General features: G+C 55.0%; 58 protein-coding genes (2 of these 58 running past the window's edge). 38 read left to right on the top strand and 20 right to left on the bottom strand.

The annotated features are described in order from the left end of the window. The 3 genes in view from TU74_RS23555 to TU74_RS14345 are tightly spaced (each overlapping or abutting the next) and all read left to right on the top strand, a layout consistent with a single transcriptional unit that may run on beyond the window. Positions 1 to 119 carry the end of a GtrA family protein gene (locus tag TU74_RS23555; RefSeq protein WP_338152405.1) on the top strand. 259 nt of this gene lie to the left of the window's left edge, so 119 of the gene's 378 nt are visible here — the last part of the coding sequence; the start codon falls outside the window, past its left edge; the stop codon is at positions 117 to 119. Beyond that, positions 85 to 1068, top strand: coding sequence for a glycosyltransferase family 2 protein (locus tag TU74_RS14350; RefSeq protein WP_003253446.1), 984 nt, complete (start codon positions 85 to 87; stop codon positions 1066 to 1068). Before TU74_RS23555 ends, TU74_RS14350 begins: the two co-directional genes overlap by 35 nt. Beyond that, a complete protein-coding gene (locus TU74_RS14345; protein WP_003253448.1) occupies positions 1062 to 2516 on the top strand; it encodes an ArnT family glycosyltransferase in 1455 nt (484 codons plus the stop codon). Before TU74_RS14350 ends, TU74_RS14345 begins: the two co-directional genes overlap by 7 nt. A gap of 82 nt (positions 2517 to 2598) precedes the next feature. On the opposite strand, the gene TU74_RS14340 is transcribed toward TU74_RS14345, so the two are convergent. Next, positions 2599 to 2820 carry a hypothetical protein gene (locus TU74_RS14340; protein ID WP_003253450.1) on the bottom strand — a complete coding sequence of 74 codons (222 nt, stop codon included), beginning with the start codon at positions 2818 to 2820 and terminating at the stop codon, positions 2599 to 2601. A gap of 266 nt (positions 2821 to 3086) precedes the next feature. On the opposite strand from TU74_RS14340, the gene TU74_RS14335 reads away from it, so the two are divergent. After that, positions 3087 to 3674, top strand: a complete 588-nt coding sequence (locus TU74_RS14335) for a hypothetical protein (protein WP_003253452.1) — start codon at positions 3087 to 3089, stop codon at positions 3672 to 3674. Between the two features lie 57 nt (positions 3675 to 3731). Here the strand turns inward: TU74_RS14335 and TU74_RS14330 are convergent, their stop codons facing one another. Both TU74_RS14330 and TU74_RS14325 read right to left on the bottom strand, forming a co-directional pair. Then, complete coding sequence (locus TU74_RS14330; protein WP_009682005.1) at positions 3732 to 5150, bottom strand: heavy metal sensor histidine kinase; 1419 nt, start codon at positions 5148 to 5150, stop codon at positions 3732 to 3734. Continuing rightward, the gene (locus tag TU74_RS14325) at positions 5147 to 5821 is read right to left on the bottom strand and encodes a heavy metal response regulator transcription factor (protein ID WP_003253457.1); all 675 of its coding nucleotides are present in this window, start codon (positions 5819 to 5821) and stop codon (positions 5147 to 5149) included. Before TU74_RS14325 ends, TU74_RS14330 begins: the two co-directional genes overlap by 4 nt. Before the next feature lie 689 nt (positions 5822 to 6510). Between TU74_RS14325 and TU74_RS14320 the strand changes: the two genes are divergently transcribed. After that, positions 6511 to 6837 (top strand): DUF2790 domain-containing protein, encoded by a 327-nt coding sequence (locus TU74_RS14320; protein ID WP_010951440.1) that lies wholly within the window; start codon positions 6511 to 6513, stop codon positions 6835 to 6837. A 32-nt stretch (positions 6838 to 6869) separates the two neighbouring features. Here TU74_RS14320 and TU74_RS14315 read toward each other — a convergent pair whose 3' ends face one another. The 3 genes from TU74_RS14315 to TU74_RS23550 form a co-directional block, all read right to left on the bottom strand. Then, positions 6870 to 7220, bottom strand: a complete 351-nt coding sequence (locus TU74_RS14315; RefSeq protein ID WP_011953105.1) for a DUF3147 family protein — start codon at positions 7218 to 7220, stop codon at positions 6870 to 6872. 157 nt (positions 7221 to 7377) lie between these two features. After that, a complete protein-coding gene (locus TU74_RS14310) occupies positions 7378 to 8283 on the bottom strand; it encodes a cation diffusion facilitator family transporter (protein ID WP_010951438.1) in 906 nt (301 codons plus the stop codon). A 54-nt stretch (positions 8284 to 8337) separates the two neighbouring features. Then, on the bottom strand, positions 8338 to 8676 hold the full coding sequence (locus tag TU74_RS23550; RefSeq protein WP_079732563.1) for a zinc ribbon domain-containing protein: 339 nt from the start codon (positions 8674 to 8676) through the stop codon (positions 8338 to 8340). A gap of 490 nt (positions 8677 to 9166) precedes the next feature. Here TU74_RS23550 and TU74_RS14300 point away from each other — a divergent pair, with 490 nt between their 5' ends. Beyond that, positions 9167 to 10864 (top strand): phosphoethanolamine transferase, encoded by a 1698-nt coding sequence (locus TU74_RS14300; RefSeq protein WP_003298414.1) that lies wholly within the window; start codon positions 9167 to 9169, stop codon positions 10862 to 10864. A 122-nt stretch (positions 10865 to 10986) separates the two neighbouring features. Continuing rightward, a complete protein-coding gene (locus TU74_RS24930) occupies positions 10987 to 11115 on the top strand; it encodes a hypothetical protein (RefSeq protein WP_003253468.1) in 129 nt (42 codons plus the stop codon). Positions 11116 to 11258: 143 nt separating this feature from the next. On the opposite strand, the gene TU74_RS14295 is transcribed toward TU74_RS24930, so the two are convergent. The 9 genes from TU74_RS14295 to dnaA all read right to left on the bottom strand — a co-directional run bounded on the left by TU74_RS14295 (position 11259) and on the right by dnaA (position 20722). After that, the gene (locus tag TU74_RS14295) at positions 11259 to 11465 is read right to left on the bottom strand and encodes a hypothetical protein (RefSeq protein WP_003298411.1); all 207 of its coding nucleotides are present in this window, start codon (positions 11463 to 11465) and stop codon (positions 11259 to 11261) included. 14 nt (positions 11466 to 11479) lie between these two features. Beyond that, the gene (locus TU74_RS14290) at positions 11480 to 11689 is read right to left on the bottom strand and encodes a hypothetical protein (protein WP_003298409.1); all 210 of its coding nucleotides are present in this window, start codon (positions 11687 to 11689) and stop codon (positions 11480 to 11482) included. A gap of 220 nt (positions 11690 to 11909) precedes the next feature. Further along, positions 11910 to 12833 (bottom strand): hypothetical protein, encoded by a 924-nt coding sequence (locus TU74_RS14285; protein WP_010951435.1) that lies wholly within the window; start codon positions 12831 to 12833, stop codon positions 11910 to 11912. 214 nt (positions 12834 to 13047) lie between these two features. Then, positions 13048 to 13233 carry a hypothetical protein gene (locus TU74_RS14280; RefSeq protein WP_048376895.1) on the bottom strand — a complete coding sequence of 62 codons (186 nt, stop codon included), beginning with the start codon at positions 13231 to 13233 and terminating at the stop codon, positions 13048 to 13050. Next, the gene (locus TU74_RS14275; RefSeq protein WP_047296582.1) at positions 13214 to 13852 is read right to left on the bottom strand and encodes a hypothetical protein; all 639 of its coding nucleotides are present in this window, start codon (positions 13850 to 13852) and stop codon (positions 13214 to 13216) included. The genes TU74_RS14280 and TU74_RS14275 overlap by 20 nt, the downstream gene beginning before the upstream one ends. A 662-nt stretch (positions 13853 to 14514) precedes the next feature. Next, positions 14515 to 16932, bottom strand: coding sequence for a DNA topoisomerase (ATP-hydrolyzing) subunit B (gene gyrB, locus TU74_RS14270; protein WP_048376900.1), 2418 nt, complete (start codon positions 16930 to 16932; stop codon positions 14515 to 14517). Between the two features lie 5 nt (positions 16933 to 16937). Continuing rightward, entirely contained in the window at positions 16938 to 18041 is a 1104-nt protein-coding gene (recF, locus tag TU74_RS14265; RefSeq protein ID WP_047278983.1) for a DNA replication/repair protein RecF, read from the bottom strand. A 21-nt stretch (positions 18042 to 18062) separates the two neighbouring features. Beyond that, on the bottom strand, positions 18063 to 19166 hold the full coding sequence (dnaN, locus tag TU74_RS14260) for a DNA polymerase III subunit beta (RefSeq protein ID WP_047278985.1): 1104 nt from the start codon (positions 19164 to 19166) through the stop codon (positions 18063 to 18065). Between the two features lie 38 nt (positions 19167 to 19204). Then, positions 19205 to 20722, bottom strand: a complete 1518-nt coding sequence (gene dnaA, locus TU74_RS14255; protein WP_047296580.1) for a chromosomal replication initiator protein DnaA — start codon at positions 20720 to 20722, stop codon at positions 19205 to 19207. A gap of 563 nt (positions 20723 to 21285) precedes the next feature. On the opposite strand from dnaA, the gene rpmH reads away from it, so the two are divergent. The 23 genes from rpmH to glmS all read left to right on the top strand — a co-directional run bounded on the left by rpmH (position 21286) and on the right by glmS (position 43364). Beyond that, a complete protein-coding gene (rpmH, locus tag TU74_RS23545; protein WP_003213577.1) occupies positions 21286 to 21420 on the top strand; it encodes a 50S ribosomal protein L34 in 135 nt (44 codons plus the stop codon). A gap of 16 nt (positions 21421 to 21436) precedes the next feature. After that, the gene (gene rnpA / locus TU74_RS14250) at positions 21437 to 21838 is read left to right on the top strand and encodes a ribonuclease P protein component (RefSeq protein ID WP_202969404.1); all 402 of its coding nucleotides are present in this window, start codon (positions 21437 to 21439) and stop codon (positions 21836 to 21838) included. Next, positions 21831 to 22076, top strand: coding sequence for a membrane protein insertion efficiency factor YidD (gene yidD / locus TU74_RS23540; protein ID WP_048402126.1), 246 nt, complete (start codon positions 21831 to 21833; stop codon positions 22074 to 22076). The genes rnpA and yidD overlap by 8 nt, the downstream gene beginning before the upstream one ends. Positions 22077 to 22078: 2 nt before the next feature. Next, positions 22079 to 23764, top strand: a complete 1686-nt coding sequence (yidC, locus tag TU74_RS14245; protein ID WP_047278991.1) for a membrane protein insertase YidC — start codon at positions 22079 to 22081, stop codon at positions 23762 to 23764. Positions 23765 to 23845: 81 nt separating this feature from the next. Then, positions 23846 to 25213 carry a tRNA uridine-5-carboxymethylaminomethyl(34) synthesis GTPase MnmE gene (mnmE, locus tag TU74_RS14240; RefSeq protein ID WP_047296573.1) on the top strand — a complete coding sequence of 456 codons (1368 nt, stop codon included), beginning with the start codon at positions 23846 to 23848 and terminating at the stop codon, positions 25211 to 25213. 205 nt (positions 25214 to 25418) lie between these two features. Further along, positions 25419 to 26447: an ATP-binding cassette domain-containing protein gene (locus TU74_RS24690; RefSeq protein ID WP_241485568.1), complete on the top strand. Its 1029-nt coding sequence runs from the start codon at positions 25419 to 25421 to the stop codon at positions 26445 to 26447. Positions 26448 to 26462: 15 nt separating this feature from the next. Then, positions 26463 to 27035: an ATP-binding cassette domain-containing protein gene (locus tag TU74_RS24685; RefSeq protein ID WP_241485567.1), complete on the top strand. Its 573-nt coding sequence runs from the start codon at positions 26463 to 26465 to the stop codon at positions 27033 to 27035. A 490-nt stretch (positions 27036 to 27525) separates the two neighbouring features. Continuing rightward, on the top strand, positions 27526 to 29418 hold the full coding sequence (gene mnmG / locus TU74_RS14230; RefSeq protein ID WP_047279736.1) for a tRNA uridine-5-carboxymethylaminomethyl(34) synthesis enzyme MnmG: 1893 nt from the start codon (positions 27526 to 27528) through the stop codon (positions 29416 to 29418). Then, on the top strand, positions 29415 to 30059 hold the full coding sequence (gene rsmG / locus TU74_RS14225; protein ID WP_047279727.1) for a 16S rRNA (guanine(527)-N(7))-methyltransferase RsmG: 645 nt from the start codon (positions 29415 to 29417) through the stop codon (positions 30057 to 30059). Before mnmG ends, rsmG begins: the two co-directional genes overlap by 4 nt. An 18-nt stretch (positions 30060 to 30077) precedes the next feature. Then, positions 30078 to 30869 (top strand): ParA family protein, encoded by a 792-nt coding sequence (locus TU74_RS14220; RefSeq protein WP_047278999.1) that lies wholly within the window; start codon positions 30078 to 30080, stop codon positions 30867 to 30869. A 9-nt stretch (positions 30870 to 30878) separates the two neighbouring features. Next, positions 30879 to 31751, top strand: a complete 873-nt coding sequence (locus tag TU74_RS14215; protein WP_047296568.1) for a ParB/RepB/Spo0J family partition protein — start codon at positions 30879 to 30881, stop codon at positions 31749 to 31751. Between the two features lie 147 nt (positions 31752 to 31898). Continuing rightward, positions 31899 to 32306, top strand: coding sequence for a F0F1 ATP synthase subunit I (locus TU74_RS14210; protein ID WP_003437994.1), 408 nt, complete (start codon positions 31899 to 31901; stop codon positions 32304 to 32306). Positions 32307 to 32322: 16 nt separating this feature from the next. Beyond that, positions 32323 to 33192, top strand: coding sequence for a F0F1 ATP synthase subunit A (gene atpB / locus TU74_RS14205; protein ID WP_047279004.1), 870 nt, complete (start codon positions 32323 to 32325; stop codon positions 33190 to 33192). A gap of 120 nt (positions 33193 to 33312) precedes the next feature. Then, entirely contained in the window at positions 33313 to 33570 is a 258-nt protein-coding gene (gene atpE / locus TU74_RS14200; RefSeq protein ID WP_002555987.1) for a F0F1 ATP synthase subunit C, read from the top strand. 57 nt (positions 33571 to 33627) lie between these two features. After that, positions 33628 to 34098: a F0F1 ATP synthase subunit B gene (locus TU74_RS14195; RefSeq protein ID WP_047279006.1), complete on the top strand. Its 471-nt coding sequence runs from the start codon at positions 33628 to 33630 to the stop codon at positions 34096 to 34098. Between the two features lie 12 nt (positions 34099 to 34110). Next, positions 34111 to 34647: a F0F1 ATP synthase subunit delta gene (locus tag TU74_RS14190; RefSeq protein ID WP_047279008.1), complete on the top strand. Its 537-nt coding sequence runs from the start codon at positions 34111 to 34113 to the stop codon at positions 34645 to 34647. A 21-nt stretch (positions 34648 to 34668) separates the two neighbouring features. Next, positions 34669 to 36213, top strand: a complete 1545-nt coding sequence (gene atpA / locus TU74_RS14185; RefSeq protein WP_047279010.1) for a F0F1 ATP synthase subunit alpha — start codon at positions 34669 to 34671, stop codon at positions 36211 to 36213. 50 nt (positions 36214 to 36263) lie between these two features. Beyond that, on the top strand, positions 36264 to 37124 hold the full coding sequence (atpG, locus tag TU74_RS14180) for a F0F1 ATP synthase subunit gamma (protein ID WP_019409117.1): 861 nt from the start codon (positions 36264 to 36266) through the stop codon (positions 37122 to 37124). A gap of 27 nt (positions 37125 to 37151) precedes the next feature. After that, a complete protein-coding gene (gene atpD / locus TU74_RS14175; protein ID WP_047279012.1) occupies positions 37152 to 38528 on the top strand; it encodes a F0F1 ATP synthase subunit beta in 1377 nt (458 codons plus the stop codon). Positions 38529 to 38581: 53 nt separating this feature from the next. Further along, on the top strand, positions 38582 to 39001 hold the full coding sequence (locus TU74_RS14170; RefSeq protein WP_371264276.1) for a F0F1 ATP synthase subunit epsilon: 420 nt from the start codon (positions 38582 to 38584) through the stop codon (positions 38999 to 39001). A 114-nt stretch (positions 39002 to 39115) separates the two neighbouring features. Continuing rightward, a complete protein-coding gene (gene glmU, locus TU74_RS14165) occupies positions 39116 to 40483 on the top strand; it encodes a bifunctional UDP-N-acetylglucosamine diphosphorylase/glucosamine-1-phosphate N-acetyltransferase GlmU (RefSeq protein ID WP_048376894.1) in 1368 nt (455 codons plus the stop codon). A gap of 268 nt (positions 40484 to 40751) precedes the next feature. Then, on the top strand, positions 40752 to 41519 hold the full coding sequence (locus tag TU74_RS14160; RefSeq protein WP_047296564.1) for a DeoR/GlpR family DNA-binding transcription regulator: 768 nt from the start codon (positions 40752 to 40754) through the stop codon (positions 41517 to 41519). A 9-nt stretch (positions 41520 to 41528) separates the two neighbouring features. Next, positions 41529 to 43364, top strand: a complete 1836-nt coding sequence (gene glmS / locus TU74_RS14155) for a glutamine--fructose-6-phosphate transaminase (isomerizing) (RefSeq protein WP_048376893.1) — start codon at positions 41529 to 41531, stop codon at positions 43362 to 43364. Positions 43365 to 43539: 175 nt separating this feature from the next. Here glmS and TU74_RS14150 read toward each other — a convergent pair whose 3' ends face one another. Further along, the gene (locus tag TU74_RS14150) at positions 43540 to 44502 is read right to left on the bottom strand and encodes a bifunctional GNAT family N-acetyltransferase/nucleoside diphosphate kinase regulator (RefSeq protein ID WP_048376892.1); all 963 of its coding nucleotides are present in this window, start codon (positions 44500 to 44502) and stop codon (positions 43540 to 43542) included. 297 nt (positions 44503 to 44799) lie between these two features. On the opposite strand from TU74_RS14150, the gene TU74_RS14145 reads away from it, so the two are divergent. Together TU74_RS14145 and cfaB are read left to right on the top strand one after the other, a co-directional pair. Then, positions 44800 to 46125 carry a serine hydrolase domain-containing protein gene (locus tag TU74_RS14145; RefSeq protein ID WP_048376899.1) on the top strand — a complete coding sequence of 442 codons (1326 nt, stop codon included), beginning with the start codon at positions 44800 to 44802 and terminating at the stop codon, positions 46123 to 46125. Positions 46126 to 46303: 178 nt separating this feature from the next. Further along, positions 46304 to 47491 carry a C17 cyclopropane fatty acid synthase CfaB gene (cfaB, locus tag TU74_RS14140; protein ID WP_048376891.1) on the top strand — a complete coding sequence of 396 codons (1188 nt, stop codon included), beginning with the start codon at positions 46304 to 46306 and terminating at the stop codon, positions 47489 to 47491. Between the two features lie 58 nt (positions 47492 to 47549). Here cfaB and cls read toward each other — a convergent pair whose 3' ends face one another. Then, complete coding sequence (gene cls, locus TU74_RS14135; RefSeq protein WP_048376890.1) at positions 47550 to 48989, bottom strand: cardiolipin synthase; 1440 nt, start codon at positions 48987 to 48989, stop codon at positions 47550 to 47552. Positions 48990 to 49126: 137 nt separating this feature from the next. On the opposite strand from cls, the gene TU74_RS14130 reads away from it, so the two are divergent. Continuing rightward, complete coding sequence (locus TU74_RS14130; RefSeq protein ID WP_047279719.1) at positions 49127 to 49645, top strand: DUF3617 domain-containing protein; 519 nt, start codon at positions 49127 to 49129, stop codon at positions 49643 to 49645. Positions 49646 to 49695: 50 nt separating this feature from the next. On the opposite strand, the gene folE2 is transcribed toward TU74_RS14130, so the two are convergent. Next, a complete protein-coding gene (gene folE2 / locus TU74_RS14125; protein WP_048376889.1) occupies positions 49696 to 50589 on the bottom strand; it encodes a GTP cyclohydrolase FolE2 in 894 nt (297 codons plus the stop codon). 144 nt (positions 50590 to 50733) lie between these two features. Here folE2 and zigA point away from each other — a divergent pair, with 144 nt between their 5' ends. From zigA to TU74_RS14110, 3 genes are read left to right on the top strand one after another with little or no spacing between them, the layout of a single operon-like run. Next, a complete protein-coding gene (zigA, locus tag TU74_RS14120) occupies positions 50734 to 51942 on the top strand; it encodes a zinc metallochaperone GTPase ZigA (protein ID WP_047296554.1) in 1209 nt (402 codons plus the stop codon). After that, positions 51942 to 52580, top strand: coding sequence for a DUF1826 domain-containing protein (locus tag TU74_RS14115; protein WP_048376888.1), 639 nt, complete (start codon positions 51942 to 51944; stop codon positions 52578 to 52580). Before zigA ends, TU74_RS14115 begins: the two co-directional genes overlap by 1 nt. Positions 52581 to 52620: 40 nt before the next feature. Next, positions 52621 to 53586, top strand: a complete 966-nt coding sequence (locus TU74_RS14110; RefSeq protein WP_048376898.1) for a CobW family GTP-binding protein — start codon at positions 52621 to 52623, stop codon at positions 53584 to 53586. Positions 53587 to 53804: 218 nt separating this feature from the next. Here TU74_RS14110 and TU74_RS14105 read toward each other — a convergent pair whose 3' ends face one another. Continuing rightward, positions 53805 to 54212: a DUF3301 domain-containing protein gene (locus TU74_RS14105; RefSeq protein WP_047279036.1), complete on the bottom strand. Its 408-nt coding sequence runs from the start codon at positions 54210 to 54212 to the stop codon at positions 53805 to 53807. Between the two features lie 113 nt (positions 54213 to 54325). On the opposite strand from TU74_RS14105, the gene pdxY reads away from it, so the two are divergent. Continuing rightward, positions 54326 to 55198: a pyridoxal kinase PdxY gene (pdxY, locus tag TU74_RS14100; protein WP_047279037.1), complete on the top strand. Its 873-nt coding sequence runs from the start codon at positions 54326 to 54328 to the stop codon at positions 55196 to 55198. A 96-nt stretch (positions 55199 to 55294) separates the two neighbouring features. Here pdxY and TU74_RS14095 read toward each other — a convergent pair whose 3' ends face one another. Beyond that, positions 55295 to 55780 carry an acyl-CoA thioesterase gene (locus tag TU74_RS14095; protein WP_047279223.1) on the bottom strand — a complete coding sequence of 162 codons (486 nt, stop codon included), beginning with the start codon at positions 55778 to 55780 and terminating at the stop codon, positions 55295 to 55297. Between the two features lie 289 nt (positions 55781 to 56069). On the opposite strand from TU74_RS14095, the gene TU74_RS14090 reads away from it, so the two are divergent. After that, on the top strand, positions 56070 to 56543 hold the beginning of the coding sequence (locus TU74_RS14090; protein ID WP_047279039.1) for a cation:proton antiporter. It continues 1287 nt past the right edge of the window; 474 of the gene's 1761 nt are visible here — the first part of the coding sequence; it begins with the start codon at positions 56070 to 56072; its stop codon lies beyond the right edge, outside the window.

Raw genomic sequence — 56543 nt, 5'->3', positions numbered from 1 at the left:
TGTCACCGCTCATCTCCCAACTTGTAGTGACCTTAAGCCTCACTGCACTTGGATTCATTGCACATCGTTTTTGGACATTCAATCATGCAGACATTACATCGCTTTCCCGAGCGCCCTGATCCCTTGTTAACCATCGTCGTCCCTTGCTTCCAGGAAGAGGAAACCATCCCCGAGTTCCACCAGCGGATCACCCGCGTCGTGAAGCGCTTACCCGTCTCCTGCGAAATCCTCTATATCGACGATGGCAGTAACGACCGAACGGCCGACATTCTTCGCCACTATCAGGATGGGTCATCTGTACGTTGTCTGTCCCTGAGTCGCAACTTCGGCAAAGAGGCTGCACTCAGCGCCGGGATAGACCATGCCCGTGGCAGTGCGCTGATCTTCATCGATGTCGACCTGCAGGACCCACCAGAGCTCATCTCGGCCATGGTGGACCACTGGCAACGCGGTTACGACGTGGTGAACATGCAACGCAACCTGAGAGTCGGTGATTCGTGGTTTAAGCGCATGAGTGCCCGGGCTTACTACTGGGTCATGCAGCGCCTGGTGGAGAAGGTGGACATGCCGGCCGATGTCAGCGATTTCCGATTGATTGGGCCTGCGCCGCTGGCAGCCCTGCGGGCCCTGGATGAACGCTCCAGGATTCTCAAAGGCATGATCGGCTGGGTAGGCTTTCGTACCATCGAACTGCCCTACAATCGCACTGTTCGCCATGCCGGGAGCACCAAATGGAATGCAGCTGGCCTGTTCAATCTGGCCATCGAGAGCATCGTCAGCTTCTCTCGCAAACCACTGCGCATTTTCAGCCTCATCAGTTTCGGTCTTTTCGTCTCCAGCATCTGCTACATGCTTGCGTCGCTTGTGGCAGGCAGTTTCGACATCCATCACCTGATCGTCGGAATGGCTTCATTCATGTGCGTCGGTGTCGCCATGGTGGGGGAGTACCTGGGCGTGACACTCGCGGAAGTGAAGCGCCGGCCTCTCTATTTCCTGAAGCACAGCAGCAAGGCGGATCCCGTGTCACTCCACCCTTCGATGGCCTCGATCGAGGGTAAGAAATGCTGAGCCTGAAAAACGAGCGGACGCTGTGGTGGATCCTGGGTTCGATTTTGCTCTTGCGTTTGGTGGGGCTGGGCATCTATCCACTGATGGACACATCGGAGGCTCGCTACGCTGAAATGGCTCGCAAGATGGTCGAGTTGAATGACTGGATCACGCCCATGTTCGACTACGGGGTACCGTTCTGGGGCAAGCCACCGTTGTCCTTCTGGACCCAGGCCGCAAGCATGACGGTCTTCGGCGTTAACGAGTTCGCTGCGCGTTTCCCGGCGTGGCTGCTGCACCTGGCAAGCTGTTTCATCATCATCAAACTCGGCACGCAGCAGATTTCCCGTAACGCCGGCATCTGGGCCGCCATTATCTTTTCCAGCACCACCCTTGGCCTAGTCTCCAGCGGTGTCGTGCTGACCGACCCTGTTTTGTCGTTCTCGATTCTGCTGGCCAGCTACGGTTTCTGGCGTTGGATGAAGTGCGCCAGCAAGGCGGATGCCTACCTGATGTTCGCAGGTCTCGGGCTGGGCTTGCTTGCCAAAGGCCCTCTGACCCTAGTGCTTATGGGGGCGCCGGCATTCGCCTGGTTCGTTATCTACAAGGAATGGGGACGGGTACTGAGGCTTCCCTGGATCAGCGGCCTTGTACTCATGTTCGGTATATCCGTGCCTTGGTATGTCGCGGCCGAGATGAAAACGCCCGGCTTCATGGAGTACTTCTTCGTTGGTGAGCACTGGAGCCGCTACGTCGTCAGTAACTGGGCGGGCGACCTATACGGCAGTGCTCATGCCAAGCCATATGGCACCATCTGGATCCAGCTCGGACTGTCGCTACTGCCGTGGGCCTTTTTCTTACCATTACTGATCCGCAAGCGTGAATCAATGCAGCGCTTCGAGGCTTACCTCTGGCTGTGGGCCTTGGCGACACCGGTCTTCTTCACATTTGCAGGCAACATTCTGTGGACCTACCTGCTACCTGCGCTGCCAGCCTGGGCATTGCTGCTATCCGGACGGATCAGCGATGTTGGCCCGAAGACTACATGGGCTGCCGCGGCGAGTGCATTGGTGTTACCAATCATCGGTGCGGGCATCATCTACGCCGGGGTACTTGAGGAGCGACCTCAGAATCAGCGAGATGTGGTTCAAGCCTGGCTCAATGTGCAGTCTGCTCATTCCGCTCCCCTGATCTATCCTGGCCGCCGCTCATACTCGTCGGAGTTTTACAGCAGCGGAAAGTCCGAGAACATCAAGGATCCTGCCAAGTGGCCGCAGGATGGCTCGTTCTATCTGTCCAGGCGCTTGCGAGACAGCAAGGATGGTCTGCCCGCTGATCTAGCATGTACAGCGATCACCGAAGCGAACGCCAGCCAGCTCATGCTGTGCCATTGGAAACGTACCGTACAAGGTGCCGAGGGTCTGGCTGGAGAAAGCAATGCGGAAACGCCTCGCAAGAACGAAGGCTAAATTCCAAGCACAAAAAAGCCAGGTTTTATCCTGGCTTTTTTGTCGATTTCTTTCGTCATTTGAAGTCCTATTTAACCGCCGATTAATTGTCGGCTTGTTCCTTACCATCCTTGCTTTCTTTCTTTTGCTCTTGAGCGACTTGTTGTTTGTTCTGGTCCGAAGAGTCATCGCTCCATAGGCGAGCCTGTTCGGTTCGGAAGTTTTCATTGAACTGTTTCGCTCGCTCGAAGCCACCTTCAGCGTAAGCGGTACCCATGAGACCCAGCAGCAGGCTGCCAATAGCGATAGATTTGACAAATTTCATTGTGAACCTCGGTTCATACTAGGCCTGCCTGATTAGCGGCCTTTGTTGGTTTGTAGTTTAGGAACGCGAAGCTAACGACAAGGTGAGTCAATAATTACAATTCCGTAATTTTGGCGGCAGGCAGGATGCGTTAAATCCTCAAATCTGGAAGGATCATGTCTATCTCGGCACTGTCGAGGGCGACTAAGAATTTTCTCTTAAATTACAATTTTGATATCTAGCGCGTTAATTCAGCGCGGCGTTGTTGGCCGCCCTAGGAGATAGCCATGAATGACATAGAGCCCTGGGCAGTTGCTATCGGTGACTTTCGCCGCTGCACTGAAAAACTCACTGTCCAGCTCGATGAGCTGACCTCGCAGACGCGGACCTCCAGCGCTGTTCTGGAGAGGTCGAACGAACTGGTGGAGCAGGTGGACGCTGTCGGCCGGCAGATTCAGGAGGAGGTGCGAAAGGCGGAGAAGGCTTGGTCGAACGCGGAGGAGGTTGCCTTGCGCGCCGCTGCATCAGCGTATTCAGCTGCATGCCGCGGAGTCGACACCGCCATCCAGCCACTGATCTCGGAGCTTACAGCAGCGACAAAGGCGGCGGACGCCTCTATCCAGGAGCTCAAGCGGGCACCGGTGCTGGCCAAGCGTTATGTGATGGTGGTCGCCACGTCGTTCTTCATTCTGGCGCTGATCTGTGTCTACTCGACCATGCGCCTGATCGATGCCGCCGGCAGCGTAAGTGCTCAAGAGAAAGTGAATGCTCAGTACTTCTCACACCTGTGGAAGAACGCCAATCCTGACGAGCAGAAGATCATCAAGTCGGTGATTCTGCGGTCGCCTATGGACCCTGTGGTCCTCCGGCACTGATGCATTGAGCAAACAAAAAGGCCCGTCGATGGACGGGCCTAATCATGTCTGCGCGGTTTAAGCGGCGGTCATTGCTGGCTGCAGTTGCTGGGCTGCGGGAAAGTGAAGGTGGAACCAGGTGAAGTTTTCTTCGGTCACCTCCACGCTCGCCGACCCTTGGTGCAGGCTCATGATCGACTGCACAATGGCCAAGCCAAGACCGGTACCGCCTTCGCTCCGTGCTCGGCTCTTGTCCACACGGTAGAACCGCTCAAATAAGTGCGCATGGTGTTCCTTGGCAATACCGCGGCCGGGGTTGCCGACACTCAAGGTCGTACCGCTCGCACTATGCTGCACCTTCACGTAGACCGTGCGGCCGCGAGGGCAGTAGCGGATCGCGTTCGACACGAGGTTTGAGACGGCCCGTTGAACCATCAGGCGGTTCCCGCGTACCACATCATCACTCCCAGAAATCTGCAGCTGGATCTCGCCTTCCTCTGCCGAAATGCTGAAGAGGTCGCATACGCGCTGAACCTCGTCGACCAGGGACACCGGTTCGAACTCCACCATGGACGCAGGGTGACTGACCTGGGCCAAGAACAGCATGTCGGAAACCATGCGGCTCATGCGGTCCAACTCTTCTGTGCACGACTCTAGAACCTCCCGGTACTCGGAAAGCGATCTTTCTCTGGTCAAGGCAACCTGGGCCTTGCCCATCAGGTTGGAAAGCGGTGCTCGAAGTTCGTGGGCAAGGTCGTCAGAGAACTGCGAGAGCTGCTGAACGCCATCATCCAGGCGAGCCAGCATGATGTTGATGCCGTCGGCGAGCTTCTTGAGTTCTGCCGGCATCCCATCAGTCGGAAGACGATGGTCGAGGCTCTCCGTTGAGATCTTTGACGCCACCTTGAGGAATTTGGTCAGCGGCAGCAGGCCTCTGCGCACGGTCCACCAGCCAATGGCCAAGATCAGTGCGAGGATGACGGGGGACATCATCAAGGCCCAAGTCAGCAACGCATCAAGCAGTGCCTCACTGGATGACTGGTCCATGGTCATATAGACGCTGACCTCTGTTCCATCGCCCAAGCGCATGATCCGAGAAGCACTCAGCAGAGGACGGTCCTGCGTATCACGCCATTCATGCTCTTTAGGCTGGGCCGCCGGCTGAAACTTGTGCACCTCCAGATTGACCTGTTTCGAGCCAATCGAGAGCAGAGGAGTCTGATTCTGTGAGGTATCGAATATGCTCACATACAGGTTGTTGTGGCCCATGACCAAATCGACAAGCTGATGTGCATCTGCGTTGACGCCGGAGATATCCGGGATGGTGGACAGGTTGTGAGCCATCCCCGCCATCTTTACTTCCAGGTCCGCTCGGGCATTTCTTTCCAGAGCCTTACCTACCATCAGATAGCCAAAGGTGGCGAACAGAAGCAGCAACGCTGCGCTCATCAACCCAACTTTTAACCCCAGCTTTGCAGCCAGGCTGAATGGCCTCATGCGCGTTCCTCAAAAACGTACCCAACGCCACGAAGCGTGTGAATGAGCTTGGTTTCAAACGGGTCATCGATCTTCGAGCGCAAGCGCCGGATGGCTACATCGATGACATTGGTGTCGCAATCGAAATTCATATCCCAGACCAACGAGATGATCTGAGAGCGAGTCAGCGCTTCGCCCGTTCGGCTCATGAGCAGGTGCAGAAGCGCAAATTCCTTGGTGGTGAGATCGATGCGTGTGCCACCGCGGAAGACGCGATGGCGGACGGAGTCGAGTTCCAGATCGGCAATTTTCAGCGAGCTCTTCTCGACTAACTCATCACCACGGCGTTGCAGCGAACGGATGCGAGCAAGCAGCTCAGGGAATTCGAATGGCTTCACAAGGTAGTCATCCGCGCCGCCGTCCAAGCCCTTGAGCTTGTCATTGATGCGTCCGCGGGCGGTCAGCATGATGATGCGGACCCGGCTGGTCTTACGGATGGTTTCCAGCAGGTCCCAGCCGTCGATACCCGGGAGGTTCACGTCCAGGAGGACCAACGAATAGACATTAGTGTTGAACAAGTGCAGAGCATCTACACCGTTGTGCACGATATCTACGACATACCCGCTTTCGGATAGGCCCTGCTGAAGATATTCGGCAGTTTTAATTTCGTCTTCCACAACTAGAACGCGCATAACTTATCTCAAGGTGTGAGGAAGGAGTTGGCCTAATCCGCCAAGATTATGGTTGCAGGCTGTTCGAAAGTTTGGCTGAGGGTATGGCATGTGGTAGTCGCTACCTCTGTCCATACGCCGGGTCACCTGAGGACGCTTGAATCTTAACGCGAAGAAGCTGGCCGCGGCGAAATCCTACAAATTTGTAATGTAGCCGCAAGATTTCTGACAGTCATGCAGGCTCCACCCCTAAGCATAGCGGATTCTGGGGCCTGCGGCGGTGTATGACAGATTCGCCTGGCAGGTGGAATCGGCCAGGACAGGCAGCATTTCGGTCGTTAGCTTGCAAGGACTGGTACTGGCCTTGGATCGAGGGCGCCACGCAGGCAGACCCCATGCACGGCCGCAAACCGCAGCGCCTTTCTGCAAATTAGTTCACGTGGCGGCTCGATATTCTCTCGAATAATTATCTTACAATCTATTACATGTCCAAATTGTAATTGCACGATCATCTTGGTGTTAGCCTCCTTTGCTAGTTTAAGGGCAGCGGAAGAGGCATCGCTGCTTTGGAAATTGTCTCATTTCAAAGCAGCTTGGCAAGAGCACCGAGCAGTTGTTCGCGCCAGTGCATTCACCTGTAAACCATACGCTCCTTTGGTAGGTGAATTTTAGCGCCCCCCTACGGGCGCTTTTTTATTAAGGGACTTCTTATGAACACTACTGTATCAGCGATCGCCGTGTTTATGCTCTTTACATCACTAACAGCCAATGCCCAAAGCGGTATGGAGATCAATAAACACATCGAGCGTACTGCTAGAGAGGCTACAGCGGATTATGCTCAACGCGTAAAAAAGCCCATGCCTCAACTAGAAGACTACGCCTATGGCATGGACCTGGACGTTGGTAAGTTGGTGTATGTATCACCCAATGTGCGGTACTGCGGTAATGTAAGAAGCATGATGACCTACGAAGACTCGAAAGGCGAACTGCACATGGTTCGCTACCTGGTGAAGGGCGAGTGTGTTAATAGCCGTTAAGACTCATCAAGATGATCCCTGCGGCCACCGGATCATAGAAGCTCAATGCCGAACCGGCGCAGCAGTATGGCGAAGCCTCCGAAGCTGGCCATTGTGATGAGGATGCTGCTGATCAGTGTCGGCCAAAAGCCGAGCTTAGGTAGCAGCAATGGAAAAGCAATAAACATCGGCAGGGTCGGAAGCACGTACCAGAACGTGTACCAAGCATGGTTGGAGATCTTCTCCATGCTCTGGTTCTCTAAATAGAGCCAGACCAACGTCACGACCGTGACCAAGGGTAGGGCGGCGACCAAGCCGCCCAGCTTGTCGCTGCGTTTCGCCAGCTCTGACACGAGAATCACTATACCGGCAGTGAGTAGGTACTTCGTGATGATCCAGGCCATCGCTGAGCCTTCTGGAGGTTGTTGACGAGGGCAGGCGAAGCCATTCACCAACCCCCTTGAAGCGCTCCTGCCGTTTACGGCATCCCTCACCGCATTTTTTTTGCAACATCACCCTCAGCCAGGAGGGTGATGTGTTTGCATGGTGTTTACCGATCGGTCAGTGCGAGGGTGAGGGAACGCTCTCGTGGAAAGCTGCCCGCTCGATCTGGATGGTGCAGTGATGGATTTCGAATGCATCGCTGACAGCATCCACGACGGCCGCCAACACAGCATCCCCATCTGCAGAATCCCGAACCACTACGTGCGACGTCATCACGTTACTGCCACTGCTGACAGCCCACACGTGCAAGTCATGAACGTCCGTCACGCCATCTACTCCGAGGATGGTGGCCTCGATTGCCGTAACGTCGAGCCCCCTCGGGACACCCTCCATGAGGATCCCCAGGCTTTCGCGAAGCAACTGCCACGTCCGCGGCAGAACCCAAAGGCCGATCGCCACAGCGACAATCGTGTCGACCCAGGTCCAGCCGGTGAAGCGGATGATAAGTGCCGCGATGATTACGCCAAGCGAGCCGAGCATGTCGCTCCAAACTTCGAGGTAGGCTCCTTTGACGTTGAGGCTTTCGTTGCTCGCAGATGCCAGAAGGCGCATCGAAATTAGGTTGATGATCAGGCCGGCGATTGCGATCCACATCATCGCTCCGGTAGCGATCTCCGCCGGCATGAAGAAGCGCTGGTAGGCCTCATACAAGATGTACATCGCCACCAGGAAGAGCAGCACGGCGTTGAACGTCGAAGCCAGAATTTCCAGGCGCGCATAGCCGAAGGTTCTTTTCTGATCCGCCGGCCGCTTGGCTATCTGAAGTGCAATCAGTGAGATCGCCAAGGCGGCAGTATCTGTGAACATGTGAGATGCGTCCGACAGCAGCGCCAGGCTGCCGGTAATCCACGCACCGATCACTTCTGCAATCATGAAGCTGCCAGTCAAGCCGAGCGCCATGATTAGCTTCTTCTGATGCCCCTCGCGTACTGCAGCGCTGCCATGGTCATGATTTGAACCCACGTATTTCTCCTTGCGCAGGGTTGTGGTCTCGTTGGCCTTCCTGTCTACCTAGCCTTAGAGCGTCGCTTGGCCACACTGACTGCAAAATCTTGCTCCTGCACTCAGCAGCGAGCCGCAGGCGGTGCAACCACTCGATAGCGGTGTTCCGCAGTTTAGACAAAAGCGTGCTGACGGATCGTTGGCCGTCCGGCACTGCCTGCAGCCCTGCAGATCTTTGATGGGGGCAGGAGTGGGAGGGCGCCCGCCGTCATACACCTGATTACCGCCGTCGCAGCCCTGCTGCCGGCCATGGCGATCATATTGCTCGGCCCCATGTCCCCCGCTGTGGTGCTTGCCTCCACCGTGGTTTCCACGGCCATGGTGCCCGCCCAGGATGTTTTTGAAAAAGCTCATGGTATTCGCCCCTCATTGATGGGTGACATATTAACGAGCAAAAGTTGAAAATTATGTTCTGCTCGCGAGAAAGACTTGTAAGTTGAATTGAAAGTTCAAAATTAGCCTACGACAAAACGAAACCGTTTTGTTTGTGAAATTAAATTTATCTAGCTGAGCGGAGCATTGCTTTTGGTGGGTAGTATTCCCCTAATTTTGATCATAGCGTGATCAATGACAATCAAAACAGCAGTAATTGGATTTCTGTCAGCATTGTAATCCCGAGGTCATCGTGTCGTTATCAGGTCCCGGAAATAATGCGCTCAGCGAGATTCATTTCTCTTTTTATCCCTATGCCTCACACATACTAAGCGTCCCCAACGCCTAGGGGCCTAAGGCCTCTGACGCTCCGCACATTGCGCAATCGCTCAGCATCTGTCGACGGTTTGCCTTGTAGCTCCCGCTAACTCCATAGCTACCGCCATGGATAAGCAGCTTCCAGAGTTTGATAATGACACCTTCCAAATCCATTGTTCACACCCTGTTAAGCAAATGGATCTTTGCTATTCGCAATGCGCGGCAGAAAGGCATCAGTACTAATTTGCTAATCGGCCTGGTGACTTTTTGGTTACTGCTATTCGCGAACGCTGAGCTCTGGAACGTGCTCTGGAAGCTGGTATTCAAAACCGATGAAGTGAACTGGCAGCTAGCGGCTAGCCTCCCAGTCATAGTATTCGCATGGGTGTTTACCGTTCTGAGCTTGCTGTCATGGGGGCGGCTGGCCAAACCCATACTGTGCCTGGTACTGATCAGCGCGTCTTTTGCGAGTTACTTCATGAATGCCTACGGCATCGTGATCGATTACACAATGTTCACCAACGTTGTGGAGACCGACGTCGCTGAGGCAACCGAGCTGCTGAATTGGAAGCTCGGTCTTTGGGTCGCAATGGTTGGGGTGTTGCCCGTCTACCTGATTGCCCGGGTTCCCCTCCGGCGCAAGCCTTGGGCCAAAGCTTTGGTCAGCAGGTTCATTGCTCTGTCGCTCGCTCTGTTGACCTTATCTGGCATCGCGTTGAGTCAGTACCAGTCGTATGCCTCCTTGCTGCGCAACAATCGGGAGATCCGGCTGATTCTGGTACCTACCAACTTGTTTGCGGCTGGCCATGGGTACCTGAAGCGTCAGCTGGCCTCACCTAAAACGCTGACGGCCATTGGTACTGATGCGGTAGTTAATCGACAGGGTGCGGCTCGTAAACCCAGGCTGCTGGTACTGGCAGTAGGAGAGACCGCTCGCTCCGCCAACTTCTCCCTCAACGGCTACTCCCGTGAAACGAATCCGGAACTAGAAAAGCGAAATGTCATTAGCTTCACGAACGTGAGCTCCTGCGGTACCGCTACCGCGGTCTCGCTGCCATGCATGTTCCTGGACGTGGGTAAGGCCCAGTACAAAGATGGCTTGGCCAAGAGCCGAGAAGGGCTGCTCGACGTGCTTCAACGCGCTGGCATCAGTGTCATGTGGACTGACAACAACTCGGGGTGCAAAGGGGTCTGCGACAGGGTTCCCAACCACAAGGCTGCCTCTCACGCGGATTCCCAACTGTGCACCAGCGAGGAGTGTAAGGACGGGGTGCTGCTCACGGAGATGCAAGACTTCATCAAGCGCCAGGAAGGCGATGCTGTCCTGGTGCTCCACTACAAAGGCAGTCACGGCCCGGCCTACTACAAGCGCTACCCCTCGCAATTCAAGAAATTCGCACCGGTGTGCGAGACCAACGAGCTCGACAAATGTAAGCAGGAGGAGGTGGTCAATGCCTACGACAACTCAATCCTCTACACCGATTATGTGACTGCAAATCTCATCGATATCCTGGCGGCCAACACCAAGTTCGACACTGCGCTGATGTACGTTTCGGACCACGGCGAATCGCTGGGGGAGGGTGGGCTCTATCTACACGGGCTGCCTTACGCGATGGCTCCTGACGAGCAAACAAAGGTGCCGTTGGTACTTTGGATGTCTGACTCGCTCGCGAAGAGCGAAAAGGTCAACGTGGGTTGTTTGAAAGCTCAAACCACGTCACCGCTGAGCCACGACAACCTGTTCCACACCGTGCTCGGCATGATGAACGTCCAGACGTCTTCGTATCGCTCAGCGCTGGATTTCACTGCCCCTTGTAAGCCCTTTGTCGGAGGCTCTTATTCTGGCCTCTGAATGTTCGATGTGGACCGGATCATCGGCCAGGCGGTTCTGCACCAGCCTGCTTTGACAGCTGAGAGAAGCTGGACTAATTACATAGCTGCATTCAACAACCCAAGCGGAAAAGGAAGTTTTGCATGAGCATCAAGCCAGGCCCAAAGCGCACCAATGAAGATGGCACTCCGGACAAAAGGCAGCGAGTCACCCCTGAAAAGCAGAAGGACCATCCGGACCTGAAACCCCACAAGCACAAAAAGGGGGAGTAAGAAAAAAGCAGCTCTCGGGAGCTGCTTTTTTTTTGGGGCTGTGTGCAAACCCTCCCGACCGTCTCGCTGATCAATCGGACCGCGTCGTGAGTCTTCCGCTTGGCTTGATGGATTCTGAAGCTACCTCCGGATCGGTTATCCCTTCAGTGCGGACGACGAGACTGATATCCCAGAGCGTTGAGCTGATACTCGCTGACAGCCCGAAATTGTGATTCTGCGATTTGACGCAGGCGCTCAACCTCTTCGGCAGATGAGCCAGAAGCCTGCGCCTCGTGGTATTGCTTCATCGCATCCACTGCGTCGGTATACATGGGGTGGTCGGGGAGAAGAGCTGGCATCTTTTTCGTCATGTAGCGGCAGGTCCTCACTGGATAGTCGACGGTGGTTTACCTGCTTTGAGGAGCTGAAAATCAATGACCGCCTGATAGAGCGAATCTGCCAATGGGTGAAGACGCTGTACCTCAAGGTCTGGCAATCCAGCAGCCTCCGCTTCGTGGGCCTGTCGGATAGCTTCAAGCGCTTGCCTCATCAGTGGCTCACCAGCCTCGACCATTCCAATGAATGTGCGCTTCACAACATTTTGCTCCATTCAGCTGAAGATGAATTATAGGACACCGCGGCGTGGCAAGGCCCCGAGCAGCATAGGTGTTCGACGCCCGACTGAACGAATCAATGAGGAGCGCGCTGGCCTGGGGAGTGGCCAGGGCGCGTGTCGTAGCTACGTTGTAAACCACTTTTTTTCACTGTAAACCACTGTGGTTACAGTGAAAAAAAGTGGTTTACAACAGGCCTCCTCAGGCCTGAGTCAGCTCCAGCAGATCGCCCAGTTCCTCCCGGGCCATCTTCACTCTATCCATTCTGCGATAAGGATGATCAACCGGCATCCGGATAAGGGATTCGAACCAAGCCGAATCGAATTTGATGACTTCCTTGTGAATGTGCTCAAGCTCACCTCCGCGAGGCTGTGACACTACAAACTCCATGCTTTCAACCAAGCCGGACGCTTCACTGTCTTTGACGATTCGATGGCGGATGAAACTCATTTTGAGATCAAAATATGCCGCCTTCGAACCAGGCACCTTCTTCGATTCCAGCCGACCAGTGCTGCTGATTTCCGCCCCTGGCACCTCAGCGGCAATAGCTTTCACCAGCTCAGCATTTCCAATGACCTTCTGGCCAAACAGGCGGGTGGCGTCCGACATGTAAGCAAAGATCCATGGCACATTGCGAAGCGTCGCGCCGGTATAGAGGTAGCCACGCTCTCCCTTGTAACGCTGCAGCATGCCTCTCAACGCGTTCTCGGAAAGGACCAGTTGGGTCTCTTTCTCCAGGATGTAAACCACGCGATCGAACTGTTCGATCAATAGCTTGAGAATCTTCCGTGGGACGCCGTCAAACCTGGTTTTTCGTTCTGTTTTCTTGTGCTGGCGAGGCTGGAAGTACGGGCAATCGTTACGGGCCTCACTATCAAATGGAGCGATGCCGCGAATGCTCTTAGTAGCATGTTTCCCGAATGGGTTCTTCACGTTAGGCGGTAGCTCATACAGCCCAACCAGCTGGACAGGGTTGTCGCATGCCGGGCATACAGCAAACTGAGCTAGCTTGCCGGCACTTCCAGGCTGGTACCATGGATCTCTGCGGAAGGTCTCGGCCTCGAAACCTTCCTTGTCGATGATCTTGCTTTCTGTGTCTTCGATGCGGACCTTATAGACATCCATCTTTGCTGAAACCGTATCAATAGAGGGTCTCTGGATGGTAACGAGCGAGGATAGGCAGCAGTAGGCCTAACTGACCCTTTTGGTGTGTTGATGCTGACCTCGGATTGACCCAGGTACCGACGCAAGACTGCCCTATCTCCAAAACTGCAAAAGTCGAGCACAGACAATGATTCACGAGGAGTCAGACTGGGTCAGTAAAATCTCGGCAGCTGGGTCAACTCAGCGTCGGCGCCAACACTCTGGTGTCATAAAGTCTATAAAACTCTGCCTCCGTCATTTTAACGGGCTCCCCAAGCTCATCTACCCAAAGCAACTGACGATTCTTGAGTCGTTTTACAAGTGTTAACTTGGCACCGTTAAATATCACCACTAATTTCAGCTTAAGCGAAAAAGTTTCCATGACGGTGACCTCCTTGGAGATAGATTGGAGCACAAGGTGCTATAGGCTTTTCGAGGTTCACCCCGACGTAACCTAGTCCAAGCAGATGCCATGCTTTTTCACAACCTAACAACTCACAGAGTTCCTTAATCGTGCCGGGTTGATAGGTCTTTAAAAGCGCAACAGAACTTTCCGGGTCGCAATCAATGAGCATCATGCTCCGCCGGTAATACATCAAATCACGGAGATTGTTAGAGAACGGCTCAGCCAAGAGATATTCGTCACTAACAACTGTGAACACCCGATTGGTCTGCTTGAAGTGGTCTTCAATAGCCTCCATGCGCGAGCTGGTATGCCGGGTTAGGAGCCTTGCAGCGGGCTTAACCTCGAACCACTGCTCCGTTCCGTCGTGCAGCACTGCCCGGACGTCAGGGTAGTAGATGGCGCTGTACCCACCCATTTCGAAGGTTTCTTTGCTCGGCTGAACTTCGTATCGAAACACCTGAGGCGACAGCTCAAGAAGACTCAAAAAATACCCCTCAAGCTGGGATTCCCAAGGAATGGATTTGCCATTTTTCAGTGAGGGGAAAAAGCCCCGGAAGTGGCAGGATCTGCGGGTTACAACATTTCTTACGGCCATGACATTTCTCCAGGTCGAACGAGTCCTTGACGCAGAAAAATGCATGCGCCAGCGGACTCATGGAGGCTATTCAACAGGCAACACTGTGCCCTCGAGACGCCTCGATAAGGTCGAAAAATTGGGGAGAGTTGACATGCGCCGAAAAAAGGCAGAAATTACGAGCACCACACAAGTAATTCCTGCTTCATCTAGGCGCGGTCATCCTCCCAAGGTTGATCGCGTTTTTACATTCTGGCTTCCTCTTTCTGCATTTAGAATCCTTATACGCTAGCTCTGGCGCACATTACGTCAAACAATAAATTAGCCCCACCTCATGCATTCATAGCTAATTTTTGACTAACGATATTAAGCCAGGCGTTGACTACTGACAATTCCTTTATAGCTATATGAGCAAATAAAGCTGGATCTTATAGTTCCGTGTTATATGTGAAAAACTTCTATAAAATTTCATTTATATCGAGTTAGCGAATAACGTTTTCAATAAGGCTATTTCTCTAAATTTATTATAAAAATATGCATCCTTTATAACACTGAATCGCTTATCCAAAATTCTTCAAACAAGAGACACAAAAAAGCCAACGCTACATAGCGTTGGCTTTTTTGTGTTGCACAGTTCAACTATTTGTAAGAATTCTCATTTATTTTGAGAACCTACATCCGCATTAGAAGTCCAGGTTGGACACCGCCAATGCGTTGCTCTCGATGAACTCACGACGCGGTTCAACTGCGTCGCCCATCAAGGTATTGAAGATCTGGTCAGCGCCGATCGCGTCTTCAATGGTGACCTTCAGCATGCGGCGCACGCTTGGGTCCATGGTGGTTTCCCAGAGCTGATCCGGGTTCATTTCACCCAGACCTTTGTAGCGCTGAATGGTGTGACGCTTGGTGCTTTCAGCCATCAACCAGTCCAGTGCTTCCTTGAACTCGGTGACTTGCTTGCGGCGTTCGCCACGCTGGATGTAGGCGCCTTCATCCAGCAGGGTGCTCAACTGCGCGCCCAGGGTCACAACGGTTTTGTAGTCGTTGCTGCCGAAGAAATCACGGTTGAAGGTGATGAACGTCGAGTGGCCGTGGGAGATCAGTTCGACTTCCGGCAACCAGACGTTGCGCTCCGTGTCTTCACGCAGGCTGGCTTTGTACACCAGACCCGATTTCTCGACCAGACGCAGACGCTCTTCGAACTTGGCCATCCACGCCTGCATGGCAGCGTGGTCACCCAATTGCTCAAGGGTCACGGCCGGCAGGTAGATGAAGTGCTCGGTCAGCTCCTGAGGGTACAGGCGCGACAGACGCTTAAGGGTTTTCATCACCATGCGGAAGTCGTACACCAGACGCTCCAGTGCCTCGCCGGAGATGCCCGGGGCGTCTTCGTTCAAGTGCAGGCTGGCGTCTTCAAGGGCCGACTGCGTCATGTACTCTTCCATGGCGTCGTCGTCTTTGATGTATTGCTCTTGCTTGCCCTTTTTCACTTTGTACAACGGCGGCTGAGCGATGTAGATGTAGCCACGTTCGATCAGCTCCGGCAACTGACGGAAGAAGAAGGTCAGCAGCAGGGTACGGATGTGCGAACCGTCGACGTCAGCATCGGTCATGATGATGATGTTGTGATAGCGCAGTTTGTCGATGTTGTACTCTTCGCGGCCAATCCCGCAGCCCAGCGCCGTGATCAAGGTGCCGACTTCTTGCGAAGAAATCATCTTGTCGAAGCGAGCTTTCTCAACGTTGAGGATTTTACCTTTCAACGGCAGGATCGCTTGAGTGCGGCGGTTACGTCCCTGCTTGGCGGAGCCGCCAGCAGAGTCACCTTCCACCAGGTACAGTTCGGACAACGCCGGGTCTTTTTCCTGGCAGTCAGCCAGCTTGCCCGGCAAACCTGCGATATCCAGCGCGCCTTTACGGCGCGTCATCTCACGGGCTTTACGCGCTGCTTCACGGGCACGGGCGGCGTCGATCATTTTGCCGACAACCAGCTTGGCTTCGTTCGGGTTTTCCAGCAGGAAGTCCGAGAAGTACTTGCCCATTTCCTGTTCAACAGCGGTCTTCACTTCGGAAGAGACCAGCTTGTCTTTGGTCTGGGAGCTGAACTTCGGGTCAGGCACTTTTACCGAAATAATCGCGGTCAAACCTTCACGGGCGTCATCGCCGGTGGTGGCTACCTTGTGCTTCTTGGCCAGGCCTTCAGCTTCGATGTACGTGTTCAAGTTACGCGTCAGGGCAGAGCGGAAGCCCACCAAGTGCGTACCGCCATCGCGCTGCGGAATGTTGTTGGTAAAGCACAACAGGTTTTCGTTGAAGCTGTCGTTCCACTGCAGAGCAATTTCTACACCGATGCCGTCTTCACGCTGAACGCTGAAGTGGAACACCTGGTTAACGGGTGTCTTGTTGGTGTTCAGGTAGTCAACGAATGCACGCAGACCGCCTTCGTATTTGAACAGCTCTTCCTTGCCGCTGCGCTCATCCTTCAGGACGATGCCAACACCGGAGTTGAGGAAGGACAGCTCACGAATACGCTTGGCCAGGATGTCCCAGCTGAAGTGAATGTTCTTGAAGGTTTCTGCCGACGGCTTGAAGTGGATCTGGGTACCGGTGGTTTCGCTCTCACCGACGATGGCCATCGGCGCCTGAGGCACACCGTGAACGTAGGTCTGTTCCCAGATTTTGCCGCTGCGACGTACGGTCAGCACCAGAATTTCGGACAGGGCGTTAACCACCGATACACCTACACCGTGCAGACCGCCGGAGACTTTATAGGAGTTGTCGTCGAACTTACCGCCAGCGTGCAGCACCGTCATGATGACTTCAGCTGCGGAAACGCCTTCTTCTTTGTGCACATCGACCGGAATGCCACGACCGTTGTCGCGCACGGTGATGGATTCATCCGGGTGGATGGTGATGGTGATGTCGTCGCAATGGCCAGCCAGCGCTTCGTCGATGGAGTTATCGACCACCTCGAACACCATGTGGTGCAGACCGCTGCCATCGTCGGTGTCACCAATGTACATACCGGGACGTTTGCGTACGGCATCCAGGCCTTTCAGCACTTTAATGCTCGTTGAGTCGTACGTATTTTCTTCGCTCAATGCCTTCACTCCCGATGGTCGTGGGTCTGGGTGATACAGCCCTGTTCCACGTGGAACAGTGCAACTGGCGTTTCCGTCTGCCAGCCTTCCCTCAATAATTCGTGATCTACACAGGTGATAAACACCTGGCAGCGTAAGTCTTCCAACAAGCGACACAGTGCGTGGCGATGTTGCTCGTCGAGTTCAGACGGCAAATCGTCCACCAGATAAATACATTGGCCGCGCCGTGCCTGACTGACCAAATGCCCCTGAGCAATTCGCAAAGCGCAGACCACTAACTTTTGCTGCCCGCGCGAGAGGATTTCTGCGGCGTTGTGGCCGCCCAGCTTCAGGCGTAAATCAGCACGTTGCGGTCCCGCCTGGGTATGACCCATTTGCTGATCGCGGTGGACGGATGCGGCGAGCACTGCGCTCAGCTCACGGTCTTTGTCCCACCCACGGTAATAACTCAGCGTTAACCCTTCGAGCTCCAACAACTCGCTCAGGGTCTGCTCAAAGACTGGTTTCAAGGCTTTGATATAGGCGCGTCGGTATTCATCGATTTCAGCACTGGCCAGACACAGTTCCCGGTCCCAGGCCGCTTGTGAAACGGCGTCGAGTGTACCATGCCGCAGCCATGAGTTCCGCTGCCGCAGGGCCTTCTGTAGCCGCTGCCAGGTCGACATGAAGCGCGGTTCGACGTGGAACACTCCCCAATCCAGAAACTGCCTACGGATCTTCGGGGCGCCTTCCAGTAGACGGAAGCTGTCCGGGTTAATTAATTGCAGCGGTAATATCTCGGCCAATTGCGCCGCACTGCGCGCATTCTGGCCATCGATACGGATTTGAAACTCCCCCTGCCGGTCGCGTGAGATGCCCAGCGCACTGTGGCCACCTTCAGCCAACTCAACCTGGCCGAAGACGGTGCAGGTCTGTTGTTCATGCTGAATAACGGGGTTGAGGCGCACGCTACGGAACGAACGGGCCAGCCCCAGCAAGTGGATAGCTTCCAGCACGCTGGTTTTACCGCTGCCGTTGTCGCCGTACAGGATATTGATGCGGGGGGAAGGGGAGAACGTCACCGGGTGCAAGTTACGCACCGCGGTGACTGTGACACGACTGAGGGACATCTAGTGCAGGCTGTGCATAAGTTACAGACGCATCGGCATGACAACGTAGGCCGAATCGTCGTTGTCCGATTCTTGCACCAACGCACTGCTGTTGGAGTCCGACAGGATCAGACGCACTTGCTCAGTGGTCATGACGCCCAGCACGTCCAGCAGATAGCTCACGTTGAAGCCGATCTCCAGCGAGCCGCCGTTGTAGTCAACGCCCACTTCTTCTTCCGCTTCTTCCTGTTCCGGGTTATTGGCCTGGATTTTCAGTTGGCCATTGGCCAGTTGCAGACGAATACCGCGGTATTTCTCGTTGGACAGAATCGCAGTGCGGCTGAACGCTTCACGCAAGGCCTGACGATCACCGATAACGGTTTTGTCGCCGCCTTTAGGCAGCACGCGCTCGTAGTCCGGGAACTTACCGTCCACCAGTTTGGAGGTGAAGGTGAATTCACCGGTTGTTGCGCGAATGTGGTGAGCCCCCAGCACGATGCTGACTTCACCGTCCGGTTCCGTCAGCAGGCGGGCCAGCTCCAGGATGCCCTTGCGCGGCACGATAACCTGATGGCGATCCGGCTGGCCGATATCGGCTTTCATCGAACACATGGCCAGACGGTGTCCATCGGTGGCTACGGCACGGATGATCCCGGCCGACACTTCGAGCAACATACCGTTGAGGTAGTAGCGTACGTCTTGTTGCGCCATGGCGAAGCTGGTGCGCTCGATCAAACGACGCAGCTTGCTCTGTTGCAGGTTACAGGTCAGCGAACCTGGGCCTTCTTCAACCGTCGGGAAGTCATTGGCAGGCAGGGTCGACAGCGTGAAGCGGCTACGTCCGGCCTTGACCACCAGCTTCTGGTCATCAAGCTTGATGTCGATCAGCGCATCGTTGGGCAAACTTTTGCAGATATCCATCAGCTTGCGCGCAGGTACGGTGATTTCGCCGGGCTCAGCCGGCTCTTCCAGTTGCACGCGACCCACCAGCTCGACTTCCAGGTCAGTACCGGTCAGCGACAGTTGCTGGCCTTCGACAACCAACAGCACGTTGGACAATACCGGCAAGGTCTGGCGGCGTTCAACGACGCCCGCGACCAGTTGCAGGGGTTTCAACAGGGCTTCGCGTTGAATGGTGAAATGCATGGTCTAGTCCCTTGCCTTAATAAGCTGCGCTGGTGTCATCAGGTGGTCAGTGTACGCAGCAGGTTCTTGTAGTCCTCGCGGATGTCCGCGTCGGATTCCTTGAGTTCGTTGATTTTGCGGCACGCATGCAAGACCGTCGTATGGTCGCGGCCACCAAACACGTCACCGATTTCCGGCAAGCTGTGGTTGGTCAGCTCTTTGGACAACGCCATTGCGACCTGACGTGGACGCGCCACCGAGCGCGAACGGCGCTTGGACAGCAAATCCGAGATCTTGATCTTGTAGTACTCCGCGACAGTGCGCTGGATGTTATCCACAGAGACCAGCTTGTCTTGCAGCGCCAGCAAGTCTTTAAGGGATTCGCGAATCAGCTCGATGGTGATGTCGCGGCCCATAAAGTGCGAGTGAGCAATCACCCGCTTGAGTGCGCCTTCAAGCTCACGCACGTTGGAGCGAATGCGTTGTGCAATAAAGAAGGCAGCATCGTGGGGCAAATCGACTTTGGCCTGATCGGCCTTCTTCATCAGGATCGCCACACGTGTTTCCAGTTCCGGCGGCTCGACGGCCACTGTCAGGCCCCAGCCGAAACGTGATTTAAGGCGTTCTTCCAGGCCTTCGATTTCTTTCGGGTAACGGTCGCTGGTCAGAATCACTTGCTGACCGCCTTCAAGCAGGGCGTTGAAGGTATGGAAGAACTCTTCCTGAGACCGCTCCTTGCGCGCAAAGAACTGAATGTCATCGATGAGCAACGCATCCACCGAGCGGTAGAAGCGCTTGAACTCATTGATCGCGTTGAGCTGCAGGGCTTTGACCATGTCCGCTACAAAACGCTCGGAATGCAGGTACACCACCTTGGCATTCGGGTTCTTCTTGAGCAGGTGGTTGCCCACGGCATGCATCAAGTGAGTCTTACCCAGACCTACACCGCCGTATAGAAACAGCGGGTTGTAACCGTGCTTGGGGTTGTCCGCCACTTGCCACGCCGCAGCGCGGGCCAGTTGGTTGGATTTACCCTCGACAAAGTTTTCAAAGGTGAACGTGCGGTTCAGGTAACTGGTGTGCTTGAGCGCACCTTCGACTTGAACGGTACGTTGCTCGGCGCGAACCGGCGCTTGTTGCGAACTGGCGCCAGCCATTGGATCGAAGCTGTCGCGCGACGGCTCTTCACTCGTCTGCGTTGCAGGCTTGGGCGCAGGCGCAGGTGTTGCAGCGGCCTGAGAAGGAGCACTTGGGGCTACGGAGGGGGCGGGGGCCTGTTGCGAGGCAGCAGCCGCCAACGGCGCATTCGGTGCAGCGCGAGGCGCCGAGCTGCGCTTGCTGCCTATTAATAAGGACAACGCAGGCGCCATGCCGTTGCTGTGCTCATTCAACAGCTCAAGCAGACGGCTCAGGTACTTCTCGTTCACCCAGTCGAGCACAAAACGGTTGGGTGCATACACGCGCAACTCGTCGCCTTCGGCTTCGACCTGTAGTGGACGGATCCAGGTGTTGAATTGCTGGGCAGGCAGTTCTTCGCGCAAAAGCTCTACGCACTGCTGCCAAAGTTCCACTGACACGGATATCCCCTAAGTTGAAAGCCGGTGAGGCAAAAACAGGCGCCATTGTAGCGACCACGCGTTCACTTATCCACATGTAGGTTGCCTGTCTATAAGGAAGGATTCGGTTTTTATCCCTGAATAAAGCGACAAATGGTAGGTGCATAAGGTCTGTGGATAAGCGGGCCTAAGCCCGTTGCACAAGTGGGGGTGAAACGTTGTGCATAAGTCGCCTGTGGATAAAGAGCCCTTTCATGCACAGCTTTTCCGACGGTGCGGCACAGGCAGAGCACGGCTTGTGGACAACCTTTTGAATCGCTGAAAGCCCTTTCCCATATGGCCTACAGCGTTTTATCCACAGATATCTGGCTCTGTAAGAGTAGTTAGTTCTTTAAAAGAGCTTTAAATAAAACGTTTTTTAATTTCTATAGCTACGCCGTGAGAGCGCTGTGTAAAAAAGCCCACATCTATTTACCAGGAAAGGTTGGTTGGAAATTGACCTATTGGCTTGCATTCTCTAGAATCGCCGGTCTCTTAAAACGGGGGCCATTCCGGCCCGTTGTGGACGAACCAGGTAGCACGACATGAAACGTACTTTCCAACCAAGCACTATCAAACGCGCCCGCACTCACGGTTTCCGTGCACGCATGGCTACTAAAAACGGCCGTGCCGTCCTGTCGCGTCGCCGCGCCAAAGGCCGTGCGCGTCTGGCAGTTTGATAATCAGACAATGGTGGTGAGTCAGGACTTCAGTCGGGAAAAGCGGTTACTCACTCCCCGGCATTTCAAGGCAGTCTTTGACTCCCCCACCGGCAAGGTACCGGGGAAAAATCTCCTGCTCCTTGCGCGCAGTAACGGTCTCGATCACCCCCGCTTGGGGTTAGTGATCGGTAAAAAGAGCGTAAAGCTCTCCGTTCAGCGCAATCGCCTTAAGCGTTTGATGCGTGAATCGTTTCGTCTCCACCAGGATTCACTGGTCGGTTGGGATATCGTTATCGTCGCGCGCAAAGGTTTGGGTGACGTAGAGAACCCCGAATTGATTCAGCATTTCGGCAAACTCTGGAAGCGCCTGGCGCGTAATTCGCCAGTTCCAGCGGTTAACTCCGAAACTGTAGGGGTAGGCAGTCCTGATGCGTAAACTGGCACTCGTTCCGATCCAGTTTTATCGTTATGCCATTAGTCCTTTGATGGCCAGCCACTGCCGTTTCTACCCCAGTTGTTCCTGCTACGCGTTGGAAGCCATCGAAAATCATGGCGTTCTTCGCGGCGGCTGGCTGACCTTTCGTCGTTTAGGTCGCTGTCACCCGTGGAATCCCGGTGGTTATGACCCGGTTCCACCTATCCCTACCTCCCGTTCTTCTTCGATGGCCGAGTAATCATGGATATTAAACGCACGATCCTGATCGTCGCCCTGGCAGTCGTGTCCTACGTTATGGTTCTCAAATGGAACCAGGACTATGGTCAGGCTGCTCTGCCGACTCAGAATGTTGCCGCCAGCAGTACCACCGCGCCGGCTTTGCCCGACACGGTTCCAGGTAACAACGCTTCCAACAGTGCTGATGTCCCTAGCGCCACGGCTGATACCAGCACGCCGACCGAAACACCGGTTGCTGCTAGCAAAGACTTGATCCACGTAAAAACTGACGTACTGGACATCGCAATTGATCCACAGGGCGGCGACATTGCCCAATTGCGTTTGCCACTGTACCCGCGCCGTCAGGACCACCCGGATGTTCCATTCCAGTTGTTCGATAACGGCAACGAGCGTACCTATCTGGCGCAAAGCGGCCTGACAGGCAAGGATGGCCCGGATGCACGTTCTACCGGTCGCCCGGTTTTCAGCACCGAGAAAAAAACCTATGAGCTGGCCCCAGGCCAGGATCAATTGGTTGTTGATCTCAAATTCAGCGAAAACGGCGTCAACTACATCAAACGTTTCACGCTCAAGCGTGGCCTTTACGATGTACAAGTCACTTATCTGATTGATAACGAGAGCGGCAAGCCGTGGAACGGCAACCTGTTCGCGCAATTGAAACGTGACGCCAGCTCCGATCCTTCGTCCAGCACCGCGACCGGTACTGCTACTTACCTGGGCGCTGCCCTGTGGACAAGTGCAGAACCGTACAAAAAAGTGTCGATGAAAGACATCGACAAGGGTCAGCTTAAAGAGACCGTTGAAGGTGGTTGGGTCGCCTGGCTGCAGCACTACTTTGTAACGGCGTGGATTCCTCAGAAAGGCGATAACAACGTCGTTCAGACCCGCAAAGACAACCAGGGCAACTACATCATCGGTTTCACTGGCCCGACGTTGACCGTTGAACCGGGTAAAACCGCTGAAACCAGCGCTACCCTGTATGCAGGTCCAAAGAGCCAGGGTGTACTCAAAGAGTTATCCCCAGGTCTGGAACTGACAGTCGACTACGGCATCCTGTGGTTCATTGCCCAGCCAATTTTCTGGCTGCTGCAACATATCCACAGCATCGTGGGTAACTGGGGTTGGTCGATCATCTTCCTGACCATGCTGATCAAAGGGATCTTCTTCCCGCTGTCGGCCGCCAGCTACAAGTCGATGGCTCGCATGCGCGCTGTGGCGCCAAAACTGGCCGCTCTGAAAGAGCAGTTCGGTGATGACCGTCAGAAAATGTCGCAAGCAATGATGGAGCTGTACAAGAAAGAGAAGATCAATCCACTGGGCGGCTGCTTGCCGATTCTGGTGCAGATGCCTGTCTTCCTGTCCTTGTACTGGGTACTTCTGGAAAGTGTTGAAATGCGCCAGGCGCCGTTCATGCTCTGGATTACCGACCTGTCGATCAAAGACCCGTTCTTCATTCTGCCGATCATCATGGGTGCAACCATGTTCATCCAGCAGCGTCTGAACCCGACACCTCCGGACCCGATGCAGGCCAAGGTGATGAAGTTGATGCCGATCATCTTCACCTTCTTCTTCCTGTGGTTCCCGGCTGGTCTGGTGCTGTACTGGGTTGTGAACAACTGCCTGTCCATCGCTCAACAGTGGTACATCACGCGTAAAGTTGAAGCGGCTACCAAAAAAGTCGCCGAGTAACTTACTCTGGTAAGCACCACTCAAAACGCCCCCTAGTGGGGCGTTTTGCTATCTGACACTTTTGTTTTCGAGGCCCGTTTTATGAGTGTTCCGGCTGAAACCATTGCCGCTGTGGCAACCGCCCAAGGGCGAGGTGGTGTGGGGATCGTGCGCATTTCCGGTCCACTCGCGAGCAAGGCTGCACAAGCGTTCAGTGCACGCGAGCTCAAACCGCGTTATGCCCATTACGGGCCGTTTTATGGTGAAAACCGCGAAGTGCTGGATGAAGGCATTGCCCTGTACTTCCCGGGGCCCAACTCATTCACAGGCGAAGACGTCCTGGAATTGCAGGGACATGGCGGGCCTGTCGTGCTCGATATGCTCCTGCAACGCTGCATGGAGCTGGGCTGTCGACTGGCCCGTCCGGGGGAATTCAGCGAACGCGCTTTTTTGAATGACAAACTCGACCTGGCCCAGGCCGAAGCCATTGCCGACCTGATCGAGGCGAGTTCTGCACAGGCCGCACGCAATGCACTGCGATCGTTGCAGGGCGCGTTTTCGCAGCGTGTGCATAACTTGACCGAGCAACTCATCAGTCTGCGGATTTACGTTGAGGCCGCGATTGATTTTCCGGAAGAAGAAATCGATTTTCTGGCCGATGGTCATGTCCTTGGCATGCTGGACAAGGTTCGCGACGAGTTATCCACCGTTCAGCGCGAAGCCGGGCAGGGTGCCTTGCTGCGCGACGGGATGACGGTTGTGATTGCGGGGCGGCCAAACGCGGGGAAATCCAGCCTGCTCAATGCCCTCGCAGGGCGTGAGGCGGCCATCGTGACTGAAATTGCCGGCACGACACGCGATGTGTTGCGCGAACATATCCACATTGATGGCATGCCGCTGCACGTGGTGGACACGGCGGGTTTGCGCGATACCGAAGATCACGTTGAGAAAATCGGTGTGCAACGTGCCCTCAAAGCCATTGGTGAAGCCGACCGCGTGTTGCTGGTCGTCGATGCGACGGCTCCGGAAGCCGATGATCCGTTTGCACTGTGGCCAGAGTTTTTGGAACAGCGTCCCGATCCGTCGAAGGTCACGCTGATTCGTAATAAAGCCGACCTGACGGGGGAAGCCATTGCACTGGAAGTCAGCGAAGATGGCCATGTCACCATCAGCCTGAGCGCACGTTCCACTGAAGGTCTGGATTTATTGCGTGAGCATCTGAAAGCCTGCATGGGGTACGAACAAACCTCAGAGAGCAGTTTCAGCGCCCGGCGGCGGCACCTTGAGGCCCTGGGGCATGCCAGTGCTGCGTTGGAGCATGGTCGGGCGCAACTGACCCTGGCTGGCGCCGGGGAACTGCTGGCTGAAGACTTGCGACAGGCCCAACATGCATTGGGAGAGATCACAGGCGCATTCAGTTCAGATGACCTACTGGGCCGGATTTTCTCCAGTTTCTGTATCGGCAAGTGATGCGGATAGCGGCTGTGTCAGTCAACTCACGCAGCCGCCGTTGAACCGACTCAATAAAAGGCATCCTCATGCCTTTTCAACTGCTAGAGTTTTTGCATTCCTACAGAGGTATTAGTCCAATGCGCCATTGATGCCGCCGCGATGTTAGCGGCCAGTTCTTGTTCCCCTCCTGGCAGGGGCCGTTCTGCGCATCTTTGGAGTACATATGACTCACGCCACCTATGTGACGCTTGAAGGCGTTTCGTTACATCTGCCCGATGGCAGACCACTCTTCACGCAACTTGACCTACAGCTGGACCAACCACGCATGGCGCTGGTGGGGCGCAATGGTGTGGGGAAAAGTCTGTTGGCCCGCTTGATCGCCGGGGCCATCTTGCCCACAACCGGGCGCTGCCTGCGAGCAGGCTCTGTGTACTACCTGGGTCAGTACATGACTGAAGAACCTGGTTGCACAGTCGCGGATCTTTTGCGCGTCAAACCAGTGGTCCAAGCGCTGGAACGCATGGAGCAGGGCCATTACTCGCCGCTTGATCTCGACCTCATCGGTGATCAGTGGATGCTGCGTGAACACCTGCTGAATGCGTTGGCCAACGCGCACTTGTCACACCTCACACTGAACACGCCAGTCGCCTCACTGAGTGGCGGCGAAGCCATGCGGGTTGCTCTACTAGGGGCGTTTGCGTCTAAAGCGGATCTGTTGATTCTTGATGAGCCGACCAACCATCTGGATGGCTGTCACCGACAGCTGTTGAGCGAGCAGCTGGATAAATGGCCGAAAGCGGTGCTGGTCATCAGTCATGACCGCGTTTTACTGGAGTCCATGCAGTGCATTATCGAGTTATCGTCGCAGGGGCTAATTCGCTACAGCGGCGGCTATTCGAGTTATGCACAGGCCAAGGATTTACAACAAAAGCGTGCCCAGCAGAGGTTGGAGCGGGCCAAGGTTGAACAAAAACGTGAAGCACAGGCATTACGTGCGCAACGAGAAAATCTCGAACGCAAACAGGCCCGGGGTCAAAAACAGGCCAGTGACTCCAACCAGGCAAACATCCTGTTGGGTCGACAGAAACAAAGAAGCCAGCTAACCCACGGCAAGGTGCTTAAGCAGCAAGACGCAACCCATCAAACGTTGGCCACGCAGGTGAAGGCAGCCGCGTTAGGGGTGGAAGAACCACACAGCATCTTTATCCAGCCTGCCAGAACACGTTCAAATGCTCCTGTGCGCAGTGCCTAATTGATCGAGGCGCGCTTGCCTTTTGCAGCGGCCGATGATGATCCCCTCAACCTGATGTTGACTCGCGGGCAACGAATAGCCGTATCCGGGCCTAACGGTTGCGGCAAGTCGACCTTGTTGAAGGTGCTGGCGGGGCACTTGCCCTTGATTTCGGGGGTATGCACAAGGTTTGTACACACCGCTTACCTTGACCAGACTCTGTCATGCCTGTCGCCACAGCGTTCCAGCCTTGAACAGCTGCAATCCCTTAATCCTGCCATCCACCAAGGGGAGTTGCGCACATGGCTGGCGCAGCTTGGTCTGGGCGCACACCAAATCCACCTTCCATGTGCGCAACTCAGTGGGGGGGAGCGTTTAAAAGCAGCTATGGCATGTGTGTTTTACAGGGCTCAGCCCGTATCGCTGTTATTGCTCGATGAACCGACTAACCATCTGGATCTGGCTTCCATCCAGGCGCTGGAAGTCATGCTCAAGCACTACACGGGCACCTTGGTGATCGCCTCACATGACCACCACTTTATCCGTGCGTCAGAGGTCACTCACACGCTGAAGCGCATCGCTAACGGCTGGCAAATCGCACAGTCTTGATAACCCCTTCATCACCAAACCCGACCTTGCATTCAAAAATCGTCTGACTCTGATGGGGACAGACGGTTTTCTGCTGCCTGAAAGACAGAAGAATGGCTATTTTCTGTGGATTAAGCCCTGTGTATAACTGGGCCACAGCTCGGTGGGTAAGTAGGGTTCAAAACTGAAGATAACCTCGCCTGTGGATAAGGCACTGTAATATCCACAGGCTTAAGGCACTTATCCCCTCCCCTCATGGGCACATTACCACAGACTTTTGATTCTCTGTACAGTACGTAAAATAAGGCCTTCAAATATCTATCCACAGAAAAGTAGCTGCATAGAAATAAACATAAAAACAAAGCTTTAATAAATTTCTTCTTTATTTATTTTTCTATCTTGCCTTATCCACAGCTGGTTAAATTTTGTGCAAAGGGTTCTTTAAGAAGGGCGAAGTCCCTATACTTCGCGGTCTATCCAAAACTCCCTAGAAACAGGCACGAGGTGCGTGGTGAATTTCCCTTCCCGTTTTGCAGTGATCGTCATCGGCGGCGGTCACGCCGGAACCGAGGCTGCACTTGCTTCAGCGCGCATGGGCGTAAAAACCCTGTTGCTGACCCACAACGTGGAAACCCTCGGGCAAATGAGCTGCAATCCTGCAATCGGCGGGATCGGCAAAAGTCATCTGGTTAAAGAAATCGACGCCCTCGGCGGCGCGATGGCGACGGCTACCGATAAAGGCGGTATCCAGTTCCGCGTACTCAATGGCCGCAAAGGTCCTGCGGTGCGGGCAACACGTGCTCAGGCGGACCGCATCCTCTACAAAGCCGCAGTGCGTGAAATCCTCGAAAACCAGCCCAACCTGTGGATATTTCAACAGGCCGCTGATGATTTGATCGTTGAACAGGATCAGGTACGTGGCGTTGTGACCCAAATGGGTCTGCGTTTCATGGCCGATGCCGTGGTGTTGACCACCGGCACATTCCTGGGCGGACTTATCCACATCGGTATGCAGAACTATTCGGGCGGACGCGCGGGTGATCCGCCGTCTATCGCCTTGGCTCAACGCCTGCGTGAATTGCCTTTGCGGGTGGGACGCTTGAAAACCGGCACACCGCCGCGTATCGATGGCCGCTCTGTCGATTTTTCGGTCATGACCGAACAGCCTGGGGATACGCCGATTCCGGTGATGTCGTTCATGGGCAACAAGGAACAGCACCCGGCGCAGGTCAGTTGCTGGATTACCCATACCAACGCGCGGACTCACGAAATCATTGCCTCCAACCTTGATCGTTCACCGATGTATTCGGGGGTGATCGAAGGTATCGGGCCGCGTTATTGCCCCTCCATCGAAGACAAGATCCATCGCTTTGCCGACAAAGAAAGCCATCAGGTCTTCATCGAACCGGAAGGCTTGACCACCCACGAGCTGTACCCGAACGGGATTTCCACTTCCTTGCCGTTCGATGTGCAAATTCAGATCGTGCAATCGATTCGCGGTATGGAAAACGCCCACATCGTGCGTCCGGGTTATGCCATCGAGTACGACTATTTCGATCCGCGTGACCTGAAATACAGCCTTGAAACCAAGGTGATCGGCGGTTTGTTCTTCGCCGGTCAAATCAACGGTACTACCGGTTACGAAGAAGCCGGCGCCCAGGGTTTATTGGCGGGAACCAACGCCGCGTTGCTCGCACAAGGCAAAGAAAGCTGGTGTCCGCGTCGCGATGAAGCCTACATCGGCGTATTGGTCGATGACCTGATCACCTTGGGCACTCAGGAACCGTACCGGATGTTTACCTCCCGGGCGGAATACCGTTTGATCCTGCGTGAAGACAACGCCGACATGCGCTTGACTGAGAAAGGCCGTGAGTTAGGGCTGGTCGATGACGCTCGTTGGGCAGCTTTTTGCGACAAGCGCGAAAGCATTGAGCGCGAAGAACAGCGCTTGAAAAGCACTTGGGTTCGTCCAGGCACGGAACAAGGCGACGCCATTGCTGCCAAATTCGGTACGCCGCTTACCCACGAGTACAACTTGCTGAATTTGCTGACCCGTCCTGAGATCGACTACGCCGGTTTGGTTGAAGTGACTGGGCAGGGCGCTATTGACCCGCTGGTTGCTGAGCAAGTTGAAATCAAAACCAAATACGCGGGCTACATTGATCGCCAACAGGATGAAATAGCCCGGCTGCGGGCCAGTGAAAATACCAAATTGCCTGTGGATATCGATTACACGACCATCTCCGGTCTGTCGAAAGAGATCCAGAGCAAGCTGGGTGCCACACGCCCTGAGACACTGGGTCAGGCTTCGCGGATTCCTGGCGTCACCCCGGCTGCGATTTCCCTGTTGATGATTCACCTGAAAAAACGCGGCGCAGGCCGCACGTTGGAGCTAAACGCTTGAGTTCGCTGGTCACTGCACAACACGCCGAAGAGTTATCCACAGGTGCACGCCTGCTGGGCGTCAATTTGACCGAAACCCAGCATCAGCAACTGCTGGGTTATCTGGCCCTGTTGATCAAATGGAACAAGGCTTACAACCTCACGGCTGTGCGTAACCCTGACGAGATGGTGTCGCGCCATTTGCTCGACAGCCTGAGTGTGATGTCTTTCATCGAAAACGGCCGTTGGCTGGACGTCGGCAGCGGAGGCGGCATGCCCGGCATCCCTCTGGCGATTTTGTTCCCGGACTCCCAAGTCACGTGTCTGGACAGCAACGGCAAGAAAACCCGTTTTCTGACCCAAGTGAAACTTGAGCTTCAGCTGGGCAATCTTCAGGTTATCCACAGTCGAGTTGAAGAATATCAACCTGAGCTGCCGTTCAATGGCATTGTGTCCAGAGCTTTCAGCAGCATGGAGAACTTCACTCATTGGACTCGCCATCTGGGCGACAGCGAAACACGCTGGTTGGCCATGAAGGGCGTTCATCCTGCTGATGAGCTGGTAGCATTGCCCACTGATTTTCGTCTAGATAGCGAACACGCCTTGACCGTACCGGGTTGCCAAGGCCAACGCCATCTGCTGATACTGCGCCGCACGGCATGATTGGGAACGCACGCAAGAATGGCTAAGGTATTCGCAATAGCGAACCAAAAGGGTGGTGTGGGTAAGACCACCACCTGTATCAACCTCGCGGCATCGCTGGTCGCTACCAAGCGTCGGGTGTTGTTGATCGACCTTGATCCACAAGGCAACGCCACCATGGGTAGCGGTGTGGATAAGCATGGTCTTGAAAATTCGGTATACGACCTGTTGATCGGTGAGTGCGATTTGGCCCAGGCCATGCACTATTCCGAGCACGGTGGTTACCAGTTGCTGCCGGCCAACCGGGATCTCACGGCGGCGGAAGTCGTGCTGCTTGAGATGCAGATGAAAGAAAGCCGTCTGCGTACAGCGTTGGCACCGGTTCGAGAAAGTTACGATTACATCCTGATCGATTGCCCCCCGTCACTGTCGATGCTGACCTTGAACGCGCTGGTGGCTGCCGATGGGGTCATTATCCCCATGCAGTGCGAATACTTTGCGCTGGAAGGGTTGAGCGACCTTGTGGATAACATCAAGCGCATCGCAGAACTGCTGAACCCTAACCTGAAGGTCGAGGGCCTGCTGCGTACCATGTACGATCCGCGCCTGAGCCTCATGAACGATGTATCGGCCCAGCTCAAAGAGCATTTCGGCGGTCAGCTCTATGACACGGTGATCCCGCGCAACATTCGTTTGGCCGAGGCTCCGAGTTACGGAATGCCGGCGCTGGCGTATGACAAAAACTCCCGTGGCGCGATTGCTTACCTGGCCCTGGCGGGCGAGTTAGTTCGTCGTCAACGTCGTAGCTCCCGCCCTGTTCAGCCAACTTAAGGAAATCCCATGGCCGTCAAGAAACGAGGTCTAGGACGCGGACTGGATGCACTGCTCAGTGGTCCTACGGTCAGCTCGCTGGAAGAGCAAGCGGTCAAGGTTGATCAGAGTGAATTGCAGCATTTGCCACTGGACCTGATCCAGCGCGGTAAATATCAACCGCGCCGTGACATGGACCCGCAAGCCCTCGAAGAACTTGCCAACTCGATCAAATCCCAGGGCGTGATGCAGCCGATCGTGGTGCGCCCGATTGAAGGCAACCGCTTTGAAATCATTGCGGGCGAACGTCGCTGGCGTGCCAGCCAACAGGCGGGCAAAGAGACCATCCCGGCGATGGTGCGTGATGTACCGGACGAAACCGCCATCGCGATGGCATTGATCGAGAACATTCAGCGCGAAGATCTCAATCCGATCGAAGAAGCCATTGCCTTGCAGCGTTTGCAGCAAGAGTTTCAACTGACTCAACAACAAGTGGCTGATGCGGTGGGTAAGTCCCGCGTGTCTGTGGCTAACTTGTTGCGTTTGATTTCCCTGCCTGACGTGATTAAAACCATGCTGTCGCACGGTGACCTTGAAATGGGTCATGCCCGTGCGTTGCTCGGTTTGCCGGAAATTCAGCAGGTTGAAGGGGCGCGACACGTTGTCGCACGCGGACTGACCGTACGTCAGACCGAAGCGCTGGTGCGTCAGTGGTTGAGCGGCAAACAGGAGCCTGCCGAACCGGTTAAACCTGATCCGGACATTGCACGTCTGGAGCAGCGACTGGCTGAACGCCTAGGCTCTGCGGTGCAGATCCGCCACGGAAAGAAGGGAAAGGGCCAATTAGTAATTGGTTACAATTCTCTGGATGAGCTCCAGGGTGTGCTTGCACACATCCGCTGAAACAATTCCTCGTGTAGCGCGCAGTCGGAAATCACTACCTGACAGTTGAATAGGGAATTAAGCACCCCTATACTCTGCGCGCATTTTGTCGGCACAAATTATGCCAAGTTATTACTTTTGGCAGCCGACCTTTGAGGAGCAGATGTGATGGAAACACGCACGCCAAACCGCTTGCCGTTCCATCGCCTGGCGGTTTTTCCGGTTTTACTGGCTCAATTTGTCGTTTTATTGCTAGCTGCTCTGGGGCTCTGGCAATGGCATGGAGTTGTCGCCGGATATTCGGGACTCTGCGGAGGCCTGATTGCTTTGCTACCCAATGTGTATTTTGCTCACAGAGCTTTCCGGTTTTCCGGCGCTCGAGCAGCGCAAGCCATCGTGCGGTCGTTTTACGCCGGCGAGGCGGGCAAATTAATTTTGACGGCAGTGCTGTTCGCGCTGACGTTTGCAGGTGTGAAGCCATTGGCGCCGTTAGCAGTATTTGGCGTCTTCGTGCTGACCCAACTGGTCAGCTGGTTCGCTCCCCTGCTAATGAGAACAACACTTTCGAGACCTTAGGGCGTTTGAGGCAACCATGGCAGAAACAACCGCTTCGGGCTATATCCAGCACCACTTACAGAACCTGACCTTCGGGCAGCTACCTGATGGCGGCTGGGGCTTTGCTCACACCGTTGCAGAAGCTAAAGAAATGGGCTTTTGGGCATTCCACGTCGATACACTCGGCTGGTCGCTGTTTGTAGGCCTGATCTTTATCCTCGTTTTCCGCATGGCGGCCAAGAAGGCAACTTCCGGTCAACCAGGCGCACTGCAGAACTTCGTAGAAGTGCTGGTGGAATTCGTTGATGGCAGCGTCAAAGACAGTTTCCACGGCCGCAGCGCTGTAATTGCTCCGCTGGCGCTGACCATTTTCGTGTGGGTGTTCCTGATGAACGCCATCGACTTGATCCCGGTGGACTGGATTCCTCAGTTGGCCATCCTGATCACTGGCGATGAGCACTTCCCGTTCCGTGCCGTACCGACGACTGATCCGAACGCTACCCTGGGCATGGCCCTGTCGGTATTCGCGCTGATCATCTTCTACAGCATCAAGATCAAGGGCATCGGCGGCTTCATCGGCGAACTGACCCTGCACCCGTTTGGCAGCAAGAACATTTTTGTTCAGGCGCTGCTGATTCCGGTGAACTTCCTGCTCGAATTCGTGACGTTGATTGCCAAGCCAATCTCGCTGGCACTGCGTCTGTTCGGCAACATGTACGCTGGCGAGCTGGTGTTTATCCTGATCGCCGTAATGTTCGGCAGCGGCCTGCTTTGGCTTAGCGGTCTGGGCGTGGTGCTGCAATGGGCGTGGGCTGTATTCCACATCCTGATCATCACCTTGCAAGCGTTCATCTTCATGATGTTGACCATCGTTTACTTGTCGATGGCGCACGAAGAGAACCACTAAGGTCCGTTTCGGCGAGCCTGGTGCCCCTCTTGCTTCGGTGAGAGGGTGTCGCAAAATGATTTTGTTTTACCGCTTTAATCTAAAAACCTAAACCATACGACGTAAAAGTCGGGAGGAAAGATGGAAACTGTAGTTGGTCTAACCGCTATCGCTGTTGCACTGTTGATCGGCCTGGGCGCACTGGGTACTGCAATTGGTTTCGGCCTGTTGGGCGGCAAGTTCCTGGAAGGCGCTGCGCGTCAACCAGAAATGGTTCCAATGCTGCAAGTTAAAATGTTCATCGTTGCCGGTCTGCTCGACGCCGTAACCATGATCGGTGTTGGTATCGCACTGTTCTTCACCTTCGCTAATCCCTTCGTTGGTCAACTCGCTGGCTAATCACTCGAATTTTCGAGTTGATTAGAGTGATGGACAACGAACGAGCGAGGTGTTGGCGTGAACATTAATGCAACCCTGATTGGCCAGTCCGTTGCGTTCTTCATTTTTGTACTGTTTTGCATGAAGTTCGTGTGGCCTCCGGTCATCGCGGCATTGCAAGAACGTCAGAAGAAGATTGCGGCTGGACTGGACGCTGCTAACCGAGCAGCTCGCGACCTGGAGTTGGCCCAAGATAAAGCGGGTCAGCAACTGCGCGAAGCTAAGGCTCAAGCAGCTGAAATCATTGAGCAAGCCAAGAAACGCGGTACTCAGATCGTAGACGAAGCCCGTGAACAGGCTCGCGTTGAAGCTGACCGTGTGAAGGCTCAGGCTCAGGCCGAGATCGAACAGGAACTGAACAGCGTCAAAGACGCCCTGCGTACCCAATTGGGTGGCTTGGCTGTTGAAGGTGCTGAGAAGATCCTGGGTGCCACAATCGATCAAAACGCGCACGCGGAGCTGGTTAATAAACTGGCTGCTGAAATTTAAGCGAGGGCGATCATGGCAGAATTGACCACGTTGGCCCGACCTTACGCTAAGGCAGCCTTCGAGCACGCCCAGGCCCACCAGCAACTGGCCTCTTGGTCAGCCATGCTCGGCCTGGCTGCAGCAGTGTCGCAAGACGACACTATGCAGCGCGTGCTCAAGGCCCCGCGACTGACGAGCGCAGAAAAGGCCGCCACATTTATTGATGTGTGCGGCGACAAGTTCACTGTAGAAGCACAGAACTTCATCCATGTCGTTGCCGAAAACGACCGTCTCCCGCTGTTGCCGGAGATCGCCGCTCTGTTTGACCTGTACAAGGCCGAACAAGAGAAATCGGTAGACGTTGAAGTGACCAGTGCTTTTGCATTGAACCAAGAACAGCAAGACAAACTCGCCAAGGTTCTCAGTGCACGACTCGACCGGGAAGTGCGCCTGCAAGTTGCGGAGGATGCCAGCCTGATAGGTGGTGTCATCATCCGCGCCGGCGACCTGGTTATCGATGGCTCGGTTCGCGGGAAACTCGCAAACCTTGCCGAAGCATTGAAATCTTGAGTTTGAAGGGGCAGCAGAGCAATGCAGCAACTCAATCCTTCCGAAATAAGTGAAATTATCAAGGGCCGCATCGAAAAGCTCGATGTGACCTCTCAAGCCCGCAACGAAGGCACTGTCGTCAGCGTATCTGACGGCATTGTGCGGATTCACGGTCTGGCCGACGTAATGTACGGCGAAATGATCGAGTTTCCGGGCAGCGTCTTCGGCATGGCGCTTAACCTTGAGCAAGACTCTGTAGGTGCCGTAGTACTGGGCGCATACACGACTCTGGCTGAAGGCATGAGCGCCAAGTGCACCGGTCGCATCCTGGAAGTTCCGGTTGGTAAGGAACTGCTGGGTCGCGTTGTCGACGCACTGGGTAACCCAGTTGACGGCAAAGGTCCGCTGAACAACACCGAGACCGATGCGGTCGAGAAAGTTGCTCCAGGCGTGATCTGGCGTAAGTCGGTAGACCAGCCTGTACAGACTGGCTACAAGGCTGTCGATGCCATGATTCCTGTCGGCCGTGGCCAGCGTGAGCTGATCATCGGTGACCGTCAGATCGGTAAAACCGCTCTGGCGATCGACGCGATCATCAACCAGAAAGACAGCGGCATTTTCTGTGTATACGTAGCGATCGGTCAGAAGCAATCGACCATCGCCAACGTGGTTCGCAAGCTGGAAGAAAACGGCGCGCTGGCTAACACCATCGTCGTGGCTGCCAGTGCTTCCGAATCCGCAGCGCTGCAGTTCCTGGCACCGTACTCCGGTTGCACCATGGGCGAATACTTCCGCGACCGCGGTGAAGACGCACTGATCGTTTATGACGATCTGTCCAAGCAAGCAGTGGCTTACCGCCAGATTTCCCTGCTGCTGCGCCGTCCACCAGGCCGTGAAGCTTACCCAGGCGACGTGTTCTATCTCCACTCCCGTCTGCTGGAGCGCGCATCCCGCGTTTCGGAAGAATACGTAGAGAAGTTCACCAACGGCGCAGTGACCGGCAAAACCGGTTCCCTGACCGCACTGCCGATCATCGAAACACAAGCTGGCGACGTTTCCGCGTTCGTTCCGACCAACGTGATTTCCATCACTGACGGTCAGATCTTCCTGGAATCGGCCATGTTCAACTCGGGCATCCGTCCTGCAGTGAACGCCGGTGTTTCGGTATCCCGTGTGGGTGGTGCCGCTCAGACCAAGATCATCAAGAAGCTGTCCGGTGGTATCCGTACCGCTCTGGCTCAGTACCGTGAACTGGCGGCATTCGCCCAGTTCGCTTCTGACCTGGACGAAGCGACCCGTAAGCAACTTGAGCATGGTCAGCGCGTTACCGAGCTGATGAAGCAGAAGCAATATGCACCAATGTCGATCGCTGACATGGCGCTGTCGCTGTATGCCGCTGAGCGTGGGTTCCTGACTGACGTCGAAATCACCAAGGTCGGCAGCTTTGAACAAGCGCTGATTGCTTACTTCAACCGCGATCACGCCGATTTGATGGCGAAGATCAACGTGAAGGGTGACTTCAATGACGACATCGACGCTGGCATGAAAGCCGGTATCGAGAAGTTCAAGGCCACCCAAACCTGGTAAGCCGCAGCGGGAGCCGCAAGGCTCCCGCTTGCTAACCTGATAGGTGTTACATGGCAGGCGCAAAAGAGATTCGCAGTAAGATTGCGAGCATCAAAAGCACGCAAAAAATTACCAGCGCCATGGAAAAAGTGGCGGTCAGCAAAATGCGCAAGGCACAAATGCGCATGGCTGCTAGCCGTCCTTATGCGGAGCGCATCCGCCAGGTTATTGGGCATTTGGCCAACGCCAACCCGGAATACCGCCACCCTTTCATGATCGACCGCCCTGTTAAGCGTGTTGGTTATGTTGTAGTGAGCAGTGACCGTGGTTTGTGCGGTGGTTTGAATACCAACCTGTTCAAGGCTTTGGTCAAGGACATGGCGGTAAACCGCGAAAACGGCGCCGAGATTGATCTGTGCGTGGTCGGCAGCAAGGGTGCGGCTTTTTTCCGTAACTTCGGCGGTAACGTCGTCGCTGCCATCAGCCATCTGGGTGAAGAACCGTCGATCAATGATTTGATCGGCAGCGTTAAGGTGATGCTGGATGCTTACCTGGAAGGCCGTATTGATCGCCTGTCCGTGGTGTCCAACAAGTTCATCAACACCATGACGCAACAGCCGACTGTGGAGCAATTGATTCCACTGGTGGCGACCCCGGATCAAGAACTCAAGCACCACTGGGACTACCTCTACGAACCAGACGCCAAAGAGCTGCTTGACGGCTTGATGGTGCGTTACGTGGAATCGCAGGTATACCAGGCGGTGGTCGAGAACAGTGCAGCTGAACAAGCTGCGCGGATGATCGCAATGAAGAACGCCACTGACAACGCCGGTGATTTGATCAGCGATTTGCAGCTGATCTACAACAAGGCGCGTCAGGCTGCGATCACCCAAGAGATCTCGGAAATCGTCGGCGGCGCTGCCGCGGTTTAACGGTTCAAATATTCAGAGGATCCAGCTATGAGTAGCGGACGTATCGTTCAAATCATCGGCGCCGTGATCGACGTGGAATTTCCACGCGAAAACGTACCGAGCATCTACAACGCGCTGAAAGTACAAGGCGCGGAAACAACTCTGGAAGTTCAGCAACAGCTGGGCGACGGCGTTGTTCGTACCATTGCGATGGGTTCCACCGAAGGCTTGAAGCGCGGTCTGGACGTCATCGACACTGGCGCAGCCATCTCCGTACCGGTCGGTAAAGCGACTTTGGGCCGGATCATGGACGTACTGGGCAACCCGATCGACGAAGCTGGCCCGATTGACACCGAAGAGCGTTGGGGCATTCACCGTCCTGCACCGTCCTTCGCTGAACAAGCTGGCGGCAACGATCTGCTGGAAACAGGCATCAAGGTTATCGACCTGGTTTGCCCGTTTGCAAAAGGCGGTAAGGTGGGTCTGTTCGGTGGTGCCGGTGTAGGCAAAACCGTAAACATGATGGAACTGATCCGTAACATCGCCATGGAACACAGCGGTTACTCCGTGTTCGCTGGTGTGGGTGAGCGTACTCGTGAGGGTAACGACTTCTACCACGAGATGAAGGATTCCAGCGTACTGGACAAAGTGGCACTGGTTTACGGTCAGATGAACGAGCCGCCGGGTAACCGTCTGCGCGTAGCACTGACCGGCCTGACCATGGCCGAGAAGTTCCGTGACGAAGGTAACGACGTACTGTTGTTCGTTGACAACATCTACCGTTACACCCTGGCCGGTACTGAAGTATCCGCACTGCTGGGCCGTATGCCTTCCGCAGTAGGTTACCAGCCGACCCTGGCCGAAGAGATGGGTACTCTGCAAGAGCGTATCACTTCGACCAAAAGCGGCTCGATCACCTCCATCCAGGCGGTATACGTACCTGCGGATGACTTGACTGACCCGTCGCCTGCAACCACGTTTGCCCACTTGGACGCGACCGTTGTACTGTCCCGTGACATCGCCTCCCTGGGTATCTACCCGGCGGTTGATCCACTGGACTCGACTTCGCGCCAGCTGGATCCGAACGTCATCGGCCAGGAACACTACGACACCGCTCGTGGCGTTCAGTACGTATTGCAGCGTTACAAAGAACTGAAGGACATCATTGCGATCCTGGGTATGGACGAGCTGTCGGAAACCGACAAGCAGTTGGTATCCCGTGCTCGTAAGATCCAGCGTTTCTTGTCTCAGCCGTTCTTCGTGGCTGAAGTCTTCACTGGCGCTTCGGGTAAATACGTTTCCCTGAAAGACACCATTGCTGGCTTCAAAGGCATCCTCAACGGTGACTACGACCACCTGCCAGAACAAGCGTTCTACATGGTCGGCGGCATCGAAGAAGCGATCGAGAAAGCCAAGAAACTGTAATTCGGGCGCCCGGAAACGGGCGCTAATCAGGTTGAGGCAATCAGATGGCTAATATGACAGTCCATTGCGATATCGTCAGCGCGGAAGGAGAAATCTTTTCCGGTCTGGTTGAGATGGTGATTGCGCACGGCAGCCTGGGTGATCTTGGTATCGCTCTGGGTCACGCTCCGCTGATCACTGAACTCAAGCCAGGTCCGATCCGCCTGATCAAACAGGGTGGGGAAGCCGAGGTGTTTTACATCTCCGGTGGTTACCTCGAGGTTCAGCCGAACATGGTCAAGGTGCTTGCCGACACCGTGCAACGTGCTGCCGACCTGGATGAAGCCTCCGCTCAGGAAGCCGTCAAGGCTGCCGAGAAGGCCCTGAACGAAAAAGGCGCAGACTTCGATTACGGAGCTGCGGCTGCACGACTGGCCGAGGCCGCAGCTCAGCTGCGCACCGTCCAGCAGATCCGCAAGAAGTTCGGCGGCTAAGCTGCCTGCTTCATTGTGTGATTGATTAAAAAGGGTAGCCTCGGCTACCCTTTTTCTTTTTCCGCGAAATACTTTTGGTCGCATCCGCTGACCACCCAGGATTGGTAGCCAGTCATGTCTCTCGATATCGTAATTCTCGCCGCAGGTCAGGGCACCCGCATGCGTTCGGCCTTGCCCAAGGTTCTGCACCCGGTGGCCGGTAACTCCATGCTGGGTCATGTTATCCACAGCGCCCGCCAACTGAAGCCAAACGGGATTCATGTCGTTATCGGTCATGGGGCGGACAGGGTCCGCGAGCGCCTCGCCGCGGACGATTTGAACTTTGTGCTGCAAGACCAGCAATTGGGCACCGGTCACGCAGTGGCCCAAGCCCTACCCTTTTTGACGGCAGAGAATGTCCTGATCTTGTACGGCGACGTACCGTTGATTGAAGTCGACACGTTGCAGCGGTTGCTCAAGCACGTAACGCCGCAACAGTTGGGCTTGCTCACAGTCAACCTGGATGATCCGACCGGGTACGGCCGCATCGTGCGTGACGCAGCCGGCAAGGTGAGTGCGATTGTTGAGCACAAGGATGCAACTGAAGCCGAGCGCACCATTACTGAAGGCAATACTGGCATCCTCGCCGTTCCGGCCAGCCGTCTGGGTGACTGGATGAGCCGGTTGTCCAATAACAACGCGCAAGGTGAGTATTACCTGACTGACGTGATTGCCATGGCCGTGAACGATGGCTTGATCGTCGCCACGGAACAACCGCACGACGCGATGGAAGTGCAGGGCGCCAATGATCGTAAGCAGCTGGCGGAGCTGGAACGTCATTATCAACAACGTGAAGCGCGTCGTTTAATGGCGTTGGGGGTCACCTTGCGCGACCCGGCACGCTTCGATGTTCGAGGTGACGTAACCGTGGGACGTGATGTGCTCATCGACATCAACGTTATCCTCGAAGGTCGCGTGGTCATCGAAGACGATGTGGTCATTGGGCCGAATTGCGTGATCAAAGACAGCGTCTTGCGTAAAGGCGTCGTGGTCAAAGCCAACAGCCATCTCGATGGTGCGGTGATGGGCGAGGGCAGTGATGCCGGACCCTTTGCGCGCCTGCGTCCAGGCAGCCTGCTCGATGCCCGGGCCCATGTGGGTAACTTCGTCGAATTGAAAAACGCCCATCTGGGTGAAGACGCCAAATGTGGCCATCTGACCTACCTTGGGGATGCCGAGGTTGGCGCACGCACCAACATTGGTGCTGGCACCATTACGTGCAATTACGATGGCGCCAACAAGTGGAAAACCGTGCTGGGCGCTGATGTCTTTATTGGTTCCAATAACTCACTCGTAGCGCCTGTGGATATCTTAGACGGTGCAACCACGGCCGCCGGTTCGACCATCAATCAAAACGTACCGGCCGAACACCTTGCCGTTGGTCGGGCACGGCAGCGCAACATCGAAGGTTGGAAACGCCCGGTTAAGCAGCCAAAGGCGTGAAGCAGTGTTATCCACACGCTAAATGCGAACAATGTGGGTAATTTTCTATTGTTACAAATTGCTTAATAATCAATGAGTTATAAAAGCCCTTATCCTCTAGCTGTGGATAAGGGCTTTTTTTATTCATACCAATCGATTCTGAATCGCCTCTGATTATCAGGATTTGAAGAGTTATGCACAGCAAAAACCCCAAAAATTCCGTTGACGTCAAATTCGAGATCAGGTCTCATTGCTTTCGTTATCTTTCGAAACGAAACTTAAGGCGTTTATGTCAAAGCGCAATACTCCACAGCGTAGACACAACATCCTTGGCCTGCTCAATGAGCAAGGCGAAGTCAGTGTGGATGAGCTGGCTAAACGCTTCGAAACTTCAGAGGTTACGATTCGCAAGGATTTAGCCGCCCTCGAAAGTAATGGGCTGCTTTTGCGCCGTTACGGCGGGGCTATCACCCTGCCGCAAGAGTTAGTGATAGACCCGACGCAACCGGTGTCACTGTATAAGCAAGCCATTGCCCGGGCGGCCGTCAATCTGCTCAAAGAACATGCGCGCATCATCATTGACAGTGGCAGCACCACGGCTGCCATGATTCCTGAACTCGGGTTGCAGCCGGGCCTGGTGGTCATGACCAATTCACTTCATGTCGCGAATGCCTTGAGTGAACTGGAACACGAGCCGGTGTTGCTCATGACAGGTGGAACCTGGGACCCGCATTCGGAATCTTTTCAGGGCCAGGTGGCCGAACAGGTGCTGCGATCGTACGACTTTGATCAATTGTTCATTGGCGCTGACGGCATCGACTTGCAGCGCGGCACCACCACGTTTAACGAATTGTTGGGGCTGAGCCGGGTCATGGCAGACGTCGCGCGTGAAGTGATCGTGATGGTGGAGGCCGACAAGATCGGTCGCAAAATACCCAATCTGGAACTGCCCTGGAGCAGCGTCCATACCCTTATTACTGATGATCGCTTGCCTCAAGAAGCGCGCGAACAGATTCAGGCCCGAGGCATAACCTTGTTATGCGCGGCACTTAGTTAGGAGAACGTTATGTGTGGAATTGTTGGCGCAGTCGCTGAACGGAATATCACGGCCATTCTGCTCGAAGGCCTGAAGCGTCTTGAATACCGCGGGTATGACAGTGCCGGTGTCGCTGTTTTCACAAACAACGGCACGCTGGAGCGCATGCGTCGCAACGGCAAAGTGGCAGAGCTTGAACAGGCGCTGGCCGGCGAACCGTTGGTGGGGCGTCTAGGTATCGCTCACACTCGCTGGGCTACACACGGCGCTCCCTGCGAGCGCAATGCGCATCCGCACTTTTCGGGCTCCGATCTGGCAGTCGTGCACAACGGCATCATCGAAAACCATGAAGCCCTGCGCGAACAACTCAAGGGGCTGGGCTACGTATTCACCTCGGACACTGACACTGAAGTCATCGCACACCTGCTTAACCATAAGCTCACAGATAACAACGACCTGACGGCGGCCCTCAAAGCGACTGTCAAAGAGTTGCACGGGGCTTATGGTTTGGCCGTTATCAGTGCCAAACAACCGGACCGTCTGGTCGCTGCTCGCAGCGGCAGCCCACTGGTGATTGGCCTGGGTCTGGGGGAAAACTTCCTGGCCTCTGATCAACTGGCCCTGCGCCAGGTCACTGACCGGTTCATGTACCTGGAAGAAGGCGACATCGCTGAGATCCGCCGCGACAGCGTGCAGATCTGGGATGTGAACGGCCACAGCGTTCAGCGTGATACCGTGCAGTACAGCGACGGCGCCGAAGCAGCCGACAAAGGCGAGTTTCGTCACTACATGCTCAAGGAAATTCACGAGCAGCCTTCGGTCGTTCAACGCACGTTGGAAAACCGCTTGGGTCAAGACCACGTCTTGGTTCAGGCTTTTGGTCCACACGCGGCCGAACTGTTTGCCAAGGTCCGCAATGTTCAGATCGTCGCCTGTGGCACCAGCTACCACGCTGGCATGGTTGCGCGTTACTGGCTGGAGTCTTTGGCAGGCATTCCTTGCCAAGTCGAAGTGGCCAGTGAATTCCGTTATCGCAAAGTGGTGGTCCAGCCAGACACATTGTTCGTTTCCATCTCGCAATCGGGCGAGACCGCTGACACGTTGGCCGCTCTGCGCAACGCTAAAGAGCTGGGCTTCCTGGGCAGTCTGGCCATTTGTAACGTTGGCATCAGCTCGCTGGTACGTGAGTCTGATCTGACGCTGCTGACCCAGGCGGGTCGCGAAATTGGTGTGGCTTCCACCAAAGCCTTCACCACCCAACTGGTGGGGCTGTTGCTACTGACGCTGTCGTTGGGGCAAGTACGCGGGACGTTGGAGGAGGGGGTTGAAGCCCAACTGGTAGAAGAACTGCGTCGCTTGCCTGCCCGTCTTGGGGAAGCACTGGCGATGGATGCGACCGTCGAAAAAGTCGCGGAGTTGTTCGCTGACAAACATCACACCCTGTTCCTGGGTCGCGGTGCTCAGTTCCCGGTGGCGATGGAAGGTGCGCTCAAGCTGAAGGAAATTTCGTATATCCACGCAGAAGCCTACCCGGCCGGTGAGTTGAAACATGGACCGCTCGCGCTGGTGGATAACGACATGCCGGTGGTGACCGTCGCGCCGAATAACGAATTGCTGGAAAAGTTGAAATCCAACTTGCAAGAAGTGCGTGCACGCGGTGGCGAGTTGATTGTTTTCGCGGATGAACAAGCGGCCATGACCAATGGGGAAGGCACGCATGTGATTAACATGCCGCACATCCATGACGTACTGGCGCCCATCCTCTACACCATCCCGTTGCAATTGTTGTCGTACTACGTCGCTGTGCTCAAAGGGACGGACGTCGACCAGCCGCGTAACCTGGCGAAATCCGTCACTGTTGAATAAGTGCCCCGACGATAAAAGTCGTTGGTGTTAGACAATTAAAATTGTCGCAGGAGTCGGCAGGTCTGCCTTGCCGCCTCCTGCCTTTCCCAATGGGCCGCTCAGGCCCGTAAAGCGTGACCCCCGTTCTCCGGGGGATCCTCGCAACGGATAGACAAACACTCAGTGAACAACGCCATTAAAGGTGGAAGTCGCCCGCAGCCTCCGGCTGGTACAGCACTTTCCTGATCTCAATGCGGCGCGTGCGATCTGAAATTCGCCAGTTGATGGCGTCCCCCTCTTGATAACCCAGAATCGCGGCGCCGATGTCAGATGACACGGAATATTTGCCTGCGTTACTGTCCGCGTCTTCAGGGTAGACCAAGGCCACTTCCATCTCTTCGCCATCCAGCTGCAGCAAGGCCCTGGAGTTCATCGTGACGACATTGCTCGCCACCTGCTGCGGGTTGACGACAACCGCGCGCTCTAACTCATGTTCGAGTTCCACAACAACTGGGCCTTGTTCCAGCGCGATTAGACTCTCGAGCCTGGCCTTGTCGATTTCAGTGATGTAGATCCGGGTGGCGTCTTCAACGGCCCCTTCGCGCAATAACTGAAGATAACGTCCCGCCGTCATGGAGAACGATTTCAAGGTCGGCGTTTCGCTCTCGAGTTTAAAGCCGCTGCGCAGAAAGGCTTTCAGTGAACGCGCGTTGTGCGGATGTATCTTGGCGATGAGTTTCTTGGCCCGCATGTCGAGGAAGGCCATTTTCATGCCCTCGCGGATCGTGCGGGCGCCGAGGTTTCGGCCCCATTTTTCGCTGTCTCCAATGGCCAGAACGATCTCGCACTCAGAGCCGGTCTTGATTAATCGGACAAAGCCCACCGGGTCGTCATACCGGTCATAGGCCATAAAAAATCGGCCGCCCCGGTTGAACAGGTGGGTCAGGATCGGCAATTGAGTCCGGTCGATCGCGTGTTCGAGGGTGCGTGAGACGTCACGCGAATCGCTCAGGTAGCAGGTGACACGTTCATCTTCCAACCAATCCATCAACGTCAGCGCGTGCGCCCGAGTTACTTCAGGGCACAGCGAAATGAAAGGCTTGTTCATCTTCACCACACGTATTTGTAAAGGATGAAAGCCTGTCATGGGGATGACCATGCTGGTTCTTTCGGCAACCGGCTATGTTAAGACATATCGTGAGTAATGCCGAATCGATCTAAGAACGTGAGAAATCATGCCTCGGGTTGTGGGTGCTGCACGTCAGGAGACTTAACAGGGTGGAAAGCGGCCGCCTGTCCACGCGGCTATAAAAAACGCGTCAGCCGTTGATTAACCTCTGTTCAGGCTATGCAAACTCACTCCTTTTCGCGCAAGGTGGTGTGCGGCCATGAATCGGACAAGGAACATTCGTTTCAGCACTTGGCCATTGTTTTGTTCCTCTGCAGAGGCCTCTTCATGTTCAAGCGTTTATCCAGACCCGCGCGCATCAGTCTCTTTTGTCTTTCAACGCTGGCCGCCTCTGTCGCCAGTGCCGCCGACACCCCTTATCCGGATGCGGCTGCCAGCGATCCTGCAAAAATGGGCTGGATGGTCGGTGCTCCGCCACCGCCTGACCGTATCATTCGCTTCGCCGATGGCAGTTATTTCAAGTTTCCGGCCATGCGCTGGAGCGTGTCCAACTTCCGCCAATTGATGCCGACCACTAACGTATCCCGTGGTTTGGGCGCTCCAGTACCGTTAGCACGTGCGTTGCGCACCGACATCGATCAACTGACGTTTATACCGACCGGCAGCACAGAACCCATGACCTGGGAACAATCACTGGCGGCCAACTACACCGACGGCATTGTCGTGTTGCATCGCGGCAAGGTCGTGTACGAACGGTATTTTGGTGTGTTGAACCCTGAAGGTGAGCACGCCGCCATGTCGGTGACCAAATCGGTGGTCGGGACAATGGGAGCGATGTTGGTGGCGGATGGCACATTGGATGCCAATAAAAAAATTGTTGATTACGTGCCTGAACTGGCCAACTCAGCGTTTGCCACGGCCACGCTGCGTCAGGTACTCGACATGACCACCGCGCTTAAATTCAGTGAAGACTACGCCGACCCCAAGGCGGAAGTCTGGCAGCACGCAATGGCCGGTAACCCGCTGCCCAAGCCGGCAGGCTACACCGGACCACAAACCTACATGGAATACCTGCAAACGGTTCAACCTCTGGGCGAACATGGCAAAGCCTTTGGGTACAAGACCGTGAACTCGGATGTCTTGGGTTGGGTTATTGCCCGGGTAACGGGGCGCAATGTGGCGCAGTTGCTGTCGGAGAAAATCTGGCAACGTCTGGGGGCCGAGCAAGATGCCTACTTTACGGTGGACTCCATCGGTACACCGTTTGCCGGTGGCGGCTTCAATGCCGGGCTGCGAGACATGGCGAGGTTCGGCGAGTTAATGCGCAACGACGGCCAATACTTGGGGCAACAAATTGTTCCCAAAGCGGTGGTGGAAGATATTCGGGCGGGTGGGGATAAAGCAGCCTTTGCCAAGGCTGGCTACCACCAACTTAAAGGTGGCAGCTACCGCAACATGTGGTGGGTGACGCATAACGCCGACGGTGCCTACATGGCTCGCGGCGTATATGGGCAGCGCATCTACATCGACCCTAAAGCCGAGATGGTGATTGTGCGTTTCGCCTCAAACCCCATTGCCAGTAATTCGGCCAATGACCCGGTGACCATTCCTGCGTTTGAAGCGTTGGCCAAACAGTTAATCGCTCACCCCTGATACTGCAAGGCGTGACTATCCGGTTTGCGCTTCGTTTTGAATGATTCAACGTCTGGGGCGGTGAAACTTAAAAAAGGTTTCATCCGCTCTAGATCAAACCTTCTGGCCCGTGAGCCTGACAGTTTCAGTTAATCGACTACCCTTATTTTTTGACGTCTGAAATGAGGGAGGACTACTGATGCTTGCGCAACTGCCACCAGCTTTACAGAATCTCAAAATTCCACTTCGCCTGAAGCTATGGGATGGTCTCGAATTCGACTTGGGCCCAACGCCCAGTGTCACGATCGTGGTCAAGGATCCAACCATCGTTTCAGAAATCACCCACCCCACGCTCGACTTACTAGGCAGCGCTTTTGTAGAAGGGCGCCTGGAGCTGGCTGAAGGTTCTATCAGTGAAGTTATTCGGGTGTGCGATGAGCTCAGCCAGGCGCTATTGGTTGAGGACGATGACGCCACGCCCCCGCGCCAGTATCACGACAAGGCGACAGATGCCGAGTCGATTTCCTACCATTACGATGTGTCCAACGCGTTTTATCAGCTCTGGCTGGATCGCGACATGGTTTACTCCTGTGGGTATTTCGAGACGGGCGAAGAAAGTCTGGAGGAGGCGCAACAGGCAAAATTTCGTCACCTGTGCCGTAAGTTGCGACTTAAGCCGGGCGAATACCTGCTGGACGTTGGATGTGGTTGGGGCGGGCTTGCGCGCTTCGCTGCTCGGGAGTTCGGGGTCAAAGTGTTCGGTATTACCTTGAGCAAGGAACAACTTGCCTTGGCTAAAGAGCGCGTTAAGGCGGAAGGCCTGCAAGATAAGGTCGACCTGCAACTGTTGGATTATCGGGATCTGCCTCAGGACGGACGTTTCGACAAGATTGTGAGCGTGGGCATGTTTGAACACGTCGGGCACGCCAACCTGCGAGAGTACTGCCAGATTTTGTTTAATGCCGTGCGTGAAGGCGGCTTGGTGATGAACCACGGTATTACCGCCAAGCACACTGACGGTCGTCAGGTGGGACGCGGGGCGGGCGAGTTCATTGAGCGCTATGTGTTTCCCAACGGGGAGTTGCCGCACCTGTCGATGATTAGTGCCCAGATCAGTGAAGCCGGGCTGGAAGTGGTCGACGTCGAAAGTTTACGCCTGCATTACGCGCGTACGCTGGAGCATTGGAGTCAGCGCCTGGAGCAAAACCTTGATGCCGCGGCCAACGAAGTCCCCGAACAGATTTTGCGTATTTGGCGGCTTTATCTGGCAGGTTGCGCTTATGCCTTTACCCGTGGCTGGATAAACATTCATCAGATTCTGGCCACCAAACCCCATGCGGATGGCTCAATTGAATTACCCCCAACACGTGCGGATATCTATCGCTGAGCGATGCCTGGCCCTGAGATTTGATGAAAACCGTGCCACTGAGTGACACGGTTTTTTTTTATAGAACGGGCGAAACCAGGCGCGCAATGCGCATCCCCAGTTGCTGTACATGGTGGGTGCTTTTGATGTCGTCTTCGGTGATTTCCCGAGCCAATGCAAAGTCGTCATGCAGCATGTGTTCAACTTCTCGGGCAAAGGATTCATCAACCGTCAGTAACATCACTTCAAAGTTAAGACGGAACGAACGGTTATCCATATTGGCGCTGCCGATGGCGCTGATTTCGTTGTCGACCAACACGACCTTTTGATGCACGAACCCTGGCTGATAACGGAATATTTTTACCCCGGCCCGGACCGCTTCGAAGGCATACAGACTTGAAGCGGCGTACACAATTTTGTGATCCGGGCGCGAGGGAATCAGAATCCGTACATCTACCCCGCGCAACACGGCGAGTCTAAGAGCCGAAAATACAGCCTCGTCGGGTACGAAGTAGGGCGTCGTAATCCATACGCGTTCGTTAGCAGCATGGATGGCTTCGACGAAAAACAACGAGCAGGTTTCGTATGAGTCGGCAGGGCCACTGGCCAAAAACTGACACAGCACGCCACCCTCCGGGTAGGTCTGGGGCAAGATGAGGGGTGGCAATTTACGGGCCGCCCAGAACCAGTCTTCAGCAAATGACTCTTGCAAGCAGGCCACCACGGGGCCACTCACTTCGACGTGGGTATCGCGCCATGGGGACAAGGGAGGCTTGCTGCCCAAGTATTCATCCCCGATGTTATGCCCGCCGACGAACCCTTTAACCCCATCGACCACGACGACTTTACGGTGGTTGCGAAAGTTGACCTGGAAGCGACTGATCCAGCCCCCGCGTGTCGCGAAAGCCTTTGCCTGAACACCGCCAGCTCCCAGGGTTTCAGCATAACTCCCGGGCAAGGAGTGGCTGCCGATGCTGTCGTACAGCAAATACACTTGTACGCCTTGGGCGGATTTTTCCAGCAACAAGGCATGCAGCTTCTTACCCAGGTCATCGTCATGGACGATAAAAAACTGAACGAGCACCACTTCTTTGGCAGCTCGAATGGCGGCAAAAATGGCATCGAATGTGGCGGTTCCATTGATGAGTAACCGAACCTGATTGTTGGCCAGGCAAGGCATGCGGCCTAACTTCGGCATTGCGCGCAGCGAGGTATACGCTTTTGAATTACGGGCTGCCAGTGCCTCTTCTACCCAAGGTCTCCAGTCCAGATTGGCAATGGCCTCACGCATTTCCTGGTTGGCCTGTCGACGCGCCTTGATGTAATCGTCGAACGTACTGCGCCCAAAAATCAAATAAGGAATCAGGGTGAAGTAGGGGATGAAGAACAACGACATGGCCCAGGCAATTGCACCTTGAGCGGTTCTCACGGTTAATACCGCATGAACCGCGGCAATCAAACCCAGGCTGTGGATCAATAAAATCAGATAACCGAAAACGTGCGGGCCGAGATAATCCATGCGTATCCTTGCTCCTCAATGTTTGACGCCAAGTACGTAAAAGACCACGTTCTGGTATGAATGTCCCTAATTGTTTGCTGATGCAACACCCGCTGTTTTGTGACGTCTAACGCTGACTTATTAATAGGAGCTGCTTGATGAATGTTCGTTTGCTTGGGCTTGTCATGGCCTTTGGTTTATCGATCCCTGTGGCTCAAGCCCAAATGTTGCAACCCGGTCTGTGGGAGCTGACGTCGAGCAATATGCAGGTGGACGGTAATCAACTCCCCGATTTTCAAATGATGATGGGTCAACTCAAAACCATGCTGACCCCTGAGCAATTGGCTCAACTGGAGAAGCAAGGCATCAACATGGGTGGTAAAGGTGTTCGGGTATGCCTGACCCCTGAACAGGTGAAATCCGATTCCATCCCCCTGACTGATCCCCAGTCGGGATGTCAGCAGCAGATCACTGAGCGTAGTGGAAATCAGTGGAAGTTTCGCTTTAGTTGTCCAAAAGCTCAGGGGGCAGGTGTGGCGACATTTGCCAGTGATCGTGAATTCACGACCCATGTCACGGGCACCTTCAATGCCACAGGCCTTAAGCAAACGGGGAGCCTGGATTCCCAGGCTGTCTGGTTGGGTGCTGATTGTGGAACCGTAAAACCTCGCGCCTAAAGCGATATGCCGCGCGCTGCACCGTCAGCGCGCGGCTAACACTGCAATGCTTACCTACGCCAATTCCAACGACTCTTCGCTACAGCATCATGGCTGTGCAAACTCTCTGCATGCACCACCTTCAGATTGAATCCTTTCACCGCTGAAGTGGACTTCAGTGCCACATGCAACCGTCGCACTGCATCCTCGCAAAACATCAAATTCTGTCCATTGGCTAACGCGAAGGCTTGCTCGTCCTCGCGTTTCACAGCGGTTTGTACGGCGGTGCCCAGTGCCTTTTCGGCCTTATCAATGACGTGCTCAATAGGGAAATTGTCTCCGTCTTCGCGGATGTGCAATTGCAAGTGAGCTGTACTTCTCTGGCTATGGGGGGTCGCTACAATCCCTCGCGTACTGCCGAGCCACGCTAAAACCTCGGCGTGCTGAAGTGTTTTATTTGCGTAGTCATCGACAAATTTCTGCTGGATGAGTTGTCGTGCCAAGGCTGCTGAGCAGGGGCACGTTGATGAATATTCCACTTCAACATTTAGTTCCACGTGGAACATTCCGTTTTCCAGGGATGCTTTTATCTCCACGGGATAACTCTTCCAACCACTCAATGGGCTGATCAATGCCGGCCGCTTCAAGAGCATTTGAGTGTTGAGATTCAGGTAGGCGCATGTGGACAAGTCGTCATGCGAGTCTAAAAAACGCTGCAAAATTTTCTTCAAAAGTGCGGGGTTCACGGCCTGCGAATCTAAAACTTCGAGCGCTAAAAATAAGCGTGACATGTGAATTCCGCGCGCTTCGCCATCATCGAGGCTGACCCCCGCTTCGGCTGTCGCTGCTAAGCGTTGCCCATTAATGACAACCGGCAGCGCAATGCCGCACATGCCGACCCAATCCAAGGGAATGTCGTGAAGCGCAGTTTGTGAGGCAATGTCAGGCAGGGTGAGAGAGGTCATGTGTGTTTTCCATTACGGGAACGCATTTGTGTTACACAGTAACAATTATAGCCTTGTATTGTTATAGTGTATCAATTGCGTCGCTTGCGTCGGTCGCTCTCACAAGCGGGCGTTTTGACCTGCTCACCCTGATGAGGAATCACCATGCCCAAACGTCTTCCCGTAACAGTGCTGTCAGGTTTTCTCGGTGCAGGCAAAAGCACCCTGTTGAATCACATCTTGCGCAATCGTGACGATCTGCGCGTGGCCGTCATCGTCAATGACATGAGTGAAATAAATATCGATGGAGCTGAGGTTCAGCGCGATGTCACCCTGAACCGTGCGGAAGAAAAATTGGTGGAACTGAGCAATGGGTGTATCTGCTGCACCTTGCGCGAAGACCTTTTAGAGGAAGTCAGCAAATTGGCCAAGGAAGGCCGTTTCGATTATTTATTGATCGAATCCACCGGCATTTCTGAGCCTTTGCCTGTCGCTGAAACATTCACCTTTCGAGATGACGCGGGTCAAAGCCTGGCGGATATCGCACGTCTGGATACCATGGTGACGGTCGTGGATGGGCTTAACTTTCTGCGCGATTTTCAGGCCGCCGAGCAGTTGGCGTCTCGCGGTGAAACCCTGGGAGAAGACGACGAGCGCTCAATCACCGACTTGCTGATCGAACAGGTCGAATTTGCAGACGTCATTTTGATCAGCAAGATTGATCTCATCAGCCGGGCCGAACGTGAAGAACTAAAGGCCATCCTTCAGCGATTGAACGCGGAAGCAGAAATTCTCCCAATGGTGATGGGAGAAATTGCGCTGAAAAAAATTCTCGATACCCGCCGTTTCGATTTTGAGCGTGCCGCCCAGTCGCCCGGCTGGTTGAAAGAAATGCGCGGGGAACATGTACCTGAAACCCAGGAGTACGGCATCGCTTCGACGGTCTATCGTGCGGTTCGGCCTTTTCACCCTGAGCGTTTTTTTAACGTTATCGACCGGCCCTGGACCAACGGTAAATTGCTGCGCTCCAAAGGTTTTTTCTGGCTGGCGAGCAAGTACCAGGAGGCCGGTAGCTGGTCTCAGGCAGGGGGGCTGATGCGGTATGGATACGCGGGTCGCTGGTGGCGTTTTGTACCCCAGGATCAATGGCCTGAAGATGCAGAAACTCGCGCCGAAATCCTTAAAAAATGGCTTCCTGAGACAGCAGATTGTCGTCAGGAATTGGTGTTTATCGGTCAGCACATCGACTTCAACGCACTCACCGTCGAACTAGATGCTTGCTTGCTGACCGATGCTGAAGTCGCAATGGGCCCTGAAGCCTGGCTACAGCTGAGCGACCCATTTGGCGACTGGTACAGCGAGGTGGCCGCGTGATGAAGGCTGACGCGCGCCTTATTCAACATGCGCAGGGGAAAGCCCCGCAGGTGTTGACGCGCATCCACGAGGAAGGCGTAAACATGGCCGTGTGGCAACGCGCATTGCCGGTCCATATCGCAGACTTCTGTGCGCTGTTGTTGTCACTCGATGAACCCCTGGCGCAAGCCTTGAGCTTCGAATTACCCGATGAAAATACACCGCCCAATCTGCAAGGGCTGGCGCAGCGATTCTGCGACCTGGAAGGCTATACGGGCTTCATGGCAGATGTTTGCTGGCTAGTCAGTGCCTATGCGTGCCTGCTTGGGGCCAAGCGCGTTGGACTGCGCCTCAGAGCCCTGGATAAAGCCATGTGTCCGCGCTTTCATGTGGACCATGTGCCCGCACGACTGGTGACGACTTATGCCGGGCCGGGCAGCGAGTGGGTAGAAGAAGGCGTGATGGATCGTCAGCATTTAGGCAATGATCAGGCTGAGGGCCCCGACAGGACGTTCATTCAGCAGATGAGCGCGGGAGACGTCGCGCTGCTTAAAGGCGAAAAGTGGCAGGGCAATCAGGGGGCGGGTTTGATCCATCGTTCACCGGCATTGAAAACCGGGGAGCGACGGCTGATTTTGACCCTCGACTGGCTCGCCTGAGGCATATTGCAGCCTTGGATTCCTACAGAAGCGGGCGATGATGTTGCACAACATTCCTACTCATGTGATCGCCGGGCCGCTCGGTGCAGGTAAAACCAGTCTGATTCAGCACCTGATGGCACAGAAGCCTGCACACGAACGATGGGCGGTTTTGGTGAATGAGTTCGGGCAAATCGGTATCGACGCGGCCTTGATGAGTTCGGCAGATGATCAAATCGCGATCGCTGAAGTGGCGGGCGGGTGCGTGTGTTGCGTGAACGGTGCGCCTTTTCAAATTGGCTTGAGCCGCCTTTTACGCAAGGCAAAACCCGACCGCCTGTTCATCGAACCCTCTGGCCTTGGCCATCCCGCGCGCATCCTCCAGCAGTTAAGCGTGACGCCCTGGCTGGGTGTTTTGGCGTTACAACCCTGCGTCATGGTTCTGGATACCGAAGCGCTCGCTCAGGGAAAACCCTTGCCGCAAAGCCAGCGCGAAGCCCTGGAAATGGCCGGTTTATTGGTCATGAATAAATCTAATAGTGTGGAAAAAGAGCAACGTGAGCAGATTGCATCATGCCTGCCAAAGTGCCCTCTGCTATGGACCGAACAGGGCTACATCCCGCTAAATACGCTGCCTGTAGCCACTATTAGCGATATTCATGCTGTGGATAACTCGTTGATTTATAAGGATTTTAATTCACTTGGCAGTATTTTTTCCGGGCCTGAGACGCCCATTATGGTGTTCAGTCAGCAGCCTGAAGGGTGGAGTGCCGGCTGGAAATGGCATCCCTCGCGCCAGTTTGATCTGCAAGCGCTGAACCGATGGCTTGAAGGCCTGAATTGGCTGCGTGCAAAGCTGGTTGTTCATGGGTCTGCGGGCTGGATGTCCTCAAATTCGCTGAAAAATCGGCTGGAACCCTGGAAAAACGCTGAATGGCGCAAAGATTCACGTATTGAACTGATCTTCGACGCCCCGCAGGACCTGAATGCCCTGACAGAAGGCCTGCAACAATGCCTTTCGCACTGAGTTTCCTCTGAAAAGTGCCAATCTGTACTGGTAAAGTTGTCCTACAATTTGTGCTGATTGCGAAAAGTTGAGCTGAAAATATCCACTGGAAAGCGTCTATTTAGGGGTTTTCTGGCGTTTTAGTGCAATCTGCAAGAAAGTTATCCACAGGTCGCCTAAAAAGCGTAGAGAAGGTTGCCGCGTCCCAGGAGAGGATCAAGTTTCTCCCGGGTTCGGCACTATTGGCGGGGTTTGGTGTGTTGCTGGCGCCATTGGCTCAGTTCGATGACTTGAGCGCTGGGGATATCGCGCTGTTCAGGCTCTGGTTCAGCCTTGAACGGGTAGGGGGCCAGTTCAATTTTGGCGCTGTGGGCTCCAAATTGAGTGATGGTGCCCGCATGGCGCTGATCACCGGTGACGGTGAATTCAAAGTTATACACACGGGCCAGGCGGCGATTGCCCTTGGCGTCCGGGATAAAGGCGATCTTCTTCAGGGCCACGTTTTCATCGAGTAACTCGATGTCGAGTTTGTTGCAGTGCTGTTTGACGCGCTCCAGCGCCCGCTCGCGCATGCCGTGGTTGTGCCACAGCCAGGCAGCGCCTGTTGCCAATAACATCAGCACAAACATATTTCCAAGGGTCAGCATCACATGTGCTCCAACAGAGTGGGCTCAGCTTAACTGCGTCTTCAGCCTGTCGTACAGGTTGCTTTTCGTCGCATACTGCGTGGCTTGAATCCACACGCAGTCTGGAAGCCGGCATGAAACGTACGCCTCACTTACTCGCCATCCAATCCCACGTGGTTTTCGGCCATGCCGGCAACAGCGCGGCCGTTTTTCCCATGCAGCGCGTGGGCGTCAATGTATGGCCTTTGAATACCGTGCAGTTCTCAAACCACACTCAGTATGGCCAATGGGCTGGCGAAGTGCTGGCCCCGGACCAAATTCCGGCGTTGGTTGACGGGATTGCCGCCATCGGTGAGCTGGGCAACTGCGACGCCGTGTTATCCGGTTATTTGGGCAGCGCTGCGCAAGGGCGAGCCATTCTCAGTGGGGTCGCGCGGATCAAGGCCGTTAACCCCAACGCGCTGTACCTGTGCGACCCGGTCATGGGGCACCCGGAGAAAGGCTGCATTGTGCCGTACGAAGTCAGTGATTTTTTGCTGAATGAAGCGGCCGCCGTGGCCGACTTTCTGTGCCCCAACCAGTTGGAGCTGGACAGCTTCTGTGGTCGTCACCCGCAGTCGCTGTTCGATTGCCTGGCGATGGCGCGCAGCCTGTTGGCACGCGGCCCCAAGGCCGTTCTGGTCAAGCACTTGTCCTACCCTGGCAAGCCGGAAGAAAGTTTCGAAATGCTGCTGGTCACCCCTGAAGGCAATTGGCACCTGCGCCGCCCGTTACTGGCGTTTCCCCGTCAGCCCGTCGGTGTGGGCGATTTGACGTCCGGCTTGTTCCTGGCGCGGGTATTGCTGGGAGACAGCCTGGTCGCCGCGTTCGAATTTGCCGCTTCGGCCGTGCATGAAGTGCTGCTGGAAACCCAGGCGTGCACCAGCTACGAACTGCAACTGGTGCGTGCCCAGGACCGTATTGCTCACCCGCGAGTGCGGTTTGAGGCGATGCCGATCCACCTGTAAACCCCGTTTGCTGGCGATAAAACCTTCCCGGTCATTCAAAAATGACGGAATGGGCTGAATCGCCAGTACGCGTGCTCCTACAGGAGCGGCTGAGGTTTACAGCGTCTCGTCTTTCAATTCCTGATAGCGTTTTTCCAGTTCCTGTCGGATCTGGCGACGCTGTTTGCCCTGGATAAAGCGACGTTTGTCTTCGCTGTTAACGGGCTGTAAAGGCGGTACAGCCGCCGGCTTACGATCATCGTCCACCGCCACCATGGTGAAGAAGCAGCTGTTGGTGTGACGCACGGAGCGCTCACGGATGTTTTCAGTGACGACCTTGATCCCCACTTCCATCGACGTGGTGCCGGTGTAGTTGACCGAGGCCAGAAAGGTCACCAGCTCACCGACATGCACCGGCTCGCGAAAAATTACCTGATCGACTGACAGGGTCACGACATAGCGCCCGGCATAGCGGCTGGCACAGGCGTAGGCGACTTCGTCGAGGTACTTGAGCAGGGTTCCGCCGTGAACATTGCCAGAAAAATTGGCCATGTCCGGGGTCATCAAGACCGTCATCGACAGTTGGGCGTTTCCGGGTTCCATAGCAGCAGGCTCGCGGTAATGTTGCAGCAGTGAAAAAGGTATCTCTGTGGATACTTTTCGCGTTTTTGAAAGCTTCAACAACGGGACGCTGCCGCACGGGCTGCCGTCACGCTCTGGCGCACATGTTTCCACATATTGCGCTGCCTTTCTGCGGTAAATCCCGGTGTTAACCTGCAAACGCCCGTTTCCCGGGTATTTCCTACACTTCAAGCGTCCGCTACGCACAGAGTAATCCTCTGTGTCTGTCGTTTTGTTTCCGGACAGCACTCACACAAGGAGGCGACACGTCATGCATGCCATCAGTTTTATTCAGGATCTGGCAGTCATCATGCTGGTCGCAGGTGTGGTGACCATTCTATTTCACCGTTTCAAGCAGCCCGTGGTCTTGGGGTACATCGTGGCGGGTTTCATCATTGGCCCGCATACGCCACCGTTTGGCCTGATTCACGACGAACAGACCATCAAAACGCTGGCGGAGTTGGGGGTGATATTCCTGATGTTCTGCCTGGGGCTTGAGTTCAGCCTGCGCAAACTGTTCAAAGTGGGCGCCACGGCGTTTATCGCGGCGTTCATGGAAATCACCCTGATGATCTGGATCGGCTATGAGATCGGCCGCTGGTTCGACTGGAACACCATGGACGCGTTGTTCCTCGGCGCCATTTTGGCTATTTCGTCGACCACGATCATCGTCAAGGCGCTGAACGACCTGAAAATGAAAAACGAACGGTTCGCACAGCTGATTTTTGGCGTGCTGATCGTCGAG

The organism is Pseudomonas lundensis (assembly GCF_001042985.1).
Lineage (GTDB): Bacteria > Pseudomonadota > Gammaproteobacteria > Pseudomonadales > Pseudomonadaceae > Aquipseudomonas > Aquipseudomonas lundensis.
Note: the sequence above shows the minus strand (reverse complement) of the source record. Positions and strands in the feature narration are given on the sequence as shown.

Bases quoted from the DNA above. Each gene is read 5' to 3' on its own strand.
- TU74_RS14095 (WP_047279223.1), bottom strand. From the start codon at position 55,780: ATGGAACCCGGAAACGCCCAACTGTCGATGACGGTCTTGATGACCCCG.
- atpG (WP_019409117.1), top strand. From the start codon at position 36,264: ATGGCAGGCGCAAAAGAGATTCGCAGTAAGATTGCGAGCATCAAAAGC.
- TU74_RS14115 (WP_048376888.1), top strand. From the start codon at position 51,942: ATGAAGGCTGACGCGCGCCTTATTCAACATGCGCAGGGGAAAGCCCCG.
- atpD (WP_047279012.1), top strand. From the start codon at position 37,152: ATGAGTAGCGGACGTATCGTTCAAATCATCGGCGCCGTGATCGACGTG.
- TU74_RS14320 (WP_010951440.1), top strand. From the start codon at position 6,511: ATGAACACTACTGTATCAGCGATCGCCGTGTTTATGCTCTTTACATCA.
- TU74_RS14145 (WP_048376899.1), top strand. From the start codon at position 44,800: ATGTTCAAGCGTTTATCCAGACCCGCGCGCATCAGTCTCTTTTGTCTT.
- TU74_RS14160 (WP_047296564.1), top strand. From the start codon at position 40,752: ATGTCAAAGCGCAATACTCCACAGCGTAGACACAACATCCTTGGCCTG.
- TU74_RS14295 (WP_003298411.1), bottom strand. From the start codon at position 11,465: ATGACGAAAAAGATGCCAGCTCTTCTCCCCGACCACCCCATGTATACC.
- atpB (WP_047279004.1), top strand. From the start codon at position 32,323: ATGGCAGAAACAACCGCTTCGGGCTATATCCAGCACCACTTACAGAAC.
- TU74_RS14130 (WP_047279719.1), top strand. From the start codon at position 49,127: ATGAATGTTCGTTTGCTTGGGCTTGTCATGGCCTTTGGTTTATCGATC.
- TU74_RS14315 (WP_011953105.1), bottom strand. From the start codon at position 7,220: ATGGCCTGGATCATCACGAAGTACCTACTCACTGCCGGTATAGTGATT.
- rpmH (WP_003213577.1), top strand. From the start codon at position 21,286: ATGAAACGTACTTTCCAACCAAGCACTATCAAACGCGCCCGCACTCAC.
- TU74_RS14105 (WP_047279036.1), bottom strand. From the start codon at position 54,212: ATGCTGACCCTTGGAAATATGTTTGTGCTGATGTTATTGGCAACAGGC.
- recF (WP_047278983.1), bottom strand. From the start codon at position 18,041: ATGTCCCTCAGTCGTGTCACAGTCACCGCGGTGCGTAACTTGCACCCG.
- TU74_RS23550 (WP_079732563.1), bottom strand. From the start codon at position 8,676: ATGAGCTTTTTCAAAAACATCCTGGGCGGGCACCATGGCCGTGGAAAC.
- TU74_RS14300 (WP_003298414.1), top strand. From the start codon at position 9,167: ATGACACCTTCCAAATCCATTGTTCACACCCTGTTAAGCAAATGGATC.
- TU74_RS14335 (WP_003253452.1), top strand. From the start codon at position 3,087: ATGAATGACATAGAGCCCTGGGCAGTTGCTATCGGTGACTTTCGCCGC.
- TU74_RS14325 (WP_003253457.1), bottom strand. From the start codon at position 5,821: ATGCGCGTTCTAGTTGTGGAAGACGAAATTAAAACTGCCGAATATCTT.
- glmS (WP_048376893.1), top strand. From the start codon at position 41,529: ATGTGTGGAATTGTTGGCGCAGTCGCTGAACGGAATATCACGGCCATT.
- TU74_RS14280 (WP_048376895.1), bottom strand. From the start codon at position 13,233: ATGGAAACTTTTTCGCTTAAGCTGAAATTAGTGGTGATATTTAACGGT.
- atpA (WP_047279010.1), top strand. From the start codon at position 34,669: ATGCAGCAACTCAATCCTTCCGAAATAAGTGAAATTATCAAGGGCCGC.
- TU74_RS14330 (WP_009682005.1), bottom strand. From the start codon at position 5,150: ATGAGGCCATTCAGCCTGGCTGCAAAGCTGGGGTTAAAAGTTGGGTTG.
- TU74_RS14350 (WP_003253446.1), top strand. From the start codon at position 85: ATGCAGACATTACATCGCTTTCCCGAGCGCCCTGATCCCTTGTTAACC.
- TU74_RS14340 (WP_003253450.1), bottom strand. From the start codon at position 2,820: ATGAAATTTGTCAAATCTATCGCTATTGGCAGCCTGCTGCTGGGTCTC.
- dnaN (WP_047278985.1), bottom strand. From the start codon at position 19,166: ATGCATTTCACCATTCAACGCGAAGCCCTGTTGAAACCCCTGCAACTG.
- glmU (WP_048376894.1), top strand. From the start codon at position 39,116: ATGTCTCTCGATATCGTAATTCTCGCCGCAGGTCAGGGCACCCGCATG.
- TU74_RS14285 (WP_010951435.1), bottom strand. From the start codon at position 12,833: ATGGATGTCTATAAGGTCCGCATCGAAGACACAGAAAGCAAGATCATC.
- TU74_RS14275 (WP_047296582.1), bottom strand. From the start codon at position 13,852: ATGGCCGTAAGAAATGTTGTAACCCGCAGATCCTGCCACTTCCGGGGC.
- yidD (WP_048402126.1), top strand. From the start codon at position 21,831: ATGCGTAAACTGGCACTCGTTCCGATCCAGTTTTATCGTTATGCCATT.
- TU74_RS24690 (WP_241485568.1), top strand. From the start codon at position 25,419: ATGACTCACGCCACCTATGTGACGCTTGAAGGCGTTTCGTTACATCTG.
- atpE (WP_002555987.1), top strand. From the start codon at position 33,313: ATGGAAACTGTAGTTGGTCTAACCGCTATCGCTGTTGCACTGTTGATC.
- TU74_RS14150 (WP_048376892.1), bottom strand. From the start codon at position 44,502: ATGGTCATCCCCATGACAGGCTTTCATCCTTTACAAATACGTGTGGTG.
- TU74_RS14170 (WP_371264276.1), top strand. From the start codon at position 38,582: ATGACAGTCCATTGCGATATCGTCAGCGCGGAAGGAGAAATCTTTTCC.
- TU74_RS14110 (WP_048376898.1), top strand. From the start codon at position 52,621: ATGTTGCACAACATTCCTACTCATGTGATCGCCGGGCCGCTCGGTGCA.
- TU74_RS14220 (WP_047278999.1), top strand. From the start codon at position 30,078: ATGGCTAAGGTATTCGCAATAGCGAACCAAAAGGGTGGTGTGGGTAAG.
- cls (WP_048376890.1), bottom strand. From the start codon at position 48,989: ATGGATTATCTCGGCCCGCACGTTTTCGGTTATCTGATTTTATTGATC.
- yidC (WP_047278991.1), top strand. From the start codon at position 22,079: ATGGATATTAAACGCACGATCCTGATCGTCGCCCTGGCAGTCGTGTCC.
- TU74_RS24930 (WP_003253468.1), top strand. From the start codon at position 10,987: ATGAGCATCAAGCCAGGCCCAAAGCGCACCAATGAAGATGGCACTCCG.
- TU74_RS14215 (WP_047296568.1), top strand. From the start codon at position 30,879: ATGGCCGTCAAGAAACGAGGTCTAGGACGCGGACTGGATGCACTGCTC.
- cfaB (WP_048376891.1), top strand. From the start codon at position 46,304: ATGCTTGCGCAACTGCCACCAGCTTTACAGAATCTCAAAATTCCACTT.
- pdxY (WP_047279037.1), top strand. From the start codon at position 54,326: ATGAAACGTACGCCTCACTTACTCGCCATCCAATCCCACGTGGTTTTC.
- folE2 (WP_048376889.1), bottom strand. From the start codon at position 50,589: ATGACCTCTCTCACCCTGCCTGACATTGCCTCACAAACTGCGCTTCAC.
- zigA (WP_047296554.1), top strand. From the start codon at position 50,734: ATGCCCAAACGTCTTCCCGTAACAGTGCTGTCAGGTTTTCTCGGTGCA.
- TU74_RS14210 (WP_003437994.1), top strand. From the start codon at position 31,899: ATGGAAACACGCACGCCAAACCGCTTGCCGTTCCATCGCCTGGCGGTT.
- TU74_RS14345 (WP_003253448.1), top strand. From the start codon at position 1,062: ATGCTGAGCCTGAAAAACGAGCGGACGCTGTGGTGGATCCTGGGTTCG.
- mnmE (WP_047296573.1), top strand. From the start codon at position 23,846: ATGAGTGTTCCGGCTGAAACCATTGCCGCTGTGGCAACCGCCCAAGGG.
- TU74_RS14190 (WP_047279008.1), top strand. From the start codon at position 34,111: ATGGCAGAATTGACCACGTTGGCCCGACCTTACGCTAAGGCAGCCTTC.